This is a genomic window from Symbiobacterium turbinis (assembly GCF_055383075.1).
Map to the genome: position 1 here is coordinate 1,142,849 of NZ_AP042433.1, position 56,017 is coordinate 1,198,865.

Annotated in this window: 61 protein-coding genes (2 of these 61 cut by a window edge); 5 read left to right on the plus strand and 56 right to left on the minus strand. The window is 69.2% G+C overall.

The genetic code is table 11. From position 1 onward, the window contains the following. From ACZ45O_RS05495 to ACZ45O_RS05535, 9 genes are all read right to left on the minus strand, one after another. Positions 1 to 827, minus strand: partial view of an efflux RND transporter periplasmic adaptor subunit gene (locus ACZ45O_RS05495; RefSeq protein WP_464856341.1) — the start only. It extends 859 nt beyond the left edge of the window; the window shows 827 of its 1,686 coding nt (coding positions 1-827); its start codon is at positions 825 to 827; the stop codon falls past the left edge of the window. Positions 828 to 932: 105 nt separating this feature from the next. Beyond that, positions 933 to 2,264, minus strand: coding sequence for a diaminopimelate decarboxylase (gene lysA, locus ACZ45O_RS05500; RefSeq protein ID WP_464856343.1), 1,332 nt, complete (start codon positions 2,262 to 2,264; stop codon positions 933 to 935). A gap of 200 nt (positions 2,265 to 2,464) precedes the next feature. Next, complete coding sequence (locus tag ACZ45O_RS05505) at positions 2,465 to 3,862, minus strand: ISLre2-like element ISSyth3 family transposase (protein ID WP_011195728.1); 1,398 nt, start codon at positions 3,860 to 3,862, stop codon at positions 2,465 to 2,467. A 189-nt stretch (positions 3,863 to 4,051) separates the two neighbouring features. Next, a complete protein-coding gene (locus tag ACZ45O_RS05510; RefSeq protein WP_464856345.1) occupies positions 4,052 to 4,549 on the minus strand; it encodes a stage V sporulation protein AE in 498 nt (165 codons plus the stop codon). Positions 4,550 to 4,740: 191 nt separating this feature from the next. Beyond that, positions 4,741 to 4,914 (minus strand): hypothetical protein, encoded by a 174-nt coding sequence (locus tag ACZ45O_RS05515; protein WP_464856347.1) that lies wholly within the window; start codon positions 4,912 to 4,914, stop codon positions 4,741 to 4,743. A gap of 52 nt (positions 4,915 to 4,966) precedes the next feature. Next, complete coding sequence (gene sigF / locus ACZ45O_RS05520) at positions 4,967 to 5,734, minus strand: RNA polymerase sporulation sigma factor SigF (RefSeq protein ID WP_464856349.1); 768 nt, start codon at positions 5,732 to 5,734, stop codon at positions 4,967 to 4,969. 7 nt (positions 5,735 to 5,741) lie between these two features. Next, a complete protein-coding gene (gene spoIIAB / locus ACZ45O_RS05525) occupies positions 5,742 to 6,191 on the minus strand; it encodes an anti-sigma F factor (RefSeq protein WP_464856351.1) in 450 nt (149 codons plus the stop codon). A 32-nt stretch (positions 6,192 to 6,223) separates the two neighbouring features. After that, a complete protein-coding gene (gene spoIIAA, locus ACZ45O_RS05530; protein WP_464856353.1) occupies positions 6,224 to 6,562 on the minus strand; it encodes an anti-sigma F factor antagonist in 339 nt (112 codons plus the stop codon). Between the two features lie 179 nt (positions 6,563 to 6,741). Next, positions 6,742 to 8,034, minus strand: a complete 1,293-nt coding sequence (locus ACZ45O_RS05535) for a D-alanyl-D-alanine carboxypeptidase family protein (RefSeq protein WP_464856355.1) — start codon at positions 8,032 to 8,034, stop codon at positions 6,742 to 6,744. Between the two features lie 170 nt (positions 8,035 to 8,204). Between ACZ45O_RS05535 and ACZ45O_RS05540 the strand changes: the two genes are divergently transcribed. Beyond that, positions 8,205 to 8,978: an ABC transporter ATP-binding protein gene (locus ACZ45O_RS05540; protein ID WP_464856357.1), complete on the plus strand. Its 774-nt coding sequence runs from the start codon at positions 8,205 to 8,207 to the stop codon at positions 8,976 to 8,978. Continuing rightward, the gene (locus ACZ45O_RS05545; protein ID WP_464856359.1) at positions 8,975 to 10,525 is read left to right on the plus strand and encodes a hypothetical protein; all 1,551 of its coding nucleotides are present in this window, start codon (positions 8,975 to 8,977) and stop codon (positions 10,523 to 10,525) included. Before ACZ45O_RS05540 ends, ACZ45O_RS05545 begins: the two co-directional genes overlap by 4 nt. Here ACZ45O_RS05545 and ACZ45O_RS05550 read toward each other — a convergent pair. The 20 genes from ACZ45O_RS05550 to ACZ45O_RS05645 form a co-directional block, all read right to left on the minus strand. Next, positions 10,478 to 12,016, minus strand: a complete 1,539-nt coding sequence (locus tag ACZ45O_RS05550) for a hypothetical protein (protein ID WP_464856361.1) — start codon at positions 12,014 to 12,016, stop codon at positions 10,478 to 10,480. The genes ACZ45O_RS05545 and ACZ45O_RS05550 overlap by 48 nt on opposite strands. 98 nt (positions 12,017 to 12,114) lie before the next feature. Next, positions 12,115 to 13,374: a hypothetical protein gene (locus ACZ45O_RS05555; protein ID WP_464856363.1), complete on the minus strand. Its 1,260-nt coding sequence runs from the start codon at positions 13,372 to 13,374 to the stop codon at positions 12,115 to 12,117. 45 nt (positions 13,375 to 13,419) lie between these two features. Next, positions 13,420 to 14,520 (minus strand): NAD(P)/FAD-dependent oxidoreductase, encoded by a 1,101-nt coding sequence (locus ACZ45O_RS05560; protein WP_464856365.1) that lies wholly within the window; start codon positions 14,518 to 14,520, stop codon positions 13,420 to 13,422. Positions 14,521 to 14,786: 266 nt separating this feature from the next. Then, positions 14,787 to 15,968 carry a phosphopentomutase gene (locus ACZ45O_RS05565; RefSeq protein ID WP_464856367.1) on the minus strand — a complete coding sequence of 394 codons (1,182 nt, stop codon included), beginning with the start codon at positions 15,966 to 15,968 and terminating at the stop codon, positions 14,787 to 14,789. Positions 15,969 to 16,079: 111 nt separating this feature from the next. After that, the gene (gene xerD, locus ACZ45O_RS05570; protein WP_464856369.1) at positions 16,080 to 16,964 is read right to left on the minus strand and encodes a site-specific tyrosine recombinase XerD; all 885 of its coding nucleotides are present in this window, start codon (positions 16,962 to 16,964) and stop codon (positions 16,080 to 16,082) included. Between the two features lie 254 nt (positions 16,965 to 17,218). Continuing rightward, entirely contained in the window at positions 17,219 to 18,337 is a 1,119-nt protein-coding gene (gene ald, locus ACZ45O_RS05575) for an alanine dehydrogenase (protein WP_464856371.1), read from the minus strand. Positions 18,338 to 18,485: 148 nt separating this feature from the next. Further along, entirely contained in the window at positions 18,486 to 19,127 is a 642-nt protein-coding gene (gene spoIIM, locus ACZ45O_RS05580) for a stage II sporulation protein M (protein WP_464856373.1), read from the minus strand. A 68-nt stretch (positions 19,128 to 19,195) separates the two neighbouring features. Then, positions 19,196 to 20,416: an endonuclease Q family protein gene (locus tag ACZ45O_RS05585; RefSeq protein ID WP_464856375.1), complete on the minus strand. Its 1,221-nt coding sequence runs from the start codon at positions 20,414 to 20,416 to the stop codon at positions 19,196 to 19,198. Continuing rightward, complete coding sequence (locus ACZ45O_RS05590) at positions 20,394 to 20,912, minus strand: NUDIX hydrolase (RefSeq protein ID WP_464856377.1); 519 nt, start codon at positions 20,910 to 20,912, stop codon at positions 20,394 to 20,396. The genes ACZ45O_RS05585 and ACZ45O_RS05590 overlap by 23 nt, the downstream gene beginning before the upstream one ends. Continuing rightward, positions 20,909 to 21,994: a butyrate kinase gene (gene buk, locus ACZ45O_RS05595; RefSeq protein ID WP_464857668.1), complete on the minus strand. Its 1,086-nt coding sequence runs from the start codon at positions 21,992 to 21,994 to the stop codon at positions 20,909 to 20,911. The genes ACZ45O_RS05590 and buk (ACZ45O_RS05595) overlap by 4 nt, the downstream gene beginning before the upstream one ends. 86 nt (positions 21,995 to 22,080) lie before the next feature. Beyond that, positions 22,081 to 23,148, minus strand: a complete 1,068-nt coding sequence (locus ACZ45O_RS05600) for a Glu/Leu/Phe/Val family dehydrogenase (protein ID WP_464856379.1) — start codon at positions 23,146 to 23,148, stop codon at positions 22,081 to 22,083. A 55-nt stretch (positions 23,149 to 23,203) separates the two neighbouring features. Next, positions 23,204 to 23,980 carry a bifunctional enoyl-CoA hydratase/phosphate acetyltransferase gene (locus tag ACZ45O_RS05605; RefSeq protein ID WP_464857670.1) on the minus strand — a complete coding sequence of 259 codons (777 nt, stop codon included), beginning with the start codon at positions 23,978 to 23,980 and terminating at the stop codon, positions 23,204 to 23,206. 62 nt (positions 23,981 to 24,042) lie between these two features. Continuing rightward, positions 24,043 to 25,119, minus strand: coding sequence for a butyrate kinase (buk, locus tag ACZ45O_RS05610; RefSeq protein WP_464856381.1), 1,077 nt, complete (start codon positions 25,117 to 25,119; stop codon positions 24,043 to 24,045). 17 nt (positions 25,120 to 25,136) lie between these two features. Then, positions 25,137 to 26,210 (minus strand): Glu/Leu/Phe/Val dehydrogenase dimerization domain-containing protein, encoded by a 1,074-nt coding sequence (locus tag ACZ45O_RS05615; protein ID WP_464856383.1) that lies wholly within the window; start codon positions 26,208 to 26,210, stop codon positions 25,137 to 25,139. Positions 26,211 to 26,477: 267 nt separating this feature from the next. Beyond that, positions 26,478 to 28,541, minus strand: coding sequence for a sigma 54-interacting transcriptional regulator (locus ACZ45O_RS05620; protein ID WP_464856385.1), 2,064 nt, complete (start codon positions 28,539 to 28,541; stop codon positions 26,478 to 26,480). Between the two features lie 78 nt (positions 28,542 to 28,619). After that, positions 28,620 to 29,405, minus strand: coding sequence for a sporulation transcription factor Spo0A (gene spo0A / locus ACZ45O_RS05625; RefSeq protein ID WP_464856387.1), 786 nt, complete (start codon positions 29,403 to 29,405; stop codon positions 28,620 to 28,622). Between the two features lie 84 nt (positions 29,406 to 29,489). Then, positions 29,490 to 30,881 (minus strand): SpoIVB peptidase, encoded by a 1,392-nt coding sequence (gene spoIVB / locus ACZ45O_RS05630; RefSeq protein ID WP_464856389.1) that lies wholly within the window; start codon positions 30,879 to 30,881, stop codon positions 29,490 to 29,492. 163 nt (positions 30,882 to 31,044) lie between these two features. Beyond that, positions 31,045 to 32,835 carry a DNA repair protein RecN gene (locus tag ACZ45O_RS05635; protein ID WP_464856391.1) on the minus strand — a complete coding sequence of 597 codons (1,791 nt, stop codon included), beginning with the start codon at positions 32,833 to 32,835 and terminating at the stop codon, positions 31,045 to 31,047. A 16-nt stretch (positions 32,836 to 32,851) separates the two neighbouring features. Continuing rightward, positions 32,852 to 33,301 carry an arginine repressor gene (argR, locus tag ACZ45O_RS05640; protein WP_464856393.1) on the minus strand — a complete coding sequence of 150 codons (450 nt, stop codon included), beginning with the start codon at positions 33,299 to 33,301 and terminating at the stop codon, positions 32,852 to 32,854. Positions 33,302 to 33,434: 133 nt separating this feature from the next. Beyond that, the gene (locus ACZ45O_RS05645) at positions 33,435 to 34,286 is read right to left on the minus strand and encodes an NAD(+)/NADH kinase (protein ID WP_464856395.1); all 852 of its coding nucleotides are present in this window, start codon (positions 34,284 to 34,286) and stop codon (positions 33,435 to 33,437) included. Between the two features lie 192 nt (positions 34,287 to 34,478). Here ACZ45O_RS05645 and ACZ45O_RS05650 point away from each other — a divergent pair, with 192 nt between their 5' ends. Both ACZ45O_RS05650 and ACZ45O_RS05655 read left to right on the plus strand, forming a co-directional pair. Further along, complete coding sequence (locus ACZ45O_RS05650) at positions 34,479 to 35,012, plus strand: hypothetical protein (RefSeq protein ID WP_464856397.1); 534 nt, start codon at positions 34,479 to 34,481, stop codon at positions 35,010 to 35,012. A 43-nt stretch (positions 35,013 to 35,055) separates the two neighbouring features. Continuing rightward, a complete protein-coding gene (locus tag ACZ45O_RS05655) occupies positions 35,056 to 35,208 on the plus strand; it encodes a hypothetical protein (RefSeq protein WP_464856399.1) in 153 nt (50 codons plus the stop codon). Between the two features lie 58 nt (positions 35,209 to 35,266). Here ACZ45O_RS05655 and ACZ45O_RS05660 read toward each other — a convergent pair whose 3' ends face one another. The 13 genes from ACZ45O_RS05660 to ACZ45O_RS05720 all read right to left on the minus strand — a co-directional run bounded on the left by ACZ45O_RS05660 (position 35,267) and on the right by ACZ45O_RS05720 (position 45,672). Beyond that, positions 35,267 to 35,509 carry a hypothetical protein gene (locus ACZ45O_RS05660; RefSeq protein ID WP_464856401.1) on the minus strand — a complete coding sequence of 81 codons (243 nt, stop codon included), beginning with the start codon at positions 35,507 to 35,509 and terminating at the stop codon, positions 35,267 to 35,269. A 19-nt stretch (positions 35,510 to 35,528) separates the two neighbouring features. Next, a complete protein-coding gene (locus ACZ45O_RS05665) occupies positions 35,529 to 36,305 on the minus strand; it encodes a TlyA family RNA methyltransferase (RefSeq protein WP_464856403.1) in 777 nt (258 codons plus the stop codon). An 11-nt stretch (positions 36,306 to 36,316) separates the two neighbouring features. Then, positions 36,317 to 38,260 carry a 1-deoxy-D-xylulose-5-phosphate synthase gene (gene dxs / locus ACZ45O_RS05670; protein ID WP_464856405.1) on the minus strand — a complete coding sequence of 648 codons (1,944 nt, stop codon included), beginning with the start codon at positions 38,258 to 38,260 and terminating at the stop codon, positions 36,317 to 36,319. Positions 38,261 to 38,262: 2 nt separating this feature from the next. Further along, positions 38,263 to 38,730: a hypothetical protein gene (locus ACZ45O_RS05675; protein WP_464856407.1), complete on the minus strand. Its 468-nt coding sequence runs from the start codon at positions 38,728 to 38,730 to the stop codon at positions 38,263 to 38,265. 1,013 nt (positions 38,731 to 39,743) lie between these two features. Then, positions 39,744 to 40,637 (minus strand): polyprenyl synthetase family protein, encoded by an 894-nt coding sequence (locus ACZ45O_RS05680; protein WP_464856409.1) that lies wholly within the window; start codon positions 40,635 to 40,637, stop codon positions 39,744 to 39,746. Positions 40,638 to 40,655: 18 nt separating this feature from the next. Further along, a complete protein-coding gene (gene xseB, locus ACZ45O_RS05685; RefSeq protein WP_464856411.1) occupies positions 40,656 to 40,880 on the minus strand; it encodes an exodeoxyribonuclease VII small subunit in 225 nt (74 codons plus the stop codon). Beyond that, complete coding sequence (gene xseA / locus ACZ45O_RS05690; RefSeq protein WP_464856413.1) at positions 40,877 to 42,124, minus strand: exodeoxyribonuclease VII large subunit; 1,248 nt, start codon at positions 42,122 to 42,124, stop codon at positions 40,877 to 40,879. The genes xseB and xseA overlap by 4 nt, the downstream gene beginning before the upstream one ends. Positions 42,125 to 42,157: 33 nt before the next feature. Continuing rightward, complete coding sequence (folD, locus tag ACZ45O_RS05695; RefSeq protein ID WP_464856415.1) at positions 42,158 to 43,018, minus strand: bifunctional methylenetetrahydrofolate dehydrogenase/methenyltetrahydrofolate cyclohydrolase FolD; 861 nt, start codon at positions 43,016 to 43,018, stop codon at positions 42,158 to 42,160. Positions 43,019 to 43,052: 34 nt separating this feature from the next. Further along, the gene (locus ACZ45O_RS05700) at positions 43,053 to 44,015 is read right to left on the minus strand and encodes a tRNA (adenosine(37)-N6)-threonylcarbamoyltransferase complex transferase subunit TsaD (protein ID WP_464856417.1); all 963 of its coding nucleotides are present in this window, start codon (positions 44,013 to 44,015) and stop codon (positions 43,053 to 43,055) included. After that, positions 43,987 to 44,448 carry a transcription antitermination factor NusB gene (gene nusB, locus ACZ45O_RS05705; RefSeq protein ID WP_464856419.1) on the minus strand — a complete coding sequence of 154 codons (462 nt, stop codon included), beginning with the start codon at positions 44,446 to 44,448 and terminating at the stop codon, positions 43,987 to 43,989. Before nusB ends, ACZ45O_RS05700 begins: the two co-directional genes overlap by 29 nt. Positions 44,449 to 44,470: 22 nt before the next feature. Next, on the minus strand, positions 44,471 to 44,695 hold the full coding sequence (locus ACZ45O_RS05710) for a DUF2273 domain-containing protein (protein ID WP_464856421.1): 225 nt from the start codon (positions 44,693 to 44,695) through the stop codon (positions 44,471 to 44,473). A gap of 15 nt (positions 44,696 to 44,710) precedes the next feature. Beyond that, a complete protein-coding gene (gene amaP / locus ACZ45O_RS05715; protein ID WP_464856423.1) occupies positions 44,711 to 45,256 on the minus strand; it encodes an alkaline shock response membrane anchor protein AmaP in 546 nt (181 codons plus the stop codon). Positions 45,257 to 45,270: 14 nt separating this feature from the next. After that, on the minus strand, positions 45,271 to 45,672 hold the full coding sequence (locus ACZ45O_RS05720) for an Asp23/Gls24 family envelope stress response protein (protein WP_464856424.1): 402 nt from the start codon (positions 45,670 to 45,672) through the stop codon (positions 45,271 to 45,273). 228 nt (positions 45,673 to 45,900) lie between these two features. On the opposite strand from ACZ45O_RS05720, the gene ACZ45O_RS05725 reads away from it, so the two are divergent. After that, positions 45,901 to 46,767, plus strand: a complete 867-nt coding sequence (locus ACZ45O_RS05725; RefSeq protein WP_464856425.1) for a polysaccharide deacetylase family protein — start codon at positions 45,901 to 45,903, stop codon at positions 46,765 to 46,767. On the opposite strand, the gene ACZ45O_RS05730 is transcribed toward ACZ45O_RS05725, so the two are convergent. From ACZ45O_RS05730 to ACZ45O_RS05795, 14 genes are all read right to left on the minus strand, one after another. Next, the gene (locus tag ACZ45O_RS05730; protein WP_464856426.1) at positions 46,704 to 47,561 is read right to left on the minus strand and encodes a hypothetical protein; all 858 of its coding nucleotides are present in this window, start codon (positions 47,559 to 47,561) and stop codon (positions 46,704 to 46,706) included. The genes ACZ45O_RS05725 and ACZ45O_RS05730 overlap by 64 nt on opposite strands. Before the next feature lie 145 nt (positions 47,562 to 47,706). After that, positions 47,707 to 48,297, minus strand: coding sequence for a SpoIIIAH-like family protein (locus tag ACZ45O_RS05735; RefSeq protein ID WP_464856427.1), 591 nt, complete (start codon positions 48,295 to 48,297; stop codon positions 47,707 to 47,709). A 4-nt stretch (positions 48,298 to 48,301) separates the two neighbouring features. After that, positions 48,302 to 48,934, minus strand: a complete 633-nt coding sequence (spoIIIAG, locus tag ACZ45O_RS05740; RefSeq protein WP_464856429.1) for a stage III sporulation protein AG — start codon at positions 48,932 to 48,934, stop codon at positions 48,302 to 48,304. A 4-nt stretch (positions 48,935 to 48,938) separates the two neighbouring features. Continuing rightward, positions 48,939 to 49,589 carry a stage III sporulation protein AF gene (gene spoIIIAF / locus ACZ45O_RS05745; protein ID WP_464856431.1) on the minus strand — a complete coding sequence of 217 codons (651 nt, stop codon included), beginning with the start codon at positions 49,587 to 49,589 and terminating at the stop codon, positions 48,939 to 48,941. A 4-nt stretch (positions 49,590 to 49,593) separates the two neighbouring features. Further along, positions 49,594 to 50,778, minus strand: a complete 1,185-nt coding sequence (gene spoIIIAE / locus ACZ45O_RS05750; RefSeq protein ID WP_464856433.1) for a stage III sporulation protein AE — start codon at positions 50,776 to 50,778, stop codon at positions 49,594 to 49,596. A gap of 11 nt (positions 50,779 to 50,789) precedes the next feature. Next, a complete protein-coding gene (gene spoIIIAD / locus ACZ45O_RS05755) occupies positions 50,790 to 51,176 on the minus strand; it encodes a stage III sporulation protein AD (RefSeq protein WP_464856435.1) in 387 nt (128 codons plus the stop codon). A gap of 43 nt (positions 51,177 to 51,219) precedes the next feature. Beyond that, positions 51,220 to 51,417 (minus strand): stage III sporulation protein AC, encoded by a 198-nt coding sequence (spoIIIAC, locus tag ACZ45O_RS05760; protein WP_464844990.1) that lies wholly within the window; start codon positions 51,415 to 51,417, stop codon positions 51,220 to 51,222. Positions 51,418 to 51,454: 37 nt separating this feature from the next. After that, positions 51,455 to 51,976 (minus strand): stage III sporulation protein SpoIIIAB, encoded by a 522-nt coding sequence (gene spoIIIAB, locus ACZ45O_RS05765; RefSeq protein ID WP_464856437.1) that lies wholly within the window; start codon positions 51,974 to 51,976, stop codon positions 51,455 to 51,457. After that, positions 51,973 to 52,935 carry a stage III sporulation protein AA gene (gene spoIIIAA / locus ACZ45O_RS05770; RefSeq protein WP_464856439.1) on the minus strand — a complete coding sequence of 321 codons (963 nt, stop codon included), beginning with the start codon at positions 52,933 to 52,935 and terminating at the stop codon, positions 51,973 to 51,975. The genes spoIIIAB and spoIIIAA overlap by 4 nt, the downstream gene beginning before the upstream one ends. Positions 52,936 to 53,094: 159 nt before the next feature. Further along, positions 53,095 to 53,499: a CD1247 N-terminal domain-containing protein gene (locus tag ACZ45O_RS05775; RefSeq protein ID WP_464856441.1), complete on the minus strand. Its 405-nt coding sequence runs from the start codon at positions 53,497 to 53,499 to the stop codon at positions 53,095 to 53,097. A 106-nt stretch (positions 53,500 to 53,605) separates the two neighbouring features. Beyond that, positions 53,606 to 54,163 (minus strand): elongation factor P, encoded by a 558-nt coding sequence (efp, locus tag ACZ45O_RS05780; protein WP_464856443.1) that lies wholly within the window; start codon positions 54,161 to 54,163, stop codon positions 53,606 to 53,608. 70 nt (positions 54,164 to 54,233) lie between these two features. After that, a complete protein-coding gene (locus tag ACZ45O_RS05785; protein ID WP_464856445.1) occupies positions 54,234 to 55,307 on the minus strand; it encodes a M24 family metallopeptidase in 1,074 nt (357 codons plus the stop codon). Positions 55,308 to 55,310: 3 nt separating this feature from the next. Continuing rightward, positions 55,311 to 55,766, minus strand: coding sequence for a type II 3-dehydroquinate dehydratase (gene aroQ, locus ACZ45O_RS05790; protein ID WP_464857672.1), 456 nt, complete (start codon positions 55,764 to 55,766; stop codon positions 55,311 to 55,313). A gap of 123 nt (positions 55,767 to 55,889) precedes the next feature. Continuing rightward, positions 55,890 to 56,017: the final stretch of a rhomboid family intramembrane serine protease gene (locus ACZ45O_RS05795; RefSeq protein WP_464856447.1), read on the minus strand. The gene runs 1,081 nt beyond the window's last position; only the last 128 of its 1,209 coding nucleotides appear in the window; its start codon lies beyond the right edge, outside the window — the gene reads right to left on this strand; it ends in the stop codon at positions 55,890 to 55,892.

Below are 56,017 nucleotides of genomic sequence, written 5' to 3' on the forward strand. Positions count from 1 at the left end.
CTCACCTGAATCTCCGCCAGCCTGATCCGGGTGTCCTGATCCGCCTCGCCCTCACCGGCCGCCAGCAGGGCATCCAGCTCCGCCTCAGCCTCGGCCAGCTTCTCGGCGGTCTCTTGCGCGGTCTGCTGGCTCTTCCTCACGGCCTCCCGGTACGCCTCGTCCGCGGCGCGGTACCGCTGGGCCGCCTCGACGTCGCCGGGGTTGGCCATGTAGGCCGCCTCGGCGGCCATCAGGCTCTGGCGGGCCTCCTCCACCGGCTGCTGCGCGGCCGCCGCCTGGTTCCGGAGCTGGGCGATCTGGTCGCGCAGCTGCTTCACCGCGGTGCTCTCGCCGCCGCCTCCCCCGGCCTTCACCCGCGCCAGGTTGGTCTGCGCCTCAATCAGCTGACGGCGGGCTTCCTGCAGGTTGCGCTCCAGCTGAAGCGGCGCGCTCTCCATCTGGCGCAGCAGCTCCTCGAGGTCCCGCTGCGCCTGCAGGAGATCGCGCTCCTTCGCCTTGACCTCCTCCTGCAGCTCCGTCGCGTCCAGTTCGGCCAGCACCTGGCCCTCCTCCACCTGGTCGCCGGCCTCCACCAGGACCGTCACCCGCGGGCTGGCCAGCGGGGCCTTGTACTCCTGCAGGTTGCCGGCCAGCACCTGGCCGGGGGAGAAGACCTCCTGCACCAGCATGCGCCGGCTCACGGGCTCCACCTGCACGACGGGTGCGCCCTCCGGCCCTTCGGCCATCACCGTAACGGAGGAATCCCGGCCGAAAAAGCGCTGGTAGCCGAACCAGCCGCCACCCAGCACCGCAAGCACGATCATGATCGCAATTACCTTCCGCCTCAATCTGGTTCACCTCATTATGCGGGCCTATCATTCCTTAGACAGGTGATGCTCGCCGTTTGGTTCCACCTTCCTGGAAAAAACGCGGGGGCAAAGCGGAAGGAGCGTCTACTCCGCCCGGCGGGGCTGCAGGCGCGGCGGCAGCACGTCACAGCCCGCCATGTCGGCGAACGTCTCCCGGCGCACCACCAGATCCGCCCGGCCGTCGCGCACAAAGACCACCGGCGGCGTGGGGAAACGGTTGTAACGGGACGCCATGCTGTAGTTGTAGGCCCCGGTGGCGAAGACGGCCAGCAGGTCACCCGGGGCCACGTCCGACGCCACGGCGACGTCGGTGAGCAGCACGTCGCCGGACTCGCAGTACCGGCCGACAACGGTGACGATCCGCCCCCGCTCGCTGTCCAGCTTATTGGCGACGGCGCACTCGTAGCGGGCCTGGTAGAGCGCCGGCCGGATGTTGTCGCCCATGCCGCCGTCCACAGAAAGGTAGGTGCGCACGCCGGGAATCTCCTTGATCGTGCCCACGGTGTAGAGCGTGGTCCCCGCCTCGGCGACGATGGAGCGGCCGGGCTCCACGATCAGCCTCGGCAGCGGCAGGCCGTGCGCGGCGGCCCCGCTGCGCACGGCGTCGGCCAGGCAGGCGATCAGCTCCGCCGGTCGCGCCGGCGCGTCGCCCTCCACGTACCGGACCCCGAGCCCGCCGCCCAGGCTCAGCTCAGAAGCCGTGAAGCCCGTCTGGTCCCGGACCTCCGCGGCGAAGGCCAGCATCCGCTCCGCCGCGAGGCGGTAGCCGGTCAGGTCGAAGATCTGGGAGCCGATGTGGCAGTGGAAGCCGGTCAGTTCAACGTTGGGCATCCCGAGGGCCGCCTGTGCGGCCGCCAGGGCCAGGCCCCCCGCGATGGGAATGCCAAACTTGGAGTCCAGCTGGCCGGTGCTGATGTACTCGTGCGTGTGGGCCTCGACGCCGGGCGTGACCCTCAGCAGGGCCCGCGCGGCCTCCCCCCGCTCGCCGGCGAGCCGGTTCAGGAGCTGCAGCTCCTGGGTCGAGTCGACCACGAACCGGCCGACCCCGGCCTCCAGCGCCAGCCGGATCTCGTCGGCGGTCTTGTTGTTGCCGTGGAAGTACACACGCTCCATGGGGAACCCGGCCTGCAGCGCGGTGGCGATCTCGCCGCCGGAGACGACGTCCAGCGACAGCCCCTCCTGCGCCACGAGTCCGGCCATGGCCGTGCAGAGAAAAGCCTTCGAGGCGTACGCCACGTCGAAGTCGGGGTAGTGCTGCCGGAAGCTCTCCACATAGGCGCGGCAGTTCCGGCGGATCAGTTCCTCGTCCATGATGTACAGCGGCGTGCCGAATTCCCTCGCCAGGTCCGCCACGTCAACGCCGCCGATGGTCAGGCGCCCCTGCGCGTTGCGGGACGCAGTGCCGTACAGGTGCATCGTGCATAACTCCCTCCGGGGATGTCGGCCGGTCAAGAGCACCGCCTCATAAATATTACCCACAATAGCATCCCGCTTCGTCAACTGTCAACGCCGCCGGGGTGCGCGGGCCTGTCAAGCCAAAGTGGGTACGTCTCACTTCCAAAAGTGTTCTGTATAAATCTGGTTCTTGAACGGACGCTGACTACCGTTCTCGTTTTTTACCTGGTCACCAGACCCGCAAACCCCCTGAACGTCTTGGAGTATCCTCCGCTGTTGTTGCGACCGGCGTTCAGGATCGGCATGCGTGCATGCCGGGCAGCATCGACTCCCCGGCCTACGGTCTCACGAACCCGATGGCGCACTTTCTCCGCAGCCGCGTTCACAGATTCAAGCCCCAACGCACGCTCAACGTACTGTACGGCCCCCCGTAAAGCGCCGCGATAATATGCTGCCATCACCTGCAGCATTGCCATCAGGCCACTTTCCGACCAGCTCCGCCCCACCTTCCGCAGCCGTGCCGAATACCGCTCCACCGCCCCTTCCGCGGCGCCCACGCCGCGTAACCCCTCAACGTTGACGCCCCGCTCTTGCAGCCGAATACGGTAATCTCGAATTGACTCCGGCATCGTCCTGAGGTCGGCCAGCAGCCGGCGCATCTTCCCACGACGATCCGTGTCGGTCTCGGCTTTATGCGCTTCATCCAGCACCGCCAGCAACCGTCCAGCATCGTTTGCTTCAAGTGCAGCGTGTGCCTGCTCTAAGCGCTGGGGCCGGTGGCGCAGCACATGGTTTAACTCCCGCTTCAGGTGGAACCGATCGATCTGGTACAGCGCCTTGGGAAACCACGTCACGCCCTCCCGGATCCACAACGCCCGGTCCCCGTTGATGATCACCCAGGTCTCGCTTAGGTCGTACTCGCTCTCCAGAAGCTCGCTCAACTGCTCCCAGCTATCCCTGCCCGGTTCGGGCACGAAATCGCGCCGGTTCACCAGGCTGTACTCCTTACTACCTGGGCCTCGCTGGATCCAACCCTCATGAATCACAAACAGCCGGACTTCTGCCTTCTTGCCACGCTGACGAGCTGGCCAGAACCCGTCTGCCTCGATGAACAAGACCCGCACACGTCGGGTACCGGCCAACGTCATCTGCTGCTGTTTTTCCGCCGCTGCAAGCGCCCTTCCGGTCTGCAGGTTCCACTGCCGAATCGCTTCATGGCTGACAAACACCTGGCAATCCCGCCGCTCCAGCTCTGCCGCAGCACCCCGGTACGATCCAGCTGTCACAGACGCTTCAACCGCATCTGCCCTTACCGAGTCACTCACCCGCTGCCGTTTCGCTATTCCCAACACCTCATCCAGCAGGAACACGAAACGCTCTTCCTCGCGGTCCCAGTAGTAGCGGCGCTGGAACGTGATCGGCCCGAACTTGGTGACGACGCTTCGGGACCGCATTTCCTTGTACACATACCGACTCGGGTCTCGGCTCTCGTACAGCGCCGTGTCAATCGCAGAGAGCGCCTCGACCAAAGCCTCGCGGAAGCAGTCGAGTGTCTGTTGCCAAGCCAAACGTTCAATCTCCTGAAAGGAGAAATCCACCGCAGCACGAATTTGCTCCATGACGAGAGATGACCCTCCTCGTGTTGGTATTGGCCAATCTCAACACTTTGGAAGGGCACATCTCTCGTCCTGCTATTTCAGGAGAAAAAATGTGTTGTACCCACGAAAACTTTACTCACACGGGGTGCGCAGACCGGCACCTGCGGCGCGGGGCACCGAAAAGCCCGGGCGCTGTCGGCGCGTCCGGGCTCAGGAACGCTCCAGTATTTCCATGATCGCCCTGGTGGTGATCTCGCATCCCGCCTCCAGGTCGTCTGCCCCCTCCATCTTGCCGGGGTCGCCCACCCCCACGATGAGCGGCACCGACAGCCGGTTCAGCACGTCTACCGTGTCGCCCCGCAGGCGCCCCCGCTTGCGCGGCTGCCCGTCCTTGTCCACCGGGCCCTCGCGCACGCGCCCGCCGCGGTCGACGGAGAGGGCCACCTCGACGCCTTGCGCCCGCCGGGTGTTGGAAGCCACCGCCACGGCCCCGAGCACCCGGATGTCCGGATGCCGGCAGATGTAGGCGAGGGCCTCCTCACCGGGACCCGTGCCGGGGTTGCCCTTGTCGTCGACCATCACCAGGACCGGGTCATGCACCGCCTGTTTGATCAGTTCCACCAGTTCCGGACCGCTCAGCGGCGTGGGGTTCCCGGCGGATGCCGAGATGCAGCGGAGCCCCAGCCGCCGCGCCGCCTCCTCGGCCACGCGCCGCGCCGCGTGGTCGCCGTCGGTCAGGAGAATGACGCGAATGGGCGGTTTCAGACAAATCTCCCCCGGGCGCCCGCGTCCGCAAGATGCGCCGGGGGCCTCGGGCGGCTGACCCGCCAGCCGAGCCGTGGGCGGAGCCGCTGCCTTTCGGCCCCCGGACCCCTAGCATCCCACGCTGCACAGCCGTGCTATGCGAAGCTCCCCCCGGGCCGTGCGGCGCCGTCGACCAGTGTGGCCCCGGCCGGAGGGGGCTTCGGGTGCGACGCGTACCAGTACCAGGTGCTGGCGGCCGCCGCGGCGAGCAGCAACGCCCCCAGCGCGATTCCCCACCACAGCCGCTTCTCGCGGTAGGCCAAGCGCATGTTCCTGCCACCTCGGCTACTACGATTCCCCGCCGGCCCCCGGCTCTACACATCAGTTGGCGGCCGTCACGTGCTTCCGGATCCGCTCCAGGGCGCGACGCTCAAGGCGCGACACCTGAACCTGGCTGCAACCCAGGATCGAGGCCACCTCCGTCTGCGTCTTGTCGCGGAAGAACCGGAGCAGGATCACCGTGCGCTCCCGGTCGTCCAGCTGGTTCAGCCCCTCCCGCAGGGCCACGCGGTCCAGCCACAGCCCCTCCCGCTGGCCGTCCTCCGCGGCCAGCTGGTCCAGAAGGTAGATCGGGTCGCCGTCGCCCTCGTGCACCGTCTGGTGGATGGAGGCCGGCGGCCTCACGCCGTCCAGCGCCTCAACCACCTCCTCGGGCGAGACGCCCAGTTCCTCCGCCACCTCGGCCACCGTGGGATCGCGCTCCATCTCTGCGGCCAGCCGCTCGCGGACTCGCCGGGCCTGCTGGGCCAGCTGCTTCAGGCTGCGGCTCACGCGCATCGGACCGTCATCGCGCAGGTGGCGCCGTATCTCGCCCATGATGAGCGGCACGGCGTAAGTGCTGAAACGCACGTCGTAACTCAGGTCGAACCGGTCGATGGCCTTCAGGAGGCCGATGCAGCCGATCTGGAACAGGTCCTCGGGATCGGCGCCGGAGGCGCTGAAGCGGGCGACCAGCGACCGCACCAGCCGGAGGTTTCCTTCCACCAGCCGGTCCCGCGCTGCCTTGTCGCCTGCCCGGGCCAGGGCGACCAGCCGCCTGACCTCGTCGTCAGGCCAGCCGCGCTCCTCCAGGGTGCTCTCACGCGCCATGGCCCGCTCAACTGCCCTTCAGCGAGGCGACGTCCTTTGCCGCTGGCCGCTTCCGCATGCTCACCCGGGTCCCCTGCCCGACCTGCGACGTCACCTCCACTTGGTCCATGTGGGCCTCCATGAAGGAGAAGCCCAGCCCCATCCGCTCCGGATCGGTGGTCACCGCGGCCTGCATGGCCAGGGCGACGTCCTCGATGCCCCTGCCGTGATCGATCACCACGATCGTCAGCTCGCCGTCCTCCAGCGCCGCCTCCATGCGGACCATCTGCCGGCTGTCGCCCCGGTACCCGTGAACGATGGCGTTGGTCACGGCTTCGGACACCGCCAGCTTCACCTCGTCGACCTCCGCGACGGTGAACTCGGCCTGGGCGGCCACCATTGCGGCCATGAGCCGGGCGACGCCGACGTTCTCGGGGATGGCGGCCAGCTCAACGATGACCCGGTTCTCTGCGACCATCACGCTGCCCCCTCTCCTGCACGGCGCTCCGCCTAGCCCGCGGAGAGCGCCTCCTGTTCGGAACGGAACTCCTCCATGGTGTGGAAGACGCCGGAGAGCTCCAGCGCCGAACGCACCTGCGGCGGCACACCGATCACGCCCACCCGGCCGCCTTCCCGGCTGATCCGCCGGTACCGCCCGAACAGCGAGCCGAGGAAGGCGCTGTCCACAAAGGTGACGCGCGCCAGGTTGACGTACAGGTGGCGGACGGGGCACCGGTCCATCAGCTCCTCCACCGCTTCCTTGAACCGGGCGGCCGCCACGAGGTCCAGTTCGCCGGAGAGCCGCACGATCAGGCTCTGCCCTACCAGCTCGTACTCCATCGATGACATGGCCGGCCACGCTCCTTCCTGCTCTGCGCGGCCCGCCGCGGCCGCGCGTGATTCAGGCAATTTCTTCCCTTGGTCTGCCATTTCCTGCCGGGCATGGCATCTTTCGGTCGACAACATTCGACCAAATGCGCGCGAGAAGCCCGCCGGCTGCCGGCGCCGGCGGGCCTGCCGCAAGATGTTCAGTCGAAGCTGAAGATGCCGCGCACCGTATGCACGACGGACTGCCACAGGTTCGCCTTCCCCACCGCCTCGGGCGCGACCAGCTCGATGCGGCCGACCTCCTGCCCCTCCAGCGTGGCCACGATCTCGCCCACGACCTGGCCCTTCTCCAGGGGCGCCGCGACCTGCCTGGGCAGCCGCACCTCCCATTTCACCTTGTCCTGAGATCCCTTGGGCACGCTCACCCCGAAGGCAGCGCGCGGGACCGGCTCGATCGCCGGCACGGCCCCCCGGGCCACGCGCACCGGGCCGAACTTCTTGCCGGCCGGGGCGATCTCCACGGCCGTGTAGTTGGCAAAGCCGTAGTCCAGGAGCCGGGCGACCTCGATGTTGCGGGTCTTGGCGCTCTCCGCCCCCATGACCACGGCGATCATCCGGGTATTGTTCTGCACCGCCGTGGCCGCGAGGCAGTAGCCGGCTGCCTGCGTCCAGCCGGTCTTCAGCCCGTCTGCACCCTTGTACCAGGTGAGCAGCTTGTTGTTGTTCCACAGCTGGAACTTGGGCCCGTTCTTGCGCCACGGCACGTTCAGCTCGGCGCCGTAGATGGCGGTGAGCTTGACCAGCTCCGGGTAGTTGAGCACGGCGTGGCGGCTCATCAGGGCGATGTCGTAGGCGGTGCTGAGGTGCCCCTCCGCCGAGAGCCCGGTGGGGTTCACGAAGTGGGTGTCGTTCATGCCCAGTTCCCTGGCCTTGGCGTTCATCAGGGCCACAAAGGCCTCCACCGAGCCGGCCACGTGCTCCGCCACTGCAACCGCCGCGTCGTTGGCCGAGCCCACCGCCACCGAGAGCAGCAGCTCCTCCAGGCTGAAGGTCTCGCCCACGTCGGCGAAGATGGTGGTGCCCGGCTGCCGCTTGGCCTCCTCCGAGATGGTCACCGGGTCCTTCAGGTTCACCTTGCCCTCGCGCAGGGCGTCGTAGGCGATGATCAGGGTCATGATCTTGGTGACGCTGGCCGGGTTGCGCCGCTCGCGGGCGTTCTTCTGATAGATCACGCGGCCGCTCAGCGGCTCCATCAGCACCGCGGAGGGCGACGTAATCTTCACAGGGTCCTCGCGGCCGGCCTCCTGGTCTGCGGCGGCCTCCACCGCCTCATCCAGGTCGCCCGCGGGCCGGCCCCCCAGCACACTGTCGCCGTCCTCGACGTCGGGCACCGGCGGCCACCGCTCCGTGCCCAGCGCGATGGGCGAAAGCGCCGAAAGTGCGATGACGACGCACAGCAGGGCCGCCCAGCGGCGCATGCGCGTTCTCCACATGGGTCATGCCTCCTCGCAGAGTCTCTGGTGCTAGTCTGCCCGCGGGACATGCACACTTGCGCGCACGGCCGCAAACCCGGCGGCGGAGCCGAACCCAGCGCAGGGCGGCTGACGTCGGAACTATAGTAGCAACGAAAGTCACCAAACTTGGAATCGGAGTGAGGACGACGGTGGCAGCGCAGCCCGCGATCAAGCTGGAAAACCTGACGAAGGCCTACGAAAACCACCTCGCCGTGCAGGACCTGAACATCTGCGTCCAGCCCGGCGAGATCTTCGGATTTCTCGGCGCCAACGGCGCCGGCAAGACGACCACCATGAAGATGATGGTGGGCCTTCTGCCGCCCACGTCCGGGCGAGTCATCATTCAGGGGCACGACTTGTGGCAGAACCCGGAACCCGCCAAGCGGACCATCGGGTACGTGCCCGACACGCCGATCCTCCACGAACTCCTGACCGCCCGGGAGTTCCTCTGGTTCATGGCCGACCTCTACGGGCTGAGCCGCAGCGAGGGCAGGGCCCGCGCGGAGGAGCTGCTGGAGCTGATGGACCTCACGCCCCACGGGGACCGGCTGATCCGCGACTTCTCGCTGGGGATGAAGCGCAAGATGGCCATCGCCACGGCCCTCCTGCACCGCCCCCAGGTGCTGCTGCTGGACGAGGTGACCAACGGCCTCGACGCGCGCGCCGCCCGCGAGGTGAAGGACCTCATCAAGGCCTGGGCCCGGGAGGGCGTGGCCGTGGTGCTCACCACCCACATCCTCTCGATCGCCGAGGAGCTGTCCGACCGCATCGGGCTGATTCACCGCGGCCGGCTGATCGCAGAGGGCACCGCGGCCGAGCTGGCCGAGCAGGCCGGGATTCCCGGCGCCAACCTGGAGGAGAGCTTCCTGGCGCTCACCGGGGACCCGCTGCCCGCAGAAGTGACGGAGGGTGAGCTGCAGTGAACGGCATCGTCTCCCTCTCGCTGGCCGTCGCCCGCTCCGGCTGGCAGGCCAGCTGGAACCGCCTGTTCCGCTTCTCCCGGATGAAGGCCGGGCTGATCTGGCTTGCGCTCCAGGGCTTCATGGTCTTCGTCATCGCGCGCCGGGCGCCCGCGGTGGCGCCGGACTCGGCAGAGGCAGGGCTCTTCGGGGCCCTCACCCTGATGGGCGCGCAGATGGCCTGGTTCGGCCTCATGAACGGCTTCTCCCGCGGGCAGATGCAGCTCTACCAGGGCCTGCTGGTCCCGCTGTTTCAGATCACCCCCGCCCGGCCGCTGGCCTTCCTGCTGGGCCGGGTGATCGAGGCGGTGCCGGCGCGCGCGTGGACGACGCTGCTCTGGGCCTGGGCCTACTCGGCCATCATCCCGCCGCCCGGGCGGTGGCCGGCCCTTGCCCTGCTCTGGCTCACGGGCCTCGCCGCGGGGATGCTGGCCCACCTGGCCGGGCTCCTGCTCCTCACCTTCTGGGGCCGGTATCATCCCCAGACCATGCGCCACGGCAACACCATCTTCGGCGTGCTCACCATCGCCATGATGACCGCGGCGATCATCTACCTCAGCTCAGGCGGCACCGCCACCGAGCTGGCCCTGGTCATGCGTGAGTCCCGCCGGTCGGTGCTGACGACCATGGCGGCAGTCGCCGGTCTGCCCGGCCTGTTGCTGGCCCTGGCCCTGCTGGTCCGCCCGCGGTGGGTGGAGAGCCACTACCGGGACGGGCTCTACCGGGTGCTGGAACTGGGCGAGCAGGACACGGTGCGCTCCGGCCGCTCCTACTGGCTGCCGCTGGGCGACGGCGTGATGCGGGCGGTGCTCTCCCGGGAGTGGCTGCAGCTGGCCCGCTCCAGGATGGCCCGCACGCAGCTGCTCATCTTCATCGCCGGGGTCGTGGGCGTCTGGTTCGCCGGCCGGGGCGCCGCCGACCAGCCGATGGCCGGGCTCGTGGGCTCCATCGGCGGCCTTTCCCTCCTCGCCTGGTTCAACGCCTTCGGCCATTGGGTGGCAAAGGTCTTCCAGCAAGAGCGGGTGACCATCGCCCTCTACCGGCTGGCGGCGGTGCCCACCGCGAAGCTTGTGGCGGCCAAGTTCACCTCGCTGCTGGTGCCATCGCTCCTGCTGGTGGCCATTGCGGTGGCTGTGGGCAGCCTGGCCGCCGCACTACCGTCCTCCACGGCGCTGGTCCTGCTGCTCTGGACGGAACTGGGGCTGCTGGCCGGCCTGATGGGCGGCTTCGGCGCCGCGGCCGCGACGGCCGACCAGGAGCCGGAAGAGCCCGAAGCCGCCGGCGCCCCCCGGGTGGAGCAGGGGGGCTCGGCGGCCGTGCAGTCGAGCGCGTGGTTCTCGCTGGCCCGGACCCTGGGTCTCACCGTCTCCACCGCCCTGCCGCTCTGGGCGGCCGCCGGCCGGCCCTGGGTGCCCCTGCCGGCGCCGGTCGCCTGGGCGGTGGCCCTGGGGCTTCCGCTGGCGCTATTTCTGGGCGGCGTCGGCTGGTTGCTCCGCACCTGGCGCCGCTGAGACGGCGGTCGCCTCGGTGAAGGGCGCCGCCACCAGCCGGTCGGCCAGGATGATGTAGAGCTGATGACGCCCGAGCCTGATGCCCCGCACCTCCCCTTCCACCTGCCAGGTGCGTTCTGCACCGGTCAGGTGGTTTTTCGCGGTGACCGTCTGCCCCGCCGCCGTGAACGCCGTGACCCCGTCGTCCCAGATGGCAATATCGGCACTTTCCAGGGGTATGCTGAAGTGCTCACCCCGGTAGTCGCCGGAGGCCCGCAACAGCTGGGCGGCAAGCCGCCCTTCCCGGCGCTCAACGACGGCGAAGAACCCCGCCCCGGGGCTCCAGGTGAGGAAGACCGGCTCGGCGTCTTCCGGCACCTGGTAGAACGTGTAGGCCGAGCCGCCGCGATTGGGGTAGGCCACAAGACCCCGCTCCCGATCCACGTGGAGGTAGTCCCCGGACCCTGCGCTCCAGGGCTGCGTGAGCCAGGCCGGGAAGACGACCTCGCTGCCGGGGGCGAAGATCTGCTTCGCCGGGAAGCGCTCCCACCGGCCGGAGTCCGGGCGCAGGGCCAGCCCCTCCGGTTCGCCCTCCGGATCGGCCAGGACCAGCACCGTGCCCGGCGGGTAGCTGCTGCCGGAGGCAGCGTGCCACTCCTGCAGCGCCCAGTACGGGAAGCGGACCGGGGCATCCGACGGCGCTTCGAAGACCTGGTGGACGACCGGCCCCCCGGGCCGCACCAGGTGCATCCGGTTGCCGTCGCTGATGAACGCCAGCTGGTCTTCCGCCGGATGCCAGACCAGGTCGTACCCCGCGGCGTCGTACCGCTCGTGCGCGCTGCCGTCCACGGCCCACCAGCCCACACCGCCGCCGGCGAGGCGCGCTGCGACGTACCGCCCGCTGGGCGAGGGCAGGGCGTCCAGGAGCGTCCAGCCGTCCGGCGCCGGCAGGTTCCGGGCCTCGCCGAAGTCCAGCTCCGTCGTGCGGGCGAAGGCCTGGTACCCTGGGAGCGACGTATCGATCCTCTCCCCGCCGGTGACCAGAATGTCGTAAGCCACGGCCGCCCGGTAGGCGCGGTCAGCCCTCGCCGTGCGGGCAACGCACTGCCACAGCTCGTCGGATGGCAGCCCCTGCAGCAGATCCTGCACGGCCGGACCCAGTCCCGCCAGCCCGAACCGCTGCAGGCAGTCCAGCATGGTCAGCTCCCCGCGCGCAGCCTCCTCTGCTGCCGCGGGCGCACTCTCGCCGCCTGTGTCGCCCTTGCCCGGGCCGGCTTGGCCGTCGCTGTCGCCTGCAGGGCCGTCGCCGTCGCCTGCAGGACCGTTGCCCTCGCCTGCAGGACCGTTGCCGAAGTCTGCAGGGCGGTTGCCGTCCCCCGCGGGGTCGCTCCCGTCCACGTGGCCTGCCGTCGGCACGCCGCCGTCCGGCGCACCGGGCCGTGCGGTGCAGCCGGCCAGCGCCGCGGCCAGCAGACAGACGAGGGTCCACCTCAGAGCCCGTGTTGATCTCAATCTCGGCACCTCCGACCATTCATAACGGCAGCATCGCCCGGACGGTTACGGCCGCACCATGGCCGGGCCAACCCGCCCCGGCGGCGCGGGCTTCGCGGCTACTCCATCACGCCGACCAGCACCACCTCTGCGTCTTCCAGTGCCTCTTTTGCCTCCTTCACCCGGTCGGCGTCCGGACATGTCACCTGAATGATGCAGCCCAGCCGCTGCAGCTGCCCCGCCTCCGCATCCCGCGAGCGCCCCCGGCTGATCCACCGGTCGCAGAGCCAACCCACGAAGCCGCCGCCCAGCAGCCCCGCCACGCCGCCGCCAATGGGCCCCGGCGCCAGGACAGATCCGTACACGACCCCGGCCAGCGACCCGATGGTGGCCCCCGCCGTCACGCCGTCCATCAGGCTGATGCCGTCGGCCCGGCGGAAGGTATCACCCAGGGTTCCGCCCAGCATCAGCCACTCCCGCAGTCCGTCGGGACGCGACGGCCTCCGTCTCCGCTCCAGCCGGCCCCAGCGGATGGCGTCCGCCGGAAACCCCCGGCGCTGCAGGGCCAGCAGGGCCAGCTCCAGGTCCTTCGTGGTCAGCACCACCCCGACGACGGTCCGCACACTGTCACCCGCCCTCCCCCGCTGGCGCCCAAGCCAGTCCCACTGGGCTTCCTCCGCCAGCTTGTTCTGTTCGACGCAGTCGTGGTAGGCGTCCCACATGCTGAAGAGGTACATGCTGGGCAGGAAGAGCAGCCACTGGTAGTCCACGCTCTCCGCCGCCAGCCGGCCCTGGCCCAGCAGCGTGAGGTAGACGGCGTTGCTGGCTGAGGCGAGCGCGATGAGGGCGATCTGCCAGCCCATGAGCATGGCGCCTTTGAGCAGCTGCGAGTTGTACAGGTGGCCCGCGCCGAAGACGAACGTGGACCAGAACCAGGCGACCCACGGCGAGCGCTTCACCAGCATGCCGTGGCCCCAAATGCAGAAGTGCTGATAGTTGAAGTGGCGCTGCGGCTGCTGCGCCTCAAGCTTCGCCAGCCAGTTCAGCTCCACGGCCAGCCGGTAGGCGTCCCAGAAGGAAAGCAGATAGACAGCCGGATAGAGGAAGGCCCACTTCATCACCAGCACCTCCCTGGCCCGGGCGACGTCGCCCAGCAGGGAGTGGTAGATGGCCAGGTTGAGGTGCGAGAGGTTGTTGAGGATGATCTCCAGCGACATGAGGATGAAGCCCTTCAGATGGGCGCCCAGGTAGAAGTGCCCCAGCCCCGGGAGGGCGACCGACCACCACACCGCCACCCAGGGATTGCAGGTGTGGACAAAGTTGACCCCCAGGGGGGTCATGATCATCTTCCGGTACCGGGGTTCTGAGGGCGACTGCACGTCCGCCATCCTCCGTCGTTGCAGGTGCGATCGGCTTAATCTCGTTCAGGAAGGCCCGACTTCTGGCGACGGGTCCTGGGCCACGGGCAGGTACGCCATGGCGGTGCCCGCGAGGTCCAGCAGGTTGAGCGGCGAGCGGATCAGCACGCTTCCCACGCCGCGCCCGGCCATGCCGACGAACCGCTCCATCTCCTGGTCAGACCACGCGTTTACGTTGAGCCGGAGCCGCATCAGGTCGGCGTAGTAGTGGTCCCACCGGGCGGCGAATCGGTCGAACTGGTCGTCGCCCAGGGCCAGTTTGCGCGCCGCGTAGACGCCGCTGGCGAGCGAACTGGACTGCCCGGTGATGCCCAGCGGCTCGATGAACCCGCCGGCGTTGCCCACGAAGATGACGTTGTCCAGCACCCGCTGCCGCACCCGGCCCATCTCGTAACACTCCAGCTTGTACTCGTCCTCGACCTGCTCCCAGAACCGCCCCTGCTCCTGTCGGAACCGGTTCCAGTAAGCCTCCAGCTGCTCCTCGGTGGTGTCGGGCACGCCGACGCCCGCCGAGGCCATGCGCCCGTCGAAGGGGGCGATCATGGCGTACCCGGTGCCGGCGTACCGCGTGTCGAAGTAGAAGTGGAGCTCTCCGGGGTTGAAGTCGCCGATGACGTTGGCGCCGCGCACGTACCACGCGATATCCCGCTCCCAGAGACCGAAGTGTTTCGGCCACTTGGGCGAGCCGGTCGCCACCACCACCCAGTCGTACTCGGCCATGAGCGCCTCCACGTCCGGATTCTGGTCGAAGTGGATCGGCGAGCGGCAGTGGCGGGCCAGCTGCTGCTCCAGCGAGCGTTCCTCGGGCCCGCGGATCGTCGTGTACCCCACCCGGCCCCTGATGAGCGACTCGCGCGACCGTGAGTGGAGCACCAGCCTGGTGATGTGGTTCGCCGGGTTCACCGGCAGGTGCAGCTCCTGCCGCAGCGTCTCGAACACGTCCTTGGTCGGGTCGGTGGTGAGCGCCTCCAGCATGGTCTCGACGGTGTTGAACATCTTGCCGACCCGGTCCCGCTTCTCGAAGATCTCGCACCGGTGCCCCAGCCGTTCCAGCTCGTGGGCGCAGGCAAGCCCGGCCAGCCCCGCTCCGACGATGGCGATGCGCATGCACATACCTCCCGAAGGTAGCATGCCCGAACCCGGGGCTTTTCCCCGGCATTCGGCACGCCGTGCGGGCCGCGTAACCCGGGGGCCACCCCGGCAGTTAGAGAGGTTGGAGAGAAAGACGGAGGTCGTGGTATGCGGCGGATGATCTTCGCTTCGATTCCGCCACCTGACTCCAACACGCCGCAGCGCCCCGGCCCGCGGCGCCCACACAGGCAAACACCCCCATACGCGCCGAGGAGCGCCCCGACCAGGGGCGCTCCCGTCGCTTACACCAATATCTCCTTCGCAAAGCTCTCGCCGTACCCCGTGCCCCTGACCCCCAGCAGGTCCGCCACGGTGGCGCCCAGGTCAGCCAGCGAGGCCCGGGTGCCCACGTTCACCCCCGGCCGGATGGCCTGGCCCCAGACCAGCACCGGCACGTACTCCCGGGTGTGGTCGGTGCCGGGGTGGGTCGGGTCGTTGCCGTGGTCCGCAGTGACCACCAGCACGTCCTCGGGGCCCAGCTTGTCCATGATGCCCGGCAGGGCGTCGTCGAACTCGATCAGGGCCCTGGCGTACCCCTCCACGTTCCGCCGGTGGCCGTAGAGCATGTCGAAGTCGACCAGGTTGGCGAAGATGAGCCCGGGCTCCTGCTGATCGATGCACTCGTGAATCTTGTCGATGCCGTCGGCGTTGGACTTGGTGGGCAGGCTCCGGGTGATGCCGTGGCCCGAGAAGATGTCGCTGATCTTGCCCACCGCCAGCACGGCGAGGCCGGCTTCCTTGATCTCGTCCAACACCATCCGCGGCGGCTCCAGGGCGTAGTCGTGCCGGTTGGCCGTGCGGGTGAAGTTCGTCGGGTCGGTGCCCACGAAGGGACGGGCGATCACCCGGCCCACCCGGTGCGGCGGGCGCAGCAGCTCCCGGGCGATCTGGCAAACCTCGTAGAGCCGCTCCAGCCCGAACCGCTCCTCGTGCGCGGCCACCTGGAAGACCGAGTCCGCGCTGGTGTACACGATGGGCCAGCCGGTGCGCAGGTGCTCCTCGCCGAGTTCCTTGATGATCTCCGTGCCGGAGGCCACCTTGTTGCCCAGCACGCCCTCCACCCCGGCGCGGCGGCAGAACTCGGCGATGAGGTCTTCGGGGAAGCCGTCGGGATACGTGCGGAACGGGGCCTCGGGCCGAATGCCCACCATCTCCCAGTGGCCCGTCATCGTGTCCTTGCCGTGCGAGGCGATCGCCATGCGCCCGAATGCGCCCGCGGGGTCGGCCACCGGAGGCGTGCCCTCGATCTCGGTCAGGTTGCCGAGCCCCAGCCGGCCCAGGTTGGGCAGGGGCAGCCCCCCGCGCGCACGGGCCATGTTGCCCACCGTGTTCGACCCGGCGTCGCCCCACTCGGCGGCGTCGGGCATCGCGCCGATCCCCACGCTGTCGATGACGATCAACACGACTCGTCGGACTGCTGCCATGTGCCTTTCTCCTTTATCTGGACTCTTCCCTCCCACTATATCACCTGGCAGAGGCAGGGAAAAGCGGGCCTTCCTCGCGGAGGCCCGCTCAGCGCGTCTGCCCGTCGCCGCCTATGCCCGGGGATGAGTCCGTGCGTAGACCTCTTTCAGCCTGCCCTTGGTGACGTGGGTGTAGATCTGGGTCGTGGAAATATCGGCGTGGCCCAGCATCTCCTGCACCGACCGCAGGTCCGCACCGTTCTCCAGCAGGTGGGTGGCAAAGGAGTGGCGCAGGGTGTGCGGGGTGATCTCCTTGTCGATGCGGGCGTCCTCGGCGTACTTCTTCACGATCTTCCAGAAGCCCTGGCGCGTCAGCCGGTTCCCGTGGTGGTTGACGAAGAGCGCCGTCTCCTCGCGGTCCTTCACCAGCTTCGGCCGGCCGCCCTGCAGATACTCATGTACCCACTTGATCGCCAGGGAGCCCAGCGGCACGATGCGCTCCTTCGACCCCTTGCCCGTGCAGCGTATGTAACCCGTCTCCAGGTTGACGTCCTCCACGTTCAGCGAGACCAGCTCAGACACCCGGATGCCGGTGGCGTAGAGCAGCTCCAGCATCGCCCGGTCCCTGAGCCCCGCGGGCAGGGAGGGATCGGGCTGCGCCAGCAGCCGCTCCACCTCGCTCACCGTCAGCACCCGCGGCAGCCGCTTCTCCAGCTTCGGCGATTCCAGGTTGGCGGTGGGGTCGGTCTTGATGCGTTTCTCCCTGACGAGAAACTGGTAGAAGGCCTTCAGCGCCGCCAGCCGCCGGGCGATGGTGGCGGTGGCCTTCCCCTGCTTCTGCAGGAACATCAGGTAATTGATGATGGTCGAGCGAGAGACGGCGTCGAGGTCGACTTGATCCTCCCCGAGATACTGGTAGTACTGGCGCAGGTCGCGGCCGTACGATTCGAGCGTGTTGGTCGCGAGGCCCCGCTCCACGCTCAGGTAGTTGATGAACTCATGGATCAAGTTGTTCATGTTGCATCCCCTTCGCGCCATTAGTGGTAATCATTCTCTCGCATATCGGGGCGGATTATGCGTCAGACCTGACCGATTTTGTCAATTCCACGGAATTCGGCCCATCCCCTCCTGCAGGCCTTCTGTCAGCTCCTTCCCGACACGCCTCCCGCACCGTCACTTTATGACGACCGGCTCCCAGTTATGCCCCCGCCTCTCCCTTCCCATGGCAAAGGCCCCGCATCGCTCTGATGCGGGGCTCCTCTGGCAGCGCACTAGCGGAGCAGGGTGTTCAGGTCCACATACTCCAGCCCGTGGGCCTCGGCCACGCCCGGATGGGTGACCTGCCCCTTGACGACGTTGGCCCCCTTGGCCAGGGCCGGATCGCGCCGCATGGCCTCCTCCCAGCCCAGGTTGGCGACCTTCAGCAGGTAGGGCAGGGTGGCGTTGGTGAGCGCGTAGGTGGAGGTCCGGGGCACCGCGCCGGGGATGTTGGGAACCGCGTAGTGCACCACGCCGTAGCGCTCGTAGACCGGATCCTGGTGCGTCGTCACCCGGTCGATGGTCTCGATGGAGCCGCCCTGATCGACCGCCACGTCCACGATGACGGCGCCCGGGGCCATCCGCCGCACCATCTCCTTCGTGACCAGCTTCGGCGCCTTGGCGCCGGGAATCAGGACGCAGCCGATGACCAGGTCGGCCTTCTCCACCGCGTTCGCAATCTCGAACTCGTTGGACATGCGGGTCTGCACCCGGGCGCCGAAGATGTCGTCCAGGTAGCGGAGCCGCTCGGCGCTGATGTCCAGGATGGTCACATGGGCGCCCAGGCCGGAGGCGATCTTCGCCGCGTTGGTGCCGACCACGCCGCCGCCGATGATGGTCACATTGCCGGGGGCGACGCCGGGCACGCCGCCCAGGAGCACGCCGCGCCCGCCCTGGGCCTTCTCCAGGTAGTGCGCGCCGATCTGTACGGCCATCCGCCCCGCAACCTCGGACATGGGCGTGAGCAGCGGCAGCGACCGGTCGGCCAGCTGCACCGTCTCGTAGGCGATGGCGATGGTCTTGCGGTCGATGAGCTGCCTGGTCAGCTCAGGTTCGGCGGCCAGATGCAGGTAGGTGAAGATGATCTGTCCCTCGCGCATCAGCTCGTACTCGGGGGGCAGCGGCTCCTTCACCTTCACGATCATATCGGCGGCGGCCCAGACCTCCTCGTTGCTCGCCAGAATCTGCGCGCCCGCCGCTGCATACTCAGAATCGTCGAAGCCGGAGCCTCTGCCGGCATCGTGCTCCACGAACACCTCATGGCCGGCCTTCACCATCGCCATGACACCGGCGGGGGTCATGGCGACCCGGTTCTCGTAGGCTTTCAACTCACGCACTACGCCAACCCTCACTGCTCTCGCTCCTTCCGCGTCCGGCGCGCAGCGCCAGTAGTGACTGATTTCAGCTACGAACCCATCCAGTCAGGTTCTCTACGCATTATCCCATGTGTTGGCCATAAGGACAAGACCGACATGGGCGCCAATTGGGAAGAGTGGCGCATCACGGCAGGTCGGCGACGAGGCGCACCAGGTGCGGGGTCACGAACCCCTCCACCAGGGCCGCCGCCGCCAGCAGGACGCCCGCCGAAAGGAGGGTGTTGGAGTAGCCGGCCAGAGCGCTGTAGTAGCCCGACAGCCGGCGCCGCACCCGCCAGGAGGTGACCACCTCCAGCGCAAACCCCACCGACGCCGTGGCCGCCAGGATGATCCCCGGAACCTCCAGCACCGTCTGGGGAAGGTGCCCCACGGCCGCCAGCAGCACTCCGCGGGAGCCCATCTCCGCGGTGAGGTACGCCACCGCAAAGCCCGAGGTGAACCCCCGCACCAGGGGCAGGGCCACCACCGCCACGCTGCCCACCAGCGAGATCGCCAGCACCCACATCAGCACGATCGTGCGGGCCTGCCGGAGCAGGGCATCGCGCAACAGCGGTCCGGTCGCCGGATCCGGCCCCTCCCTGAGCGCCTGCAGGGCGCCGGAGAGCTGCCGGGCCAGCTCCAGCTGGGTCTCCACTTCCAGACTGCGCAGGGCCAGGGCCCCGAAGAGCAGCCCGACGACGAACAGCACCGTGTGGAGCAGCGCCAGGCCGCCCCGATCCAGCAGAAGGTCCTCCAGGTTCTGACGCCACGCCGCGTACAGATGCATTCCGCCACACCCCTGCCCGTAGACTCACCCGGAGTCTATGGGACAGGTCCGGCGATTATGTCGTGCCGTCACTCCGCCGCGGTCACCCGGCCGTAGATGCCGCCGGCGCCGGACTCGATGGCCAGCCGGCCCTCCCGGGCCAGCGCCACCAGCCGGGCCAGCTTCGGCCCCACCACCTCCGCCAGGGCCTCCTCGGAGGCCGCATGCAGCACCGCCATCTCGGTGCCGAAGGCGGCCAGCAGCCGCTCCAGCCCCTTCCGGCCCAGGCCGGGAACGAAGCTCAGCGGCACCTGGTGCACGTAAGGCGGCCGCTCCCGGCCCACCCGGGCGAAGCGGCCCTCCTGCCAGGCGGCGTAGTGGCGGATGCGGTCCAGCACCCCCAGCACCACCCGGTGCGAGGGATCCACCGGGCACCGCAGCACCGGGGGATCGCCCTCCACCCTGCGGCCACAGGTCTGGCAGAAGGTGCGGTGGTACTTCCCGAGGCGCGGGTCCAGGCCGAAGTTGGCCACGATGCGCCGCCCGCCCTCCCCTCGCATGGCCAGCAGCCACTCGTCGAAGGAGGGCTCTGCCAGCAGGAGCTGGTTGTACTCCCGGCCGATCCGGCCCAGCGAGTGCGCGTCGGAGTTGGTGACGAAGGGGAACCGGCCGAGCTCCGGCAGCTCGTCCGCCAGCGCCGTGTCGGACGAGAGGCCCAGCTCCACCGCGGGAACGGCGGCCCACAGCTCGGGCGGGATCACCTCGGACACCGCCGGCGCCGCAGCCAGTGCCGCCTTGTGCGGCGTGAAGATGTGGGCTGGAATCACCACACCGCCTCGCTCCGCAGCGGCCTCCACCACGTCCGCGGCGGTGGTGCCGTGGTGCCGCTGGGTGGAGAGGCGCGTGTTCTTCACCCGCCCCGCCTGCCAGGCGGCAAAGGCGCGGAGCCCGTCCACCCCCCTGAAGTAGCAGAGCAGGTGGACCGGTTTCCCCTGGTGCACCACCTCCACCTCTGCGCCGGGGATGAGCGTCAGCCCGCCGTAGGCCAGGCCGCCGCCGGGCCGCTCCTCCACGAGCCCGTCTTCCAGCAGCCGCTCCAGGTCCTGCAGGGCCCCGCTGGTGGCAGCGTCGATCACCCCCACCAGGCCCAGCCCCTTGCGGTCGCGGGCCTCCGCGAGGATGTTGGCGAGGGTCAGGTCGCGGGCGGCGGCGATCTTGACCCCGCCGCCGGGGTCGCCCGCCCAGCCCAGGTGCACGTGCAGGTCGGCGTAGATGACCCGCAGGGCGTCAGCGGCCCCGGTGCCGGGCATAGAGCAGCACCCCCGCCAGCGTCTTCGCGTCCCGCAGCTGACCGGCCAGGGCCATGCCGACCGCCTCGTCCAGGCTCATCCGCACCAGTTCGATCTGTTCGTCCTCATCCATGGGCAGCCGGCCGGGCGTAAGCTCCTCCGCCACGAAGAGGTGGAGCTTCTCGGAGCAAAAGCCTGGGGCGCTGTAGAACTCCGCCAGCTTGGTCAGCCGCCCCGCCCTGAAGCCCGCCTCCTCCTGCAGCTCCCGCTGCGCCGTCACCGCCGGATCCTCGCCGGGCTCGCACGTGCCCGCCACCAGTTCCAGCAGCGTCTCGCCCGCGGGGTGCCGGTACTGCCGGACCAGCAGCAGATCATCGCCGTCCACCGGCAGCACCACCACGGCGCCCGGGTGGGCCACCACATCCCAGGTGCGCGCTTTCCCCTCCACCTCCACCACGTCGCGCCGAACGGTGAAGACCCTGCCCCTGTAGATCTCTTCCTGCCTGATCAGCCTCACTCGCCTGCCTCCCTGTACTCGCCGGCCGGCTCCTCGCCCCGCAGCACCCGCAGGGCCCCGGAAGCCAGCGCGGCCATCTCATCCTCGCCGGGGTAGACCGCCACCGGGGCGATCCACCCCACCTGCTCCGCGATCCAGCCCGTGAGCAGGCTGGAGTGGGCCAGCCCGCCCGTGAGCACGATGCGGTCCACCTTGCCCTCCAGGGCCACCGCCGCCCGGCCGACTTCCTTGGCCACCTGGTAGGCCATCGCCTCGTAGGCGGCCCGGGCCGCCTGGTCGCCGGCGGCGATCCGCTCCTCCACCTTCCGGGCGTCGTTCGAGCCCACGTGGGCGACCAGGCCCCCCTGACCCACCAGCATGCGCCCGACCTCGCGCAGCGTATGCTTCCAGGAAAATGCCAGGGAAACCAGCCCCAGGCTGGGGACCGTGCCCGCCCGCTCGGGCGACATCGGCCCCTCGCCGTCGAGGGCGTTGTTCACGTCGATCACCCGCCCGCGCCGGTGCGCGCCCACCGAGATGCCGCCGCCCAGGTGCGCGACGATCAGGTTCACCTCGGTGTACCGGCGGCCCAGGTCGTCCGCCGCCCGCCGGGCCACCGCCTTCTGGTTGAGGGCGTGGAAAATCGACCGCCGGGGCATCTCCGGCAATCCGGTCAGCCGCGCGACGGGCTGCAGCTCGTCCACCACCACGGGGTCGACGATGAAGGCCGGCACGCCCCCTGCCGCCTGCGCGATGTCGTGGGCCAGGAGCGCCCCCAGGTTGGAGGCGTGCTCGCCGTGCACCGCCTGCGAGAGTTCCTCCAGCATGGCCGCATCCACCCGGTAGGTGCCGCCGGCGACCGGCCGCAGGAGGCCCCCTCGCCCGACCACGGCGGTGAGGGAACCGAGCGGCACACCGTGACCCTCCAGCGCCTGCAGGATCAAGTCTTTCCGGAAGGAGAACTGCGCGGCCACGGTCCGGAAGCGCGCCAAATGGGCCGAGCCGTGGCGCAGCGTCTCGGCGAACAGGGGCGCATCGTCGTGGAACACGGCGATCTTGGTGGAAGTAGAGCCCGGGTTGATGATCAGCAGGCGATGGTGCAAGTCCATTCCTCAGTCCTTTCGCGTGAGCCCGGTCGCCGTGTGGGCGCCGGAGAGGGAGCGGAGCCCCCTCCCCGGTCCGCCCGGGCTTATTCGGCCAGGTACATCCGGTTCAGCTGGTGGATCTTCTGCATGCGCTCCTCAGCCAGCACGTCCGCCGCCTCGGCGGTGCTGATGTTCCGCTCCTCCGCGATCTGGAAGATGCGCAGGAGCTTGTCGTAGATGGTGGCCACCCGCGCCAGGGCCCGGTCGCGGCTGTAGCCGGCCGGATGGTACTCCTCCGCCACGTTGATGACCCCGCCGCCGTTGATGACAAAGTCCGGCGCGTACAGGATGCCCCGCTCCCGGAGCATGTCGCCGTGGCGCGGCTCCTTCAGCTGGTTGTTGGCCGATCCGGCCACGATCCGGCACTTGAGCTGCGGAATCGTGTCGTCGTTCAGCACCGCCCCCAGGGCGCAGGGGGCGAAGATGTCGCACTCGACGCCGTAGATCTCGTCGGGGGCGACAACGGTCGCGCCGAACTCCCTCTTCGCCCGCTCCACCGCCTCCGGGTTGATGTCGGCGACGGTGAGCCTGGCGCCGGCGTCGTGCAGGTACTCGCACAGCGCCATGCCCACCTTCCCCAGCCCCTGAACGGCGACCTTCCTGCCCTTCAACTCCTCTGTCCCAAACACCTTCTTCACAGCCGCCTTCAGGCCCATGAAGACCCCGTACGCGGTGACCGGGGAGGGGTCCCCCGACAGCTCCGCCCGACCGGCGGCGTGGTCGGTCTCCATCAGGATGTAGTTCAGGTCCTCGACCGTCGTGCCGACGTCCTCCGCCGTGATGTACCGGCCCCCCAGCGATTCGACGAACTTGCCGAACGCACGGAAGAGTTCCTCGCTCTTGTCGGTGCGCGGATCACCCCACAGCACGGCCTTGCCCCCGCCGAGATTGAGACCCATGGCAGAGTTCTTGTAGGTCATGCCCCGCGACAGCCGGAGCACGTCCGTCACGGCATCCTCCTCCCGCTCGTACTGCCACATGCGGAGCCCGCCCAACGCCGGCCCCAGCGTGGTGTCGTGGATGGCGATGATCGCGCGGAGCCCGGTTGACTTGTCGTAGCAGAAGACCAGCTGCTCGTGCCCGTACTGCGCCATCTGCTCAAAGATGCCCATGCGATGACCTCCTTTGTGCTTGACCCATGCTCGTGGGAACTGCGGGGGTGAACCGCTATGCAGAGGCGGCGAGAACCGCCAGTGCAATCGAGTTGAGCTTGGACGCGGGCGGGTCGGAACGGGACAGAAGGACGATGGGGCACCGCGCGCCGACCACGATTCCGGCAGCAGATGCCCCGGCCAGGTGGACCAGCGCCTTGTACAGGACGTTGCCCGTCTCCAGGTCGGGCATGATGAGCACATCGGCCGCGCCCACCACCGGCCCTGAGACGCCCTTCACGGCGCCGGCCTCCGCAGACAGCGCGAGGTCCAGGGCCAGGGGACCCTGCACCACGCAGTCCCCCAGCTCGCCCCGCTCCGCCATCTCCTGCAGGGCCCGGGCGTCGACCGTGGCCGGCATGTCGGGGTTGACCTTCTCGACCGCGGCGATGACGGCCACCTTCGGCCGCTCCACCCCCAGAGCCCTGGCCACGGCCACCTGGTTTCGCAGGATGTCGGCCTTGCGGGAAAGGTCCGGCGCGATGTTGAGGGCGATGTCGCTGATGTGCAGCAGCCGCGGCAGCGCGGGCACCTGCACGACGCACGCGTGCGAGAGCGCACGGCCGGTCCGTAGCCCGGTCTCGCGGGCCATCACCGCCCGCAGCAGATCCGCCGTCTGCAGCAGGCCTTTCATCAAGAGCTGCGCCTTGCCGGAACGGACCGCGCCCACCGCTTCCCGGGCCGCCTCGGCCGGGTCGTCGCGCACAATGCGGTAGCCTCGGACGAGCCCGAGTCGCTCGGCCTCGGCGACGGCCTCCTCCACGTGCGGGTCGTCAGCCTGCGCCACGGCCATCGTCGGCGGATGGCTTCCGACGGCGCGCCGTGCGGCGGAAATCAACTGGTCCAGCGTCGTGATCATGCGTATATCCTGGCCTCCTCCTCACCCCGGAGGACCCGCAGGGCGCCGGCCGCCAGGGCCCGGTTCTCCTCGCTCCCCGGGAAGCGGAGCACGGGCGCAATCCACTCAACGCGCTCCTCAATCCAGCCCGTGAGCAGTTCCGAGTGCGCCAGGTCGCCGGTGAGCACAATGGCGTCCGCCCGCGCGCGCAGGGCCACCGCCATCGCGCCGATCTCCTTGGCCACCTGGTAGGCCATGGCCTCGTAGACCAGGCGGGCGTCCGCGTCCCCGCCGGCGATGCGCGCCTCCACCTCACGCCAGTCGCGGGTTCCCAGGTGGGCCACCAGGCCGCCGCCGGAGGTGAGCTTCCTGATCAGCTCCCGCTCCGTGTAGCGGCCCGAAAAGCAAAGCCGCACCAGGTCGCCTGCCGGCAGGCGCCCGGCCCGCTCTGGGCCGAAGGGCCCGTCCTCCAGGGCGTTGGTGGCATCCACCATCAGCCCCTCCCGGTGGGCGGCCACGGAGATGCCGGCGCCGAGGTGCGCCATGACCAGATTGCTTTCATCGTATGCCTTGCCCAGCGCCGCGGCCGCCTGCCGGGCCACCCAGCGCATGTTGAGGGCGTGGGCCAGGCTGGTGCGCCGGATGGCCGGCACCCCCGTGATGCGCGCCTCGGGGCGCATCTCGTCGGTGGAGACCGGGTCGACCACATACGCGGGAATGGAGAGCACATGGGCGATGCCGTAGGCCAGTATGCCCCCAAGGTTGGCCGCGTGCTCCCCCTGCACGCCCGCGCGCAGATCGTCCAGCATGGCGCCGTTCACGGCGTACACCCCGCCGGGCACCGGCTTCAGGAGCCCTCCCCGGCCGACGACGGCGTGCAGGCTGCGAAGCGGGATCCCGGCCTCCTCAAGGTGGGACGTGATCTGGTCCTTGCGGTACAGGTACTGGTCCCACACCCGCTCGAACCGGGCCAGTTCGGCCAGGCTGTGCGGCAGGTCCGCCGCGAGCCGCTCTTCCTCGGCGTCGAACACTGCAACGCTTGTGGCTGAAGCCCTGGGGTTGATCACGAGAATGCGGAAGACCTCACCCGGCACCCTGGTTCACCTGCCCCTCACTCCGGGATGTAGATGCCCCGCAGCCGGCCGGCGCGCGCGATGCGCTGCTCCGCCAGCCGGTCGGCGGCGATGTACGTCGGAATCTGCTCACGCTGGCTGATGGCAAAGATCTGCAGAAGCTGGTCGTAGATCGCGGCGGTCTTGCGGCGGGCCCGCTCCGGGTCGAAGCCCAGGATCTCGTCGGCCACGCCGATCAGCCCGCCGGCGTTGATGACGTAATCAGGGGCGTACAGAATGCCCTTCCGATGCAGGAGATCGCCGTGCCGGGGCTCGGCCAGCTGGTTGTTGGCGGAGCCGGCCACCGCCCTGCAGCGGAGCCGGGGGATCGTCTCGTCGTTGAGCACGCCGCCCATGGCCGTGGGCGAGAAGATGTCGCAGGGCTGATCGTAGATGGCCTCCGGCTCCACCCCGGTCACCTGGGGGTGAGCGGCGCACACCGCCTCCACCCGCTCCCGGCGGATATCGGTCACGGTGACCTGCGCGCCGCCCTCCAGCAGGTGCGTCAGGAGCCGGGTCCCCACCTTGCCCAGCCCCTGCAGGGCCACCCGCCGGTCCCGCAGGCTGCTGTCGCCCCACAGGAATCGGGCGACGGCCCGCATCCCCTGCCAGACCCCGTAGGCCGTGAGCACGGCCGTGTCGCCGGAGCCGCCCTCCTCCTCGGGAAGGCCGACGAACCAGGGCGACTCCAGCTTCGCCCAGACGAAATCGGTCTTGTCGGTCCCCACATCCGTTCCCGTGATGATGCGGCCCTTCAGCGTCCCAATGAACCGCCCCAGCGCCCGAAACAGGTGCTCCGATTTCTCGGTGGCCGGGTCGCCCCAGATGACGACCTTGCCCCCGCCGTGGTTCTGCCCGGAGGCGGCGGACTTGTAGGTCATGCCGCGCGCCAGGCGGAGCGCATCCTCCACGGCTTCCTCCTCGGTGGCGTAAGGCCACATGCGGCACCCGCCCAGGGCCGGACCGAGGGTGGTGTCGTGAATCGCGATGATCGCCCTCAGCCCCGTGGCCCTGTCGTAACAGAACACCACCTGTTCGTGTCCGTCGCGCGCCATGCGCTCGAAGAGACCCACGAAGGCTGCCCCCCTCGCTGGCAGCGGCCGGACGACGCCGCTGCCCGTCGTTGTCCTCAACCATCGCAAGTTTCATGCCACTTGCGCAAGGCCGCCGGGGCGCCTCCAAACACGCCCGGGGCGGCGGACAACCGGGCGCAGCGATATTTCCTTCCACCTCTCCTTACGCAGGATCCTGCAACCTTCTGCAGGACGCTGCCTGCAAATTGTTGCAAATACCCTGCGCTGCAACGCAGGGCCGGGCGGGCCGCACGGCCTCGCCCGGTCTCACAGCAAGCCATATCTTTCCAGTTTGTAATACAGCGTACGCGGGGCGATCTCCAGCCGGCGCGCGGCCTCCGTCTTGTTGCCCTTCGTCTCCTCCAGGGCCTGCAGCAAAGCTGCCTTCTCCGCCTCCGCCACCACCTCGAACAGCGGGCGCACCCTGGGCCTGGGCTCGGCGCCCGTGGCCGGGGCGCTTTCCGTGGCCGGTGCGATGCCCAGAGGCGGCAGGAAGCGCCGCTCGATGGTGGTATCCGTCACCGTCATCGCGATCATCGCCCGGCCGATGACGTTCTCCAGCTCCCGCACGTTGCCCGGCCAGTGGTATTCCCGCAGGACCTGCAGGGCGTCGGGCGCGATGTCCCGCACGTTGCGGCCGTACTCCTCGTTCAGCTTCTCGATCAGGTGCGCGACCAGCCGCGGGATGTCCTCCTGCCGGTGGCGCAGCGGGGGGATCATGATGGGAATGACGTTCAGCCGGTAGTAGAGGTCCTCCCGGAACGTGCCCCGGGCGATCATCTCCTCCAGCGGCGCGTTGGTGGCGGCGATCACCCGCACATCCACCTTCACCGGCTTCGCCTCGCCCACGCGCACGATCTCCTTCTCCTGCAGCACCCGCAGCAGCTTCGCCTGCAGACCCGGGGGCAGCTCGCCCACCTCGTCCAGGAAGAGCGTGCCGCCGTGTGCCTCCTCGAACAGGCCGCGCTTGCCGCCCTTGCGGGCCCCGGTGAAGGCTCCCTCGGCGTAGCCGAACAGCTCCGACTCCAGCAGCGACTCGGCGATGGCGGCGCAGTTCACGCGGATGAACTGCCCCCGCCGGCGGCTGGAGGCGTTGTGAATCGCGTGCGCGAACAGCTCCTTGCCCGTGCCGCTCTCGCCCCGGAGCAGCACGGTCGCCGGGGTCTCGGCGGCCCGGCGGGCCTGCTCCACCGCCTGGCGCATCACCGGGCTGTCGGCGATGATCTCGTTGAACGTGTACGAGGAGGTCAGCCGGCGCAGGAGCTTGCGGTGCTGCTCCAGCTCGGCGGAGAGCCGGGCGATCTCCGAGACGTCCCGCACCACGCCCACCGAGCCCTTCAGCTTGCCGTCCACCAGGATCGGCGCCACGTTCACCACGACCTCCCGCTTGCGGGGGCCGACCCGCAGGGGCACGTTCCGCACCGGCTGCCGGGTGCGCAGCACCTGCAGGTGCATGGACTCCTGCGTGGGGTCGATGTCCACCGTCGCCGGCTTGCCGATGACCTCCTCCGGTTTCAGACCCGTAAGGGCCGTGTACGCCGGGTTGACCATCCACCCGAAGCCGTTTTCATCCACCACCGAGATGGCGTCCTGCGTGGAGTGGAAGATCGCCTCCAGGAGCACCTTCATCTCCCTGAGGCCCGAGATCTCCTCCGCCAGTGCCTTGACCTCGGTGATGTCCCGGAAGACGGCCACCGCCCCCACCACACGCCCGTCCTTGTTGCGCACGGGGACCCGGTTGGTGACGATGGTGGTCTTGCCCACCTCCTGCTGCTGGTTCAGCTCCGCCTGGCCCGTCGCGAGCACCACGTGCAGCCGGGTATTGGGAATGACCTCCTCCGCCGGCTTGCCCAGCACCTGCTCGCGGCTCACGCCCAGCAGCTGCTCCGCGGAGCGGTTGAGCAGGGTGACGACGCCCTCGGCGTTCACGGCCACGATGGCGTCGTGGGTGGAGTCGAGCATCACATCCCGTTCCAGTTCCTTTTCCTCAAGGGCCCGGAGCAGCCGGTGGCTCTCCTCGACGAAGCTGAGGATCAGGTTCATGGCCAGCCCCTCGATGACCACGGCCCGCGGCCACTTCAGCCGCCTGATCTCCTCGTCGAGCCCTGGCTGCCCCGTCGCGTCAACGATGATATCCACTTCGGGCAGGCAGACCAGCCCCGTGTAATCGGACGTGGTGGGGATTCCCCTGGCCGCCGCCAGCGCCAGGCCCGGGGCGTCAGGCCGCCGGTCGGCCACCCCCAGCACCCGCACATGCCGCGACATCTTCAGCAGCGCGTTGAGCAGCGACGAACCGCCCTTTCCCGCGCCGATGATCACCACGTTCAGCATCCGCCACACCCCTACTGCAGTCTCATGCAGACCATTTCGGCTGAAGGGGCGCAGTTCCCTGCATTCGGAATCGCGGGCTCAACTTGCCGCCGAGCCCGCCCGAAGCCGGTCCACCACCACGGCGATGAACTCTGAGTTGCTGGGCTTCGTCCGCCGCTGGCCCACGGTGTGCCGGAAGAGCGCCTGCAGCCGGTCGGCGCCCCGCTCCCAGGCCATGCCGATCGCGTGGCGGATGGCCCGCTCGACCCGGCTGGCCGTGGTCCCGTTGTTCTCGGCCACGGCGGGGTAGAGCCCCTTGGTCACCGCCCCGAGCAGCTCGGGCTGCTCCAGCACCATCAGGATGGCATCGCCCAGGTAGCGGTAGCCCTTCAGGTGCGGCGGAATGCCCAGGCCGCGCAGCAGCTCGTGCACCTCCTCCAGCGTGCGGCCTTGCACGGCCCCCACCGGAGACAGCGTCTGCGCGACGTGCGCAGGGGCCGCGTGCCCCGGCGCCAGCTGCCGCACCCGGGCGCTGAGCAGATCCAGATCCACCGGCTTGACCACGTAGTAGTCCGCGCCGAGCCCCAGCACCCGCCGTGCGATCGCTTCCTGCCCGAACGCCGACAGCATCAGGATCTTGGGCCGGCGTTTCAGTTCCGTGCGGGCCAGCTGCTCCAGCACGCCGATGCCGTCCATGTAGGGCATGATGATGTCCAGCAGCACCACGTCAGGCTGCTGCTCGTGTATGGCCGCCACCGCATCCAGGCCGTTGTGCACCACGCCCACCACTTCGATATCGGGCTGAAGCGCAAAGTACTCGCGGAGCAGCGTGCAGAAGTCGCGGTTGTCGTCGCAGACCAGGAGCCGAATTTTGGCTGCCGACATTGTGATTCAACCCCCAACCCTCAGCCGTAAATTCCAGGGGCGTACAGGCACCGCGGAGAGAAGAAGAGACCCCATATCTTATAACTATACACACGTCGGTGTTACACAAACGTTACCGGCGCGCATGCCCCTGCCCGGATGAACGCCGCACGCGCGCAGACTCCGGGAGGATTGCTCCTCCCGGAGGCCCGAATCGTCCCGCTCAGTTGGGAGGATGCCGGCTTCCTGCAGCATCCACTCGATCAACACGCCGTAACCGCGCGTCGGGTCGTTCACGAAGACGTGGGTTACGGCCCCGACCACCCGGCCGTCCTGGATGATGGGACTGCCCGACATGCCCTGCACGATGCCGCCGGTCGCCTCCAGGAGCCGCGGATCCGTAATCTGAACGATCATGTTCTTGCCCTCAGCGGTCGGCTGCCGGATGAGCCGCACGATCTCGACATCGAACCGCTCGATCTTCTGCCCGTCGACGACCGTGAGAATCTGCGCCGGCCCCTCCTTCACCTGGCTGGCCATGGCCACCGGCAGCGGTTCTTCATAAAGGGGGTTCTTCAGCGGTGCATTCAGCCGGCCGAAGATGCCAAACGGCGTGTTCTTCTCGATGACTCCCAGCCTGCCGCCGGCCTCGGGGTGGCTGGTGATCTTCTCGCCCGGCGCAGCCCGCTTTCCTTTCTGAATCTTGACCACGTCGGCCGCGGTGATCTGCCCGTGGGCGAAGTCGAAGGGGCGCCGGTTCTCGCCCTCGGCGATGACGTGCCCCAGGGCGCCGAACTTGCGGGTGGGCGGGTGGTAGAAGGTGAGCGTGCCCACTCCGGACGCGCCGTCGCGGATGTAAAGCCCCACCCGCCAGCGGCCCGACTCCTTCTCCTGCACGGGCTGCACCGTGCGCTCCAGCCGCTCTTCACCCCGGCGGACGGTGAGGGTAACCGGCCGCCCCCGCCGGCCGGCCTCCTGAAACAGGTGGACCGCATGCTCCTCGCCCCGCACGGGCCGGCCGTCGATGGCGATGATCGTGTCCCCGACCTGGAGCCCGGCCGCGCGGCCCGGGTGATGCACGCGCCCCTCCTCATCCTGGATGGCCGCAAAGCCCACCACCAGCACACCGTGGCTCTGCAGGCGCACGCCGATGGAGTGGCCGCCGGGCACGACCCGGATCTCGGGAACCACGTCCACGGTCATCCGCCGGATCGGGATCAGCCCGAACAGCTTCACATCCAACGTGTACCGCCCCGGCTGCTCGGCGGCGAGCTGGAGCGGTGCGCCGCCGCCGCCCACCGCGAGCCCCTGGCCCGCAGTGGGCACGGCCGTGCTGAAGGGGAGGCCCAGCGACAGCTCGTGGGCCTGGCCCTGGGGAAGGCGCAGGTGATCGGGCAGGGCGACAAAGGTGCGGAACTCAGGTGTTGCGCAGATGGAAAGGATCAGGACGACCAGCAGAAGGCCGGTGGCCCTCCGCCACTTCTCCCGGGTTGACATCGGGGCGTCCCTCCCTGAAGCTTCTCTTCCCCAGGGCGGACCCCTTCTCCGCCAAGTCTCCCACTTCTCTAAGAGAACTGGCGGCGTAGTTGACCTCGCCGCCTCTGTGCACATTAAGTTACCCGCCGAAACGCGGGATTATGCAACCTGGCCGCGCGAGCGTTCAGACCGACGCGGCCTGTCCGCGCTGCGCGGTCTTCCATTCTTCGGCCGCGCGCAGCAGATCGCGCGCCGCCGCCATGGTGTGCTGCGTCAACTCGGCGCCGCCGATCATCCTGGCGATCTCCTCGGCCCGGCCGTCGTCGCCCAGCACGCGGCAATGCGTCGTCGTGCGGCCCTCCGCGGTCGCCTTTTCAATGTGGAAGTGGCGGTCGGCCATGGCGGCGACCTGCGGCAGGTGCGTGACGCAGAGCACCTGGCGGTCGCCCGCGATGCGCGCCAGCTTTTCGCCGACGGCCTGCGCCGCCCTGCCGGAAATGCCGGTGTCCACCTCGTCGAAGACGAGGCTGGGAACGTTGTCAACCCGCGCGAGAATCGCCTTCAGCGCCAGCATGATGCGGCTCATCTCGCCGCCGGACACAATCTTTGCCAGCGGCTTCACAGGCTCGCCGGGGTTGGGCGAGAAGAGGAACTCCACCCGGTCCCAGCCGCGCGCAGTGACATGGTGGTACGTCGGCTCCGGCGGGCCCTCCACCGCGACCACGAAGCGGGCGGCCGGCATGCCCAGGTCTCCCAGTTCGCGCGCGACCTGCTCGCCCAGCCGGGCCGCCGCCGCCTGCCGGGCCTGGCTCAGGGCCGCGGCCAGCGACTCTGCCTCCCGGCCCAGCTCCGCCTGCCGCGCTTTCAGCTCCTCAATCAGCTCCTGGCTGTGCTCCAGCCGCGAGAGCTCCTGCTCGACCTGTGCGAGATAGCCGAGCATCTCCTCCACCGTGTCGCCGTACTTGCGCTTCAGCGTCGCGAGCTGGTCGAGGCGCGCCTCCACCCGCGCCAGCCGCTCAGGGTCCAGGTCGACCCGCTCCCGGTAGTCCGCCAGCAGGTGGCTCGCCTCCTGGGCATGCACCAGGGCCAGGTTGACCATCTCCACGGCCTCGCCCAGGCTGGGGTCCATCCGCAGCAGGTCCTCCAGCTCGGCCCGCACCTGCCCGAGCAGGTCCACCGCGCTGGCCTGCCCCGCCATGCCGTCGTACAGCAGGGCGTACGAGTGGCCGGCCCCGCGCTTCAGCCGCTCCGCGTTGGCCAGCAGCCTGTGCTCGGCCTCCAGCTCCTCCTCCTCGCCGGGTCTCAGCTGTGCGGCCCGCAGTTCCTCCACCTGGAAGCGCAGCAGGTCCTCCCGGCGGGCGCGGTCGCGTTCGTCGCCCAGCAGCTCGTTCAGCTCGGCCTGGATCCCGTGAATCTGCTGCACGACCTCGGCGAGCCGGGCCCGCATCTCCGCCAGGTCGAGCCCCGCGTACCGGTCCAGCAGCTCGAGGGGCTTCTCGGCGTCGTGCAGGAGCGATCCGCCGTACTGGTCCAGGAGGTCCAGGTGCTTCTCGGTCTGAAGCAGCGACTGGTGCTCGTGCTGGCCGTGCAGGTCCACCAGCCCCTGCGCGGCCTCCCGCAGCATCCCCGCGGTGACCGTGCGGCCGTTCAGCCTGATCGCCCCGCGCCCCTTGCGGGCAATCTCCCTGCGCACGACCAGCAGGCCGTCTTCCGCCACCGGCACCCCCATGCGCTCCAGGACTTCCCGCGTTTCGGGGGCGTCTGCCAGGTCGAAGACGGCCTCGATGACGGCCCGCTCCTCGCCGGACCGCACCACATCGGCCGAAGTGCGGCCGCCGAGTACCGCCTGCACGGCGTCCAGAATGATCGATTTGCCGGCGCCCGTCTCGCCGGTCAGGACGTTCATCCCCTCGGTGAACTGCAGGCGCACCTGGTCTATGAGAGCGAACTGCTCGATCGCGATTTCGACCAGCACTCTGCGCCCCTCCTCGTCAACGCATCAGGCCCTTCAGCCGCTCCTCGATCTCGCCGGCCGCCTCGGCCGGCTTCACCACGACGATCACGGTGTCGTCGCCGGCCACCGAGCCGATCATCTCGGGCCAGCCCAGGTGGTCGATGGCCGCGGCGACGCCCTGCGCCGTACCGGGCAGCGACTTGATGACGACCAGGTTCCCGCTGTGGTCGATGGTCAGCACCGCTTCCCTGAAGATGCGGCGCCGCTTGTCCCACGCCCCCGCGCCCGGCTCCTCGGGCAGCGCGTAGCGGTAACGCCCATCAGGCGTCGGCACCTTGTTGAGCTGCAGTTCCTTAATATCGCGCGAAATCGTCGCCTGGGTGACCGGAATTCCCTCCGCCGCCAGCGCAGCGGCCAGTTCCTCCTGCGTCTCGATCACCCGCGTCTTGACCACCTCGAGAATCTTGGCCTGTCGGCGTGCCTTCACACGTGTCACCTCGCACTGCAGTTGGACTGCACGCCACCCGGAAGCGGCGGCTGTCTCCCCTGCCAATTCGGCGGTACGCCCGGCAATCCCTGCATATTCATCCGCATTCCTGTATATGCAGGGGTGTATGACGCTAGGTGCCGGCCAGCTTCTGCCGCAGCACGTCGTAGAAGCAGTAGCCCGGCAGCCGCACCAGCCGGGCGGTGTACGGGGCGCGGGCGACCCGCACCACGTCGCCGGGAACGAGGGGGAACGGGTCGGAGCCGTCGGCGGACAGGCCCACCTCGCCGGGGCTGGCCACGACGCGGATGGCCACCGCGACGTCGGCCCCCACCACGATCGAGCGTGCGCTCATGGTGTGGGGGCAGATCGGCGTGATCATGAGACAGTCCACCGTGGGCTCGACGATGGGCCCCCCGGCGGAGAGCGAATAGGCGGTGGAGCCGGTGGGGGTGGCGACGATGACGCCGTCGGCCGGGTAGCGGGCGACCTGCGTGCCGCCCACCGTGACCTCCAGGTGCACCATGCGGGCGCGCGGCCCCTTCGAGATCACGGCGTCGTTCAGGGCGGGCATCGTCGCCAGGGCCTGCCCTTCCCGCACCACCGTGGCCTCCAGCATCAGCCGCTCCTCCAGCAGGTAGTCGCCCGCCAGAATCCGGTCCAGCTCCGCCAGGGCATCGCCGCCTTCCAGGGCGGTCAGAAAGCCCAGGTGGCCGGTGTTGATGCCGAGCACCGGCACACCGTACGGGGCGACCCGCTGCACCGCCCGGATGAGGGTGCCGTCGCCGCCCAGCACGATTGTGAGCTCGGCCTCGCCCCAGCCGGAGCCGTCGGGAATCGCCAGTTCGGGCCGGCCGAGGCACCCGGCCGCCGCAGGGTGAAGCAGCACGGCGGTCCCCTGCGCTTCGAGCCGCTGCAGGATTTTCTCACCGGTCGTCACGGCCATCGGCTTGTCCACGTTGATCACGAGAGCGACTTTCCGCATGAAACGCACGGCCCCCCCACGGGCAGACATCTTTGAGTAGTATTCGCTTCCTTCCTCATCCTTCCTCTTGCCGCCCCCCGTCACCTATGGACCGGCGAGGCCGGTATGCAGGCCGGTGACACCTCGCGGCGGCGCCGCGTAGACTGGTACACGGCGTCCATCCCTGCGACTTTGCGAAAGGAGGCACCTCCGATGCACGCACAGCCCACACCCGCGGCCGCGCCGCGGCTGCATGAGCCGGTGATGCCGACTGCCCGTACATACCCCGCCGCGCCCGCCTTCGCTCCTGCCCTGGCGCCCCTGCCCTGGCCGCCTCCCATCCTGCCTGTGCCGGGACCCGCCGCACTCGGCCCCGGCGGGGTGCAGGGCGGGCGGGGAAGCGCGGTCCCCGGCGTTGCGATGGTGCCGGTGACCGCCGTGGCGCCCCCGGCCCTGCCCGGAGGGCCGCACCCGCTGCCCGGCCTGCCTCCGTGCCCGCTGCCCTTGGGGTTTCCCAACCCCTTCGCGATCCGGGCGGCGGTCGTCGCGCCGGCGCAGCCCGCGTCAGGCACGCCCGCAGCCGGCCATTCGCCGCCCGGCGCATCCCCGGCCGGCCAGCCCGCCCCCGGCACCGTCACGATCACCGGCCCCAGCGGGTACATGCCGGGCATCGGCTACTTCGATCCGCTGCAGACCGCGGCCGCCGCCGCACCGTGGCTGGCCGGCGCGCCCGGGGCGGCGACGTAACCGCCCGCGCATGCCCTGCATAGGCTGGCTCGGGGGGATTCTGATGTTCTACGGTTTCGGCAAGCCGTTTTTCGGCAAGCCCTTCTTCGGAAAACCGTTCTTCGGCAAGGGCTTCCCGGCCACCAAGAGCACGGGCTTCAACACGTTCATCCCGAACACCACGGTGGCCACCACGCCGTTTCCCGGTGGCATCTAGCGGCCGCGCAGAGGCCCTCCCGGCCGCATGGGCCGGGAGGGCCTCGTCACGAACCCATTTACTGCGCCTCTGAACCCGGGCTCTGCGCCTGCTGCTGCTCCGGCCGTTCCGGAAAGGGCTTCGGCTTGATGGCCTGCGGGCTGAACATCTGAATGTAGCCGCACTTGGGACAGCCCAGCATGACCACAGGCACCGCCGGTCCCGGGACGGGCTGGTTCTTCTCATTCAGCGCCATCGGCGTCCACTGGCCGGGAATCTGGGCGAGCTTCGTATTGCCGCAGTGTGCGCACTCAACCTCCAACAAACGCACCTCCCCACCCTCATGATTCCCGGTTTCCCGCCGACCTTCCTCCCTCGCGCCCGAAATCCGCCGACCGCACCAGCCAGGCCAGGAACTCCCGGTTCCCCTCTGTGCCCAGAATGGGCGACTCGATCAGCTTCCGGCATGCAAGCCCCAGTTCTTCCGCCCGGCCCAGCACCCGGTTCACGGCCACCTGGCGCTGCGCCGGATCGCGCACGATGCCGCCCTTGCCCACGCCGCCCGGCCCAACCTCGAACTGGGGCTTGATCAGCGCGACGATCTGCCCGTGCGGCGCGAGCAGCCGCACAACGGCGGGCAGCACCAGGGTGAGCGAGATGAAGGATACGTCCACGGCCGCCAGGGCCACCGGTTCGGGCAGGGACGCCACCGCCCGGATGTCGGTCTCCTCCATGACCACGACGCGGCTGTCTGCCCGCAGGCTGGGGTGAAGCTGGTCCCGGCCGACGTCCACGGCGTAGACCCGACGCGCTCCCCGCCGCAGCAGGCAGTCGGTGAAGCCGCCGGTGGAGGCGCCCACGTCCAGACAGACCCATCCGGCCGGGTCGATGCCGAACTGGTCCAGCGCGCCCTCCAGTTTGAGCCCGCCCCGCCCCACGTAGCCGATGGGATCGCCGGTCACCTCGATCCGGTCGCCGGCTTTCACCCTGCGGGCCGGCTTCGTCGTCACCTGTCCGTTCACCCTGACCATCCCGGCGGCGATCGCCTCCTGCGCCCGCTCCCGGGAGGGAAAGTGGCCCTGGCTCACCAGGGCCACGTCAAGTCGTTCTCCTGCCATATCCCCGCTCCTCAGGGCCGTTCGCTGCCGGCGGCCTTCGCGCCCACGCGCCGCACGGTCCGCTTGGGCCGGGCCGGCTGAGCCGACAGGTCGGCGCGCACCTGCAGCAGCAGCTGCTCCGCCCGCTGCGCCACGCCCTCCGGCGTCAGCCCGTACCGCTCGAGGAAGTGGGCCGGCTTGCCGTGGTCCACGAACTCGTCGGGGATGCCCATGCGCGTGACGCGGGCGTCCACCCCGTGGGCCGCGAAGAGCTCCAGCACGGCGGAGCCGAAGCCGCCCGCGAGGCAGGCCTCCTCAACTGTGACCACCGCGCCCACCTGCCGGCCGGCGGCGAGCAGCAGGTCTGCATCCAGCGGCTTCACATACCGCGGGTTGATCACCATCGCGGAGATCGACTTCTCCGCCAGCAGCCCGGCCGCCTCCTGGCAGACCCGCGCCATGGTCCCCAGGCCGACCAGGACGACGTCCGTGCCCTCCTGCAGCACCTCGCCCCTGCCGATGGGCAGTTGCTGCAGCGTCTCGTCCAGCGGCACCCCCTGCGCCTTCCCCCTGGGGTAGCGCAGGGTCGCGGGGCCCTCGTGGCAGAGGGCGGTGTAGAGCATGTGCTGCAGCTCGTTCTCGTCCTTCGGCGCCATGACCACCATGTTGGGAATCGCGCGCAGGTACGCGACGTCGAAGACGCCCTGATGGGTCGCGCCGTCCTCGACCAGCCCGCCCCGGTCGATGGCCAGGGTCACCGGCAGGTTCTGCAGCGCGACGTCGTGGATCACCTGGTCGTAGGCGCGCTGCAGGAAGGTGGAGTAGACGGCGAAGACCGGCCGCATGCCTCCCTTGGCGAGGCCCGCGGCGAACGTCACGCCGTGCTGCTCCGCGATGCCCACGTCGAAGTACCGGTCCGGGAACTGCCGGGCAAAGCGGCTGAGCCCGGTGCCGTCGGGCATGGCCGCGGTGATTGCGCACACCCGCTGGTCTTCGGCGGCAAGCTTGCAGATCGTGCGGCCGAACACCTCGCTGTAGGTCACGGCCCCCGGCCCGGTCCGGCCCGTGGCAACATCGAAGGGGCCGCCGCCGTGGAACTTGTCGGGCAGCTCCTCGGCGTAGGGCACCCCCTTGCCCTTGGTGGTCACCACGTGGACCACCGTCGGACCCGGGTAGGATCTGGCCTGGCGGAGCACATCCTGCAGCGCGGCGAGGTTGTGGCCGTCCACGGGGCCCAGGTACGTGAAGCCCAGGTCCTCGAAGAACATGTTGTGCACCAGCAGGTGCTTCACGCCCTCCTTCAGCCGGTCCACCAGGTCGAGCGCCTGGGAGCCGACGAAGGGGATCTGCCGCAGGGCCTCGGCCACATCGTGCTTGACCCGCTGATAAGAGGGTCCGGTGCGGATGCGGGCCAGGTAGTTGGAAATGCCGCCGACATTGGGGGCGATGGACATGGAGTTGTCGTTGAGCACGACGATCAGCTTCGTCTTGTCCTGGCCGGCATGGTCGAGTCCCTCGTAAGCCATGCCGCCGGTCAGCGCGCCGTCCCCGATCACGGCGACCACCTCGTAGTCGTCGCCGGCCAGGTCGCGCGCCTTGGCCATGCCCACCGCCGCGGAGATCGAGGTGGAGGCATGGCCCCAGTGGAAGTGATCGTGCACCGACTCCCGCGGGTCGGTGAACCCGGCGATGCCGCCGTACTGGCGCAGGGTATGGAACTGGTGCAGCCGCCCCGTGAGCAGCTTGTGGACGTAGCTCTGGTGCGATACATCCCACAGAATCTTGTCGCGCGGGCTGTCGAATACGATGTGCAACGCCAGGGTCAGCTCGACGACACCCAGGTTGGGGGCGAGATGACCGCCGTTGGCTGCCACGGTCTCCAGAATGACGCGCCGAATCTCGGCCGCCAGCTCGGCCAGTTCTGCGGGAGTCAGCCGTTTCAGCTGCTCCGGACCCGTAAGGTCCCGCAGGTGCATCGCTACGAGTTCCTCCTTCGCCCGTTGCTCACGGACCGGCCGCCCGTGAAGGAGCGGCCCGTGATCTGCTCTACCCAGTAGATCATCCGCCCCGCCGCCATGACGGCCGTCGTGGCCTTCTCGATGGCAAACGTCTTCCCCGCCGCCTTGCCGCCCACCGTGAGGCCCGAAATCACGCCGACGATCACCAGGTTCAGAACCTGCTCCGTCCAGCTCTGGCCCTGCATCACCAGGGAGAGCCGCAGCGCCACCGTCGCGCCCGCGGCGCCCGTCACGGCGCCGGCCACGTCGCCGACCACGTCGTTGCAGAAATTGGCCACCGCGTCCGCGTTCCGCACCAGCCAGAGCGCCTGCCGCGCACCCGGCACCTTCTTCGACGCCATGGCGTTGAACGGCGGAAGCTCCGCGGCGGTCACGCTGGTGCCCAAAATGTCAAAGACGATGTTGACGACGATCAGCAGCAGGACCACCAGAAAGGCGATGATGGCATGGACCCGGTGCAGCGCCAGGTTTGAACCCCAGTTGACGACGACGGCCAGTAGAAAAGAGAGTACGCCGACCCGGACAGCGCGTCGCCATCCAGGTGATGGAGGAGGCTCTTTCGCCATGTTTGACAGACGCTCCTGAAGTACAAACTATGGGTGGCGCACCCTGAGGGGCCGCGCCGGATCCCCAAACCACGTGGTTATTCCGATACTACCATACCACCGATTGGGCTACAACGCCAGCGCACCCGCGGGAAAAAGGCGGATACCCCGTGGGTACCCGCCTTCGCGTATTCAAAATTATGGGTGGCAGCCTGGCAAGTAAATCTTGCGGCTTAGGTCCAGCAGGCTTTCCCCATGGCCTCCGCAGCGTCGCCGCCACGGCGGTTTCCCTTTATGGCCAAGCTGCCGTGTCACCACCGGCAGGGCTGGATTGCCACTTAGACCGCACTACAATCCTTGCCAGACCTCTTGCGAGCAGCCTAGGAATTTTCTTCGACAACACACCTTTTCCTAGCCTCTTTTGCAAGCGTGGTTTCAGCGGCCATCGCCCCCGCCATCTGCTGGCCGGCGTCCGACGGGGGGTTTCGGACCCGTAAGCCCACGGTCGCATCCGCCACACCCACTCAAGGCAGGCTACGCTGCACCCGGCACCTCACCATGTTTCAGTACCGCATGCAGGTGTTCACTGCACCGCAGCCGCATCGCTCACGTTGGCGCGACCGCCGCGGGTGCAGGCCTCCACGGAAAGAGGGTCGGGGCCCGCATGCCATTGCGGGTCGCCCCCATTCCGGCAGCGCCGGACCAAAACGGCCCGGTTGGCTGTATCCCCAGCACCAGCCCCCGATTGGGCATCGGCGGCCAGCACCAGAGACGTCATCGATGTGCCCGTTGACGGATTTTTAGGCCCGCCTTCAGAAAAGGTAGTACTGACTAGGATACTGCGCCACCCATAATCTGAGTGAACGGCCTTCGTCACCAAGAAATCATAGCACCCGTCACGCGACACGGTCAACTACAGATTCTGCCAGAGCCCGCAGCACCCACGCGTCGCGGCCGAAGGGTTCCAGCTCTCCCAGGGCCTGGCGCACGGCCGCGTACGCGCGCTCGCGCGCGCCGTCCACGCCGTGCAGGGAGACATAGGTCGACTTCTCCTGGCGGGCATCGCTCCCGACGCCCTTGCCCGTCAGGGCGGCGTCGCCCACCACGTCCAGCACGTCGTCCCAGATCTGGAAGGCCAGCCCGAAGTGCGCGGCGTACCGGCCCAGCCGGTCGAGGTCGCCCTCGCCCGCACCGGCGAGGATGCCGCCCATGCGCACCGCCGCGCAGAAGAGCGCACCGGTCTTCAGCGAGTGAATGCGCCTGAGCTGCGCCTCATCCGCCTGCCGGCCCTCCCACGCCAGGTCCTCCACCTGCCCGCCGATCATGCCCGCCGCCCCGGCAGCCTGTGCGAGCTCCAGGGCAGCCCGCGCGGCGCGCGCGGGCCCCACCCGGGCAACGCCGGCCTGCTCCGCCATCAGGCCGAAGGCCTGGGTCAGCAGGGCGTCCCCGGCCAGTACCGCCATGGCCTCGCCATAGACCACGTGGCAGGTGGGACGGCCCCGGCGCAGCTCGTCGTCGTCCATGCACGGCAGGTCGTCGTGAATCAGCGAGTAGGTGTGAATCATCTCGATGGCGCAGGCGCACGGCATGGCGTCGGCGGCATCGAGACCGAACAGCTCCGACGCCGCGAGGACCAGGATCGGACGCAGCCGCTTTCCCCCGGCCAGCAGGCTGTACCGCATGGCCTCCACCAGCCGCGGCGGGGCGTCCAGGCCGGACGTGTACCGGTCCAGCGCCGCCTCCACCTGCTCCCGCCTCGCGGCCACATACTGCAGATACTCACGCTTCAAACCCGTCGTCCCCCCGCATCACTCCGGCTCGAAGGGGGCGATCGCGACCTCGCCGTCGCGCTCCAGAAGCTGTTCGATGCGGGCCTCTGCGCCGTCCAGCAGGGCGGTGCAGTGCCGCGTGAGCGCGACCCCCTCCTGGAAGAGCTCCAGCCCGCGCTCCAGCGGCAGGTCCCCGCTCTCCAGCTCCTTCACTACCTGCTCGAGCCGCTGTATGGCCTGCTCGAAACTCAGCTCCTGCGTCATGTTGTCGCCTCCCCCGTTTCAGGGTGTATCTCTTCCACCTGACACCGCACAGATCCTTTATGCAGGAGCACGTCCAGCCGGTCGCCCACCCGGAGACTGGCCGCCTCTTTCACCACGCGCCCGTCCCCGGTGCGCGCGATCGCGTACCCCCGCGCCAGCACCGCCAGCGGCGACAGGGCTTCCAGGCGGCCGGCCAGGCCGCCCAGCTCGCGCCGGCGCGCCGCCAGCAGGCTGCCGCCCAGGTACTCCAGCCGCCGGGCCAGGTCGTCCAGCCGCTGCCGGTCCTGCTGCAGCCGGCCCTCCGGGCGCTGCAGCACCGGCCGCTCGGCGAGGCTCCTCAGGCGGATGCGGCGCCGCTCGACCGCGCGGCGGGCGGCGGTGGCCAGGCGGATGCGGAGGCCGTCCACCACGCCCTGCAGCTCGGAGCGGGAGGGCACCACCAGCTCGGCCGCCGCCGAGGGCGTGGGCGCCCGCAGGTCGGCCGCGAAGTCGGCGATGGTGAAGTCGGTCTCGTGGCCCACCGCCGAGACGACCGGAACGGGGCAGGCCCGGATCGCACGGGCCAGCCGCTCGTCGTTGAACGCCCACAGGTCCTCCAGCGATCCGCCGCCCCGGCCGATGATGACCACGTCCACCTCCGGCACCCGCGCCACAAGGCCGAGCGCCCGGATCAGGCTCTCGGCGGCCCCGGGCCCCTGCACGAGCGCGGGGGCCAGCACCAGCCTCACCCCGGGGAACCGCCGGCAGGAGACGGTGATCATGTCCCTGATCGCCGCCCCCGTTGGCGCGGTCACCAGCCCGACCGCCCGGGGCAGCCGGGGCAGCGGCCGCTTCAGGGCGTCGTCGAACAGCCCCTCCGCGGCCAGGCGCCGCTTCAGCTGCTCGAACTCCAGGTGCAGGGCCCCGAGGCCGAAGGGCTCCATGGCGGCGGCGTAGAGCTGGTAGACGCCGTCGCGCTCGTAGACCGTCACGTTGCCCTGCACGATGACCTGCATGCCGTTCTCTGGCCGGAAGCGCAGCCGGTTCGCGTAGGAGCGGAACATGACCACCTTCACCTGGGAGGTCTCGTCCTTCAGCGTGAAATAGATGTGGCCGGAATGGTGCCACTTGAAGTTAGAGATCTCCCCCTGCACCCAGACCGACCGCAGCAGGGGGTCTGCATCCAGCAGCCCCTTCACGTAGCGGGTCAGCTCCTTCACCGTCAGGAGCCGCCGCCCGCCCTCCGCCAAAGCAAAGGACTCCAACGCCTCGCCTCCTCGCGGGCCCGGAAGGGGCCCCTACATGCCGGTCTGCATCCGCGCGGCCTTGACCGTGTTGGCCATCAGCATGGCGATGGTCATCGGGCCCACGCCGCCCGGCACCGGCGTGATGAGGCCGGCCACCTCGGCGGCGCCGTCGAAGTCCACGTCGCCCCGGATGCGCCGCTTGTAACCGGGAACGGGATTGATGCCCACGTCGATGACGACCGCCCCGGGCTTGATGTACTCCTTCGTGATCATCTGCAGCCTGCCCACGGCCGCCACAAGGATGTCGGCGCGGCGGCAGGTCTCCGCGAGATCCCGGGTGCGGGAGTGGCAGATGGTGACGGTGGCGTGCCGCGCGAGCAGCAGCGCGGCCATGGGCTTGCCGACGATGTTGGACCGGCCGACGATCACCGCGTGATTCCCCCTGGGGTCCACATCGTAGGCGTCCAGCAGCCGCATGACCCCCGCCGGGGTGCAGGGCACCAGCCCTTCCTGCCCCAGCCAGAGCCGGCCGACGTTCTCCGGATGGAAGCCGTCCACATCCTTCAGCGGGTCGATGAGCCGGACGACGGCGTCCATATCGAGCCCCTCCGGCAGCGGCGACTGCACGAGGATGCCGTGGATGGCCGGATCCCGGTTGAGCTTCGTCACCAGCTCCGCCAGCTCGTCCTGGCTGGTGGTGGCGGGCAGCCGGTGCAGCACCGAGTGCATGCCCAGCTCCCTGGCCGTCCGCTCCTTGTTGGCGGTGTAGACCTGGCTGGCCGGGTCGTCGCCCACCAGCACCACCGCCAGCCCCGGCGTGAGCCCCCGCTCCTTCAGCGCGGCGACCTCCCGGGCCACCTCTTCCCGCACCTGGTCCGCAACTTGCTTGCCGTCGATGACACCTGCGCGCACGCGATCGCCTCCGTTTCCTCTTCCTCAGTGGCGTCTATGCTGTCACGCCGTGGCACGCCCGCGCCAGCAGGGCGGTGCCCACGGCGTTGTCGGTGCTGAACCGGGGCTCCGCAAAGGCGAGGCGCGCGCCCACAGCCGGGTGCTCCAGCCGCTTGCGCAGGCGGCCCCGCAGGATCTGGTTGGCCGCCACCCCGCCGACGATGAGAATCTCCCTGAGGCCCGTCTCCCCCATGGCGTGCAGCAGCCATTTCTCCAGGCTCTTTGCCACCGCCTGCAGGACGGCCAGCGCCAGGTCCGCGGGCTCGGCCCGGCCCACCAGCCGCTGGGCCGCGCTCTCCGGCCCCGAGAAGGATAGGGCGTACCCCCGGACCGCGGAGGGCAGCGTTACCCGGCCGGGCCGGCCGGACGCGGCCAGCCGCTCCAGGTGCGGGCCCGCCGGGAAGGGAAGCCCGAGCGCGACACCGACGCGGTCGACGAACTGGCCGGCGTGCAGGTCCTGAGTGCCGCCCAGCAACTCCTCGTCGAACCCGCCGGGCCGCCGGGTCACCCGGATCAGCTCGGTGGTGCCGCCCGAGAGGTGCACCGCCAGAAACTGCTCGCCCCCCGGAGGCTCGTCCGCGGACCAGAGGCCAGCCTGGATGTGCATCTCCTGGTGTGTGGTGGGGTAGAACGGCACGCCCAGGGCCGCCGCCAGGGTGCGGCCGAAGCCCTCCCCCACCCGGAAGGGCGGCAGGTAGGAGCCCTCCACGGGCCGGGGCTTCACGGAGGCCGCCACCGCGGCCACAGCCGGCCCGTGCCGCCGGAGAATGGGCTCAGCCAGCCGGGGCAGGGCGTTCAGGTGCGCCCACACTGCCTCGTGGGGCGCAACGCCCCGCGCGCCTTCCGCAACGGCCAAAAGGCGGCGCTGATCCTCCAGCAGCCGCCCGGCTTCATCCACCAGCGCCACCGAACAGGTGTAGTAGCTTGTATCAATCCCGAGAAACAGTCTGGTCTGCACCGCCAGCACCCTTCAGTCCGCGGATGACGGAACCGAGAATTCCGTTGACAAACCGTGATGAATCGGCCGTGGAGAAGCTCTTGGCCAGCTCCACCGCCTCGGCAACGGCGACGCTGTCGGGCACGTCCTCGCTGTGCACGATCTCATAGACAGCCATGCGGAGGATCGCCCGGTCCACCGCCGCCATGCGCTCCACCTTCCAGCCGCGCGCGTGCGCGGCGATCAGCTCATCGCTCTCCTCCCGGTGCTGCCAGGCGCCCTGGATCAGCCTCCGGGCAAACTCCGCGGACTCCTCCGGCAGGCGGTCCGGCGTCCAGTCGGGCTCGACCTCCCGCGTGAGCGCCTGGGCGACCGCCGTGTCGGGATCCGTTCCGGCAATATCCATCTGAAACAGCGCCTGGAGGGCCAGTTCTCTCGCCTTTCTCCTGCTCACCTATCCGTCTCCTCCTGCATGGTCAACGCCGACCTGGCGGCAGCAGACGCTCGAAAATCTGCACCAGCGACTCCGGCCCCTCGTCCATGCGCTTGCCTACCCAGTAACCTATCCCGGTGCAAAACAGAATAAACAGGGCCCACCAGCCGAACCAGACCACCAGCAGGGCGAAGACGAAGCCGCCCAGTCCGCCGATGACCTTGTAGCGATGCTCCGCCAGGACCTCTCTGAGCCATTCCCACTTCACTGAATGGCCCCCCAATCAATCCAGCCGGCGCGTGCGGCCGTCGGTGGCGATGTTCTCGATATCGATGCGCACCTCGGCCATCTCGACGCCGACCACCCGCTTGACATACTGCCGCACCGCGGACTGAATCTCCTCAGAGACTTCGGGGATGGAGATCTCGGGCGAGACGGTTCCGGTCAGGTGTGCGCGCAGGCCGTCCTCCGCGTGGGTGATGACAGCCTTCATGTCGCGCACGCCCTTCACCGAGCGGGCCGTCTTCTTCACCAGCGATTCCACGGCCTCCAGGGAGATGTGCACCTCGCCCATCGACGACTCGTAGATCACCGGCTGGCCGCCCCCCTGGCGGGAGAACGCGAAGACGATCAGCCGGACGGAGACGACGAAGAAGGCGCCGCCGACCAGCCCCATGATCACCCGGCCGCGCCCGGTGAGCAGGAGCTCCTCCAGCCAGACATGCACCTGAAGCCATTCAGGGGCGATGGCCACCAGGATCATCAGGCCCGAGAAGATCGCAAGGCAGAACGTATAAATCGAGAGCACAATCCGGTCGATGATTCCCACGCGGCAAGCACCCCTTACCGAACTCGATAGTCTTCCTCAGGCTCCTGGAAGGAAACGCCCTGAACGTGGATGTTGATCTCGACGCACTCCAGCCCCGTCATCGACTCGACCGCCCGCTTCACGGCTTCCTGCACCTTCGTCGCCACCTCGGGGATGCGCACGCCGAACTCCACCACGATGTAGAGGTCGATGGCAACCTCCTTCTCCCCGAGCTGGACCTTCACGCCTTTGGAGAGGTTCTTCTTGCCGGTCATCCGCTCGCCGACCTCGGCGGCAAAGCCCCCGCTCATACCGGCGACCCCGTCAACTTCGAGCGCGGCGATGCCGGCGATGACGCCGACCACGTCATCGGCGATGCGTATCGAGGACTCGACCTGCGATTCTCCTTCCTTCTTCGAATCTTTGTCCACCGACATCCGCACCTCGCCTCCGCCGCACGTTATGTAGTATACCAGCCAGTTGCCATCGGAATACAGCCACGGGAACGGCTGGTCGCTTGCATGCTCATAGTAGCATAGATTGCCAGGCCCTGTCACCGACATGCCGCGCTGCCTTTTCCCCAGGGCGCCTGTCCTTGCGCAACCTTTCAGACTGCCTTTTCGTTCTATTTCGTGAATAGCGAAGGCAGGGAAAGGTGGAAGCGCATGGGTTCCTTTCTCTCCAACCTGGCGAAGGCGCTGCTCCTGATCACCCTTCTGGCGCACGCCGGTTCGGTTCAGGCGGTTCCGGTGCAGGGAAGCCAGAGCTCCGGCAGCCCACCGCCGCCTGCGGGGGACCTGAAACAGGCCGAGCCGACCGGGGGCTCCGTCCCCGCAGAAGAAGCCGGGACTGAGGAGGACGAGCCCCTCGCTGAGTCCGAGCCGGCGGGCCCGCCGACGCCCGCTCTCCCTCATCCCGCATCGCCGGATCCGATCTATTGGGTGCCCACCGAGGGCATGGAGGTGGTGCTGACCATCGACGACGGCCCCAGCCACCTCACCGAGGACTTCCTGGCGATCCTCGCCGCCGAGGAGGTTCCCGCCGTCTTCTTCTGGCTCGCCGGCAGTGCACGCCTCCCCCTGGCCGCAGAGGTGGTCCGGCAGGGGCATCAGCTCGGCACACACACCATCTCCCACCCCCGCCTTCCCAGGCTTCCGCCTGCTGAGGCCGAACGGCAGATCGCCGAGTCGAAAGCGGCCCTGGAGGCGGCGGCAGGAGTGCCCATCCACTTCTTCCGCCCCCCTTACGGCGAGCACGACCGGCACACGCTGGAGACCGCCGCTGCCCACGGGCTGACGACGGTCCTCTGGAACGTCGACTCGCGCGACTGGGCCCTGGCGGATGACCCCGACACGATCATCGCCAACGTGATGGCGCGCGTGAAGCCGGGCGCCGTCATCCTGATCCACGAGCGCACGCAGACCCTGGCCGTGCTGCCCGCCTTGATCCGGGCGCTGCGGGAGGCGGGCTACACCTTCGTGCCACTGGCGGAGCCCGTTCCCGCCCCGGCGTCCGGCGCTTCCGGCGAGTGAGTGGCAGCCTTCGCGCCACCGGCCCCCCGGTCCGCCTCCAGAGACGCGAACGCCAGGGTGCGCAGGGCCATGGGATAGTCGAGGCCGATGCGCCGGAATAGGGGCAGCACCAGCCCCTCGAAGGCCTCGGCCAGCCGGTGGGCGGCGCGGCGCTGCGCACGGCCCTCCAGCGGCGCGCTGAGGAACTCCCGCACCGGCTCCACGGACGACAGGAGCCCGGGAACCGTATCCGCGTCGATCCAGCCCCGCTCTCCGGAGTCGGGCTCCAGGGCGAGCCGGTAGAGATCGATCAGGTGGCCGCCGCAGGCGAAGAGCCAGTGGTGGGCCGTCAGCGGCCGCTCGGCCCGGATCGCCCGCCCGGCCCGGTAGAGGTCGCGCCAGAAGGCCCCTGCCACGGCCGCCAGGTCCGGCGGGCCCGAGCGAACTGCCGCCGCCTGCCGGCTCTCAGCAGTCGGGGCTGCCGCCGGCCGCCCCGTCCGCCGGTCGAACACCGGCTGCGTGCCTCCGCCGCCGAACTCGGCCCCCGGGCCGTGGAGGCAGAGGCGCCACTCCACGCCGTCGGCCGTGATCAAGGTCCACCCGTGGGGCTCGGCGCCGCTGTATACGAGGTCCGGCAGCGCGGCCGCCCAGGCACCGACCTCCTGCGCGAAGGACCCCTCCACCGCCAGGTGGAGGGCGACCTCGTCCACTTCGCCGATCCCCGGAGCGGTCAGCCTGCTGTCGACGTAGACGGCCAGCGCCCGCGGCTCCTGGCGGAGCCGGCCCAGAAGCTGCTGCAAGAACGAAGGGCTCATACGCTTCCTCCCGCGGTCGAGGGGCTGACCTGCCGCCGGTTCTGCGGAACCCCCCGCCGTTCGGACCTATTCTAAAGCAAAACCCCCGCCGCGGCCAATACGCGCACCTCCGCTACGCTGCGTGCCCCGTCACCGCTCCTGCCCGTCACTCTCCGCGCGCCATCACCGTGATCGCCGTCGCCCGCACCCCCGTGATGCGGCTCACCGTGTCGATGACCTGCGCCACCTGCTGCTGCGACAGGCTGTCCGCCTTCACCACCACCTGGGCGGACCCGTCGGAGAGGTGCACGATGACGTCGCTGAAGCCCCGGGCCTTCACCATCGCCTCGGCCTGGCCCTCCAGCGCAGCCCGCCGACCCAGTTCCAGGTACTGGGCCGCGGCCTCCTGCCGCACTTCCGGCGAGGCGCCGTCCGAGGCCATCACCTCGCGCAGCCGGTCGCCCAGCGCGCCCCGGGTCCGCTCCCGTTCAATCCGGTACTCCGCGAAGTAGTCGGCCCCCTCGCTGGCCTCCGCCAGCGCCGGCTCCTGCAGCGGGACCAGCGCCTCCTCCGCTTCGTCGTCAGGCTCGCCCCGGAGGATGGGCGCCGGCCCGTCCGCCAGCACGGGCCCGGTGGAGGGGGCTTCGGCCGCGCGCCACTGGCCGAACCGGCTCACCACGTACCAGACCAGCGACGCCACCACCAGAACGAACAGCGCGAACCTGAGCAGGTCGGAACCCCGCTTCACGACAAACACGGCGCTACCTCCCATCTGCCGGCACCACCTGAATCCGGTTGGCGGGTATCTTCAGCGCCACCATCGCCGCGTCCAGAAGCCGCGCTCTGATGCGCACATCCTTGGCGCCCTCGGCCACGATCAGCACCCCGGCGATCTCCGGCGCGCTGGTCTGGGCGATCACGGGCTGCTCGGCCGAGCCGTTCCGGGTGAACACATGGTCCTCCCGGGTGTTGATGGACTCGGTCCTGCGGGTCGAGCTGTCGGCCGCCTCCTCCGTGGTGGTCGACTGGTCCACCGTCGTGTTCTTCACCACCTGAATCGCCGGACCGGCTGCCAGGGTGACCATCACCCGCACCCGCCCCGCGCCTTCAATCTGTCCCAGCATGCTCTCGAGCTCCGCGGCCTTCTGCCGCTCCAGCCGGGTCAGCTCGTCCTCCTCGCGAACGGCGCTGACCAGCGAGGCGCCCGGGGCCGGATCCACCGGCGTGTTGCCCGCATCCACCCCGAACAGTTCACCCGACTGCAGCATGAGAATGCCGATGAAGAGCAGCACCGCGATCAGCGGCACCAACTTCGCCTGCTCCTTCGAAAGCCCCAGACCCAGCCAGCCAAGGGGATTGCCGGGGCCCCGTCCCGGCGTGTTCTGCCCGCCCATATCACTACCTCCCCGGCGACTCCACGCTCTCGATCCATACCGACACCAGGCCCGCATCGGTCAGGCCCAGTTGCTCGGCCACCTGGCGCCGGACCGCCTCCGCCAGCGGCAGCTCCGCGGGCGTCGGCGCCCGCACCCGCCCGCCCGACCCGCCGCCGGCCGCCTCCTCCTCCCCGCCGATCCGCACCGGCGCAACGGGGCGCACCTGGCCAAACCGGGACCCCAGCAGGACGGTTACCGTCACCCGGTCCACCCTCACCGCCTCCAGTTGCGGGCCGCCGGCCAGCTCCAGCGCGACCGCCGCCTCCGCAACCCCTTCCACAGACCGGGCCGCCTCTTCCGCGGCACGCCGGAGGCGGCCCTCCACCTCCTCCAGGAGCATCGCCTGGGTGCGCGCCTGGAAGCGGTCCGCTTCCTCCATGATCTCGTCCACGCTGGGGAGCGCGGCCGTCGGCTGGACCCAGACGCCCGGATCGACGCTGATCGGCCCGCCCAAAAGGCCCAGGATGGGCCGCACGATGCCCAGCATGATCAGCAGCCCCATGGTGAGCCGCACGAACCGCTTCATGCCGCCCATGGGCAGGAGCATCTCCAGCAGCGAGGCCAGCACCACCAGCACCACCAGGCCCCGCACCCACTCCGTCAGCGCGGCCACGGCCTCACCTCACCATCACCGCCACGTTGGCGGAACCCACGATCACCACGACGGAGATGAAGAACATCAGCGCCACCATGCCCACCGCGGCGAAGACCATGTGCAGCGACCTGGCCATCGTGGTCAGCATGCGGGCGATCTCGCCGGCCCCGGCCGGCTGCACCAGGGCGCCGGCCACCTGGTAGACCCAGGAGATGCTGAGGATCTTCAGCAGCGGAAAGGCGACGATGAAGAAGATCGCCGTTGCCCCGAGCATGCCCAGGGCGTTCTTCAGCATCAGGGAGGAACCAACGATCAGGTCGGTGGCGTCTGCCAGCGTCTTGCCGATGACGGGCACGAACGTGCCGGTGACGAACTTGGCCGCCTTGACCGAGAGCCCGTCGGCCACGGCCCCCGCCGCCCCCTTCACCGCCACGGTGCCCAGAAACACGGTTCCGGTCAGCCCCAGGGCCAGCATGGCCCCCTGCCGCAGGAGGTCGGCCAGGTTCGACAGCTTGTACTTCTCGTGCAGGCCCGAGACGATGTCCAGCACCGCCGCCAGGAACGCCATGGGAAAGACCACCGTGACCATGATCGTGCTCGTCAGATTGAGCAGGGTCACCATGAGCGGCTGAAAGATGGTCGCCGTGGCCGCCCCGCCCATGGCGATGAGCACGGTCAGCAGGGTCGGCAGCATCGCCAGCATGAAGGCGTTCAGGCTCTCCATCACCTGCCGGGCCGTCGCCACCGCCAGGCCGAAGCCCGTGAGCGCCAGCCCCACCAGCAGCAGGTAGATGACCCAGTAGGCGGCCCGGCCCGCGGCGTCGGCATTGAAAGCCTCCTGCATCTGCCCGAGGACGGCGGCGGCGACGGCCAGCACCACCAGCTTCAGGAGCAGGTCCGCGTTGGCCAGCACCTCGCGGACCAGGTAGCGGAGCAGCCCCTGCAGGACGGCGCCGGCCGAGAGCGAAGGGGGCTCGTCCCCGCTGTAGAGCCGCAGGAAGTCGCCCAGGCTGATCTGGGGCCCGTAGCCCTCCCAGGTCCGGTTCACCTCTTCCAGGAAGCGTTCGATGGCGCCGGTCTCCAGGGCGGCGGCCTGCTCCCAGAGCAGATCGCCGGTCTCCGCCGGCCCCTCGGCCGCCGCCGGCGGGCCGTGGATGACCAGGGCGAACAGGAGCAGGACCCGCCACCACCACCGCGCGTGCTTCACACTCCGCACCCCTACTCCAGCAGTTTCAGAATCGCGTCCAGCACCCCGAGGATGATCGGCACCGCCAGCAGCATGATGATGATCTTGCCGGCCATCTCCACCTTGGTGGCCACCGCCTTCTCCCCGGCGTCGCTCAGCACCTGGGCGCCGAAATCGGCGATGTAGGCGATGCCGATGATCTTCAGAACCGTGTCCATGTGCGCCTGTTCCAGGGCCGCCCGGGTGGCGAGCGACTGCATCACCTCCACCACCCGGAGCACCTTGGCCATCATCAGGACGAAGAGCATCACGCCCGCCGCGATCGAAAGCTGCATCGCCAGCTCCGGCTTGTGCTGCCGGAGCAGGCTGATCAGCATGCCCGCGAGCAGGCCGAGTCCGACGATCTGCACGATCTCCACTGGCCCTTCCCCCCGTGCCGCCGGCATCCGCCCCGCCGGGCCCTCAGTACATGCCAAAGGTGGCCTTCACCAGGTTGAAGAACTTGCCCAGCAGCGTCACCACCATCATCAGCACCACCAGCACGCCCACCAGGGTCACCATCTGGCCCTGCTCGTCCTTGCCGGCCTGCTTCAGCACGGTGGCCATGACCGCCACGATGATGCCGACCCCGGCGATGCGGAACAGCAGCTGCACATCCACAGGGCTCACCCTCCAAAGAGATCAGTGTCAGGACCAGCTACATCAGAATCAGCACCAGGGCCAGGCCCGAGAGCACGCCCACGTACCGGTACATGCGCTCGTAGCGCCGCCGCTCATCCGCCGCCTCGGCCTCGGCCGCCGCCAGCCGGTCCAGGGCCAGTCGCAGGTGGCGCACCTGGTCGTGCCGGTCTGAGGCCCCCAGCACGGGGAACAGCGCGGCCAGGATCTCCTCATCCGCCGGCGTCAGGCAGACAGAGCCGCGGTGCTCGGCCAGCGCGTCGGAGAGCGCCTCGCCGGGCGTGATGCCGCCGCCTGCCTCCAGCCTCCGGGCGGCGTCGGCCAGAATGGCCCCGGCCACGGGTCCGGCCGCCCGGGCGGCGCTGCGCAGGGCGTCGGGCATCGGGGTCGCGCCGTACTCCACCTCGGTGACCAGCACCGCCAGCCCGTTCTGGAAGCCCCTCAGTTCCACCGGCCTGCGCCCGTAGCGGGCGGCGATCTGAAAGCCGATCCAGCTGGGCGCCAGGACCGTGAGCGCGACTCCCACCAGCTTCAAGGTCATGCCACCACCTCCCGGGCGAGGTCCAGGACGGCCTCCACCGTGCCCGGTCCGCGCCTTCGGCTGAGCAGCACGGCCCGCTCGAAGGCGCCCACCCGCAGAAGCTCGGCCAGGGCGGGCCGGCGGCGCACGTCCGCGAGCCCTGAACCATGGGCCGTCGCCAGCACGGCGACGCCTGCGTGCAGGGCCTCCATGACGGCTGTGGCGTCCTCCGGGCGGCCGATCTCGTCGGCGGCCACCACCTCCGGCGAGAGCGCCCGGATCAGCAGCATCAGCCCCTCGGCCTTCGGGCACCCGTCCAGCACGTCCGTGCGGGGGCCCACGTCCCGCTGCGGCACGCCGCGCAGGCAACCGGCCACCTCCGAGCGCTCATCCACCAGCCCCACCTTCAGGCCCCTGAGCCCGAGGCGCGGCACCCCGGCCGACAGCTGGCGCACCAGATCCCGGAGCAGGGTCGTCTTTCCCGCCTGAGGCGGGGAGATGAGCAGCGTCGACAGGAAGCGGCCGCCCCGCACCAGGTGCGGCAGCAGGCCGTCGGCGGCGCCCGGCACCTCCCGGGCGATGCGGATGTTCAGGCTGGCCACCTGCTTCAGGGTGCGGATGCGGCCGGCCTCCGTCACCGCCCTGCCGCAGAGGCCGACCCGGTGGCCGCCCTCCAGGGTCAGGAAGCCGCCCCGCACCTCCTCCTCCCAGGCGTAGACCGATCCCCTGGCCATGAGCTGGAAGGTGCGCTGCAGGTCGTCGTGGTCCGGCCGCACCGCCCGGCCGGGGTCTGCGGTCAGCCGGCCGTCGGGCGCGACGAAGGCGTCGCCGCCGGGGTAGACCAGCTGCAGCGGCCGGTCCTGGCGGATGCGGATCTCTTCCAGCGGGGCCGGCAGAGCCTCGGCGGCCCGCCGCAGCAGCCCGGTCAGGCGGGGCGACACGTAGGTCAGAATCTCCCGCTCGAACCCTTCCGGCAGCATCGCTCGTCCCCCCATCCTGCTGAGAGATGCTATGCCTGCCTGTCCCGCATTATGAAGACCTGTCCGCGGCGAAGATGGGCGGCCATGCGAAATGAGGCGGGGCCGTCCCGCCAGCGCGATGGGCTGGTGGAACGGCCCCGGGGTGGGCTCGCCTGCGATTCATGCTTCATCGGCTTCCATCGTGCAGCCGCAGACCGGGCAGGTGACCTCGAGCTCGTCAGCCGTCATCAGCCCGGCCGACGCCCCGATCGGTTCGCCGCACTCGGAACAGGTCAGCACGGCGACGGGGCCGTCGTCGTCGTCCGCCACGACCTCGTCGGGAATGAAGACAATCTCATCTTCCGTGTAGACCTCGTCCTCCACCGACGAGAGGTCGTCGTCCATCTCATCCACGTACTCGGCCAGGTCGCCCTGCATCACGGTGAGCTCCTCGATCTCCTCCGCCAGGTCCCCGAGCACGTCCAGCACGCCGGCCAGCACCCGGCCGTGGGGACTGCCGGTGTCGAGGTCGAGTCCCTCCGCGAGTCCGTGCAGATATGCGACGCGGGATCGAAGGTCGGTCATGACAGAACTCCTCCTTCCTCGGGCGGTCCCGCGCGATAGTCTGCCCGGGTTGACCGGAAAACAAATCGGGGTGCGAAACCGCACCCCGTGTTCCGGTTCGTTCAGGTCAGGCCCGCGACAGGTACTCGCCCGTGCGGGTGTCGACCTTGATGACGTCGCCGTTGTTGACGAAGAGCGGCACCTGCACCACGTAGCCGGTCTCCAGCTTGGCGGGCTTGTAGGTGCCGGTGGCCGTGTCGCCCTTGAACCCGGGCTCCGTCTCGACCACCTTCAGCTCCACCGTGTTGGGCAGATCCACGCCGATGATCTGACCGTTCCAGCTGGCGATCTGCACCGTCATGTTCTCCAGCAGGAAGTTGGGAGCGTCGCCGATCTGATCGCGGGTCAGCTCGATCTGCTCATAGGTTTCGTTGTTCATAAAGACCCAGACGCCCTGGTCCGCATAGAGGAACTGGTACTCCCGCCGATCCACGTTTGCCTGGGGAACCTTCTCGCCGGCGCGGAAGGTGGTCTCGATGGTGGCGCCGGTGAGGACGTTCTTCAGCTTCGTCCGCACAAACGCCGCGCCCTTGCCGGGCTTCACATGCAGAAACTCGATGACCTGGTACACGGTACCGTCCATCTCGATGGTCATGCCGTTCCGGAGATCGTTAACCGAAATCACTGTTCTGTCCCCTCCGCTCAACGCTAAGCGCCAGAATTTCTACGCCCCGGGGGCGAATACACACCGCACGCTACAGAATCAGCAGTTCCTTCGGCGAGTGGGTGAAGGACTCAGCCCCCGACTCGCTGATCAGCAGCATGTCCTCGATCCGGACGCCGCCCCACCCGGGCAGGTAGATGCCCGGCTCCACCGTGACCACCATGCCGGGCTGCAGCACCACGTCGCCGCCCCGCTGACTGACCCGCGGTCCCTCGTGGATGAACCGGCCGACGCCGTGCCCCGTGCCGTGGCCGAAGTACTCGCCGTAGCCCTTCTCGGCGATGTAGGAGCGGCAGACCGCGTCCAGCTCCTTTCCGGTGATGCCCGGCCGGCAGGCCGCCACGCCGCGCTTCTGCGCCTCCAGCACGATCCCGTAGATCTCGCGCTGTTTGTCAGTAGGTTCCCCAACCATAACGGTGCGAGTCATGTCGGAGCAGTATCCCTGATAAAGGGCGCCGAAGTCGAAGGTGACCAGGTCGCCCTGCTCCAGCGGCTTGTCGCTCGCGACGCCGTGCGGCAGCGAAGAGCGGACGCCCGAGGCGACGATGGTCTCAAAGGCCACGCCCTCGGCACCCAGCTTCTTCATGCGGTACTCCAGTTCCGTCGCCAGGTCGCGCTCCAGCACGCCCGGCTTGATCAGGGGCAGGATCTGGGCGAAGGCATCGTCGGCAATCGCCGCGGCCTTGCGCATCAGTTCGATTTCAGTTTCGTCCTTGATCATGCGGAGCCCTTCCACGAGCCCCGTAATCGAGGTCCACTGGCAGCCGGCGGCGGCCTGCTGGTAGTTCCGGTGGTCGTCGACCGTCAGGAAGTCGCCCTCGAAGCCAAGGCGGCTGACGCCCCACTCGTCCACGAGCCGGGCCAGCGCGGCCTGGTTGGTGCTCTCCATCTTCACCACGTCGAAGGCCGGCGCCTGAGCCGTCGCCTGCTCGATGTAGCGGAAATCGGTGATCAGCGCTGCCCTGTCCCTGGAGATGAGCAGCAGGCCGGCGCTCCCGGTGAAGCCGCTCAGGTAGGCCCGGTTCTCGGGCTTCGCGATGAGAACGGCGTCCAGTTCCCGTGCGTCCAGTTCAGCCCGCAGCCGCTCCAGGCGCATCTGGGTCATGCTTCAGTTCCTCCTTTGTGCGCGGTCGCCCTGAAGCAGGTACACCAGGGCCCGCAGTCCGAGCCGGTACGATTCGGCTCCGAAGCCCGCAATGGTGCCTGCGGCCACCGGGGCGATGACGGAGCGGTGGCGGAACGGCTCGCGCTTGTAGATGTTGGAGAGGTGCACCTCGACCACGGGCAGGTCAACGGCCGCGATGGCGTCACGAATCGCCACGGAGTAGTGGGTGTACGCCCCGGGATTCAACAGAATGGCGGCGCAGCGCCCCCGGGCGCCGTGGATGGCGTCGATGATGGCGCCCTCGTGGTTCGACTGAAACGACTCCACCTCAACCCCCAGTTCACCACCTAGCTCGGAGAGCATGGCGTCGATCTCTGACAGGGTGGTGGAGCCGTACACCTCGGGCTCGCGCGTGCCCAGAAGGTTCAGGTTCGGGCCGTGAATGACCAGAATGCGCAGCATGGGGTCTGGGCCTCCTCCCCAACTAAACCTGCATTATCGTACCAGAATATTGCACAGCCACGCAAGAGGCGCCGCCTGTGGGCGGCGGCTCAGAACGCCGACTCCTGGCGGCAGCCCGGCCTATGGAAGCAGGGCCCCGATGTGCCGCAGGGGCAGGATGCCCACCACCAGCAGGGCGGCCAGCACGCCCAGCACCGGCGCGGCGTACTGCCGCCAGCCGTAGCGCTCGCCCGGCGCTCCGACGATGA

Coding starts and splice junctions, on each gene's coding strand:
- spoIIM (WP_464856373.1), bottom strand. CDS start 19,127: ATGCATCTGTACGCGGCGTGGCGTCAGAACCTGGAGGACCTTCTGCTG.
- spoIIIAB (WP_464856437.1), bottom strand. CDS start 51,976: ATGACCTTGAAGCTGGTGGGAGTCGCGCTCACGGTCCTGGCGCCCAGC.
- ACZ45O_RS05785 (WP_464856445.1), bottom strand. CDS start 55,307: ATGACCCAGATGCGCCTGGAGCGGCTGCGGGCTGAACTGGACGCACGG.
- spoIVB (WP_464856389.1), bottom strand. CDS start 30,881: ATGTCAACCCGGGAGAAGTGGCGGAGGGCCACCGGCCTTCTGCTGGTC.
- ACZ45O_RS05565 (WP_464856367.1), bottom strand. CDS start 15,968: ATGGCAGCAGTCCGACGAGTCGTGTTGATCGTCATCGACAGCGTGGGG.
- spoIIAB (WP_464856351.1), bottom strand. CDS start 6,191: ATGGTCGCAGAGAACCGGGTCATCGTTGAGCTGGCCGCCATCCCCGAG.
- dxs (WP_464856405.1), bottom strand. CDS start 38,260: ATGCACCTGCGGGACCTTACGGGTCCGGAGCAGCTGAAACGGCTGACT.
- ACZ45O_RS05655 (WP_464856399.1), top strand. CDS start 35,056: ATGTTCTACGGTTTCGGCAAGCCGTTTTTCGGCAAGCCCTTCTTCGGA.
- ACZ45O_RS05560 (WP_464856365.1), bottom strand. CDS start 14,520: ATGCGCATCGCCATCGTCGGAGCGGGGCTGGCCGGGCTTGCCTGCGCC.
- ACZ45O_RS05515 (WP_464856347.1), bottom strand. CDS start 4,914: ATGCGCTTGGCCTACCGCGAGAAGCGGCTGTGGTGGGGAATCGCGCTG.
- ACZ45O_RS05600 (WP_464856379.1), bottom strand. CDS start 23,148: ATGGGCATCTTTGAGCAGATGGCGCAGTACGGGCACGAGCAGCTGGTC.
- ACZ45O_RS05585 (WP_464856375.1), bottom strand. CDS start 20,416: ATGCCCGGCACCGGGGCCGCTGACGCCCTGCGGGTCATCTACGCCGAC.
- ACZ45O_RS05645 (WP_464856395.1), bottom strand. CDS start 34,286: ATGCGGAAAGTCGCTCTCGTGATCAACGTGGACAAGCCGATGGCCGTG.
- lysA (WP_464856343.1), bottom strand. CDS start 2,264: ATGCACCTGTACGGCACTGCGTCCCGCAACGCGCAGGGGCGCCTGACC.
- sigF (WP_464856349.1), bottom strand. CDS start 5,734: ATGGCGCGTGAGAGCACCCTGGAGGAGCGCGGCTGGCCTGACGACGAG.
- spoIIIAG (WP_464856429.1), bottom strand. CDS start 48,934: ATGGGCGGGCAGAACACGCCGGGACGGGGCCCCGGCAATCCCCTTGGC.
- spoIIAA (WP_464856353.1), bottom strand. CDS start 6,562: ATGTCATCGATGGAGTACGAGCTGGTAGGGCAGAGCCTGATCGTGCGG.
- ACZ45O_RS05775 (WP_464856441.1), bottom strand. CDS start 53,499: ATGACCGACCTTCGATCCCGCGTCGCATATCTGCACGGACTCGCGGAG.
- spoIIIAA (WP_464856439.1), bottom strand. CDS start 52,935: ATGCTGCCGGAAGGGTTCGAGCGGGAGATTCTGACCTACGTGTCGCCC.
- ACZ45O_RS05665 (WP_464856403.1), bottom strand. CDS start 36,305: ATGGCAGGAGAACGACTTGACGTGGCCCTGGTGAGCCAGGGCCACTTT.
- ACZ45O_RS05730 (WP_464856426.1), bottom strand. CDS start 47,561: ATGAGCCCTTCGTTCTTGCAGCAGCTTCTGGGCCGGCTCCGCCAGGAG.
- ACZ45O_RS05720 (WP_464856424.1), bottom strand. CDS start 45,672: ATGTCGGTGGACAAAGATTCGAAGAAGGAAGGAGAATCGCAGGTCGAG.
- ACZ45O_RS05605 (WP_464857670.1), bottom strand. CDS start 23,980: ATGGCCGTGGCGCAGGCTGACGACCCGCACGTGGAGGAGGCCGTCGCC.
- ACZ45O_RS05725 (WP_464856425.1), top strand. CDS start 45,901: ATGGGTTCCTTTCTCTCCAACCTGGCGAAGGCGCTGCTCCTGATCACC.
- xerD (WP_464856369.1), bottom strand. CDS start 16,964: ATGAACAACTTGATCCATGAGTTCATCAACTACCTGAGCGTGGAGCGG.
- ACZ45O_RS05535 (WP_464856355.1), bottom strand. CDS start 8,034: ATGTGGAGAACGCGCATGCGCCGCTGGGCGGCCCTGCTGTGCGTCGTC.
- ACZ45O_RS05505 (WP_011195728.1), bottom strand. CDS start 3,862: ATGGAGCAAATTCGTGCTGCGGTGGATTTCTCCTTTCAGGAGATTGAA.
- ACZ45O_RS05650 (WP_464856397.1), top strand. CDS start 34,479: ATGCACGCACAGCCCACACCCGCGGCCGCGCCGCGGCTGCATGAGCCG.
- spo0A (WP_464856387.1), bottom strand. CDS start 29,405: ATGTCGGCAGCCAAAATTCGGCTCCTGGTCTGCGACGACAACCGCGAC.
- xseB (WP_464856411.1), bottom strand. CDS start 40,880: ATGACGCAGGAGCTGAGTTTCGAGCAGGCCATACAGCGGCTCGAGCAG.
- ACZ45O_RS05620 (WP_464856385.1), bottom strand. CDS start 28,541: ATGCTGAACGTGGTGATCATCGGCGCGGGAAAGGGCGGTTCGTCGCTG.